The sequence below is a fragment of the Pseudomonas sp. WJP1 genome, from assembly GCF_028471945.1.
Taxonomy (GTDB): Bacteria; Pseudomonadota; Gammaproteobacteria; order Pseudomonadales; family Pseudomonadaceae; genus Aquipseudomonas.
This window is the reverse complement of the sequence record NZ_CP110128.1, coordinates 6,658,809-6,716,479: the sequence shown is the minus strand read 5'-3', so window position 1 is coordinate 6,716,479 and position 57,671 is coordinate 6,658,809. Positions and strand designations below refer to the sequence as shown.

49 protein-coding genes and 3 pseudogenes (2 of these 52 cut by a window edge) are annotated in these 57,671 nt (G+C 57.3%); 25 read left to right on the top strand and 27 right to left on the bottom strand.

The genetic code is table 11. The features are described 5' to 3' along the window. On the bottom strand, window positions 1–777 hold the 5' portion of the coding sequence (locus OH720_RS30295; protein WP_272603931.1) for a hypothetical protein. The gene continues 213 nt to the left of window position 1, outside the view; the window shows 777 of its 990 coding nt (coding positions 1–777); the start codon lies at window positions 775–777; its stop codon lies beyond the left edge, outside the window. A gap of 34 nt (window positions 778–811) precedes the next feature. After that, window positions 812–1,843, bottom strand: a complete 1,032-nt coding sequence (locus OH720_RS30290; protein WP_272603930.1) for a hypothetical protein — start codon at window positions 1,841–1,843, stop codon at window positions 812–814. Window positions 1,844–2,131: 288 nt separating this feature from the next. Between OH720_RS30290 and OH720_RS30285 the strand changes: the two genes are divergently transcribed. Beyond that, complete coding sequence (locus tag OH720_RS30285; protein WP_272603929.1) at window positions 2,132–2,506, top strand: hypothetical protein; 375 nt, start codon at window positions 2,132–2,134, stop codon at window positions 2,504–2,506. 578 nt (window positions 2,507–3,084) lie between these two features. On the opposite strand, the gene OH720_RS30280 is transcribed toward OH720_RS30285, so the two are convergent. Together OH720_RS30280 and OH720_RS30275 are read right to left on the bottom strand one after the other, a co-directional pair. Then, the gene (locus tag OH720_RS30280; RefSeq protein WP_272603928.1) at window positions 3,085–3,291 is read right to left on the bottom strand and encodes a hypothetical protein; all 207 of its coding nucleotides are present in this window, start codon (window positions 3,289–3,291) and stop codon (window positions 3,085–3,087) included. Between the two features lie 18 nt (window positions 3,292–3,309). Beyond that, window positions 3,310–3,717 (bottom strand): hypothetical protein, encoded by a 408-nt coding sequence (locus OH720_RS30275; protein ID WP_272603927.1) that lies wholly within the window; start codon window positions 3,715–3,717, stop codon window positions 3,310–3,312. A 572-nt stretch (window positions 3,718–4,289) separates the two neighbouring features. Between OH720_RS30275 and OH720_RS30270 the strand changes: the two genes are divergently transcribed. From OH720_RS30270 to OH720_RS30260, 3 genes are all read left to right on the top strand, one after another. After that, window positions 4,290–4,838 carry an SH3 domain-containing protein gene (locus OH720_RS30270; RefSeq protein ID WP_336299060.1) on the top strand — a complete coding sequence of 183 codons (549 nt, stop codon included), beginning with the start codon at window positions 4,290–4,292 and terminating at the stop codon, window positions 4,836–4,838. 329 nt (window positions 4,839–5,167) lie between these two features. After that, a complete protein-coding gene (locus tag OH720_RS30265) occupies window positions 5,168–6,730 on the top strand; it encodes an ATP-dependent nuclease (RefSeq protein WP_272603926.1) in 1,563 nt (520 codons plus the stop codon). Beyond that, on the top strand, window positions 6,715–7,749 hold the full coding sequence (locus OH720_RS30260) for an AAA family ATPase (RefSeq protein ID WP_272603925.1): 1,035 nt from the start codon (window positions 6,715–6,717) through the stop codon (window positions 7,747–7,749). The genes OH720_RS30265 and OH720_RS30260 overlap by 16 nt, the downstream gene beginning before the upstream one ends. A gap of 251 nt (window positions 7,750–8,000) precedes the next feature. Here OH720_RS30260 and OH720_RS30255 read toward each other — a convergent pair whose 3' ends face one another. Beyond that, window positions 8,001–8,456: a helix-turn-helix domain-containing protein gene (locus OH720_RS30255; protein ID WP_272603924.1), complete on the bottom strand. Its 456-nt coding sequence runs from the start codon at window positions 8,454–8,456 to the stop codon at window positions 8,001–8,003. Window positions 8,457–8,615: 159 nt separating this feature from the next. On the opposite strand from OH720_RS30255, the gene OH720_RS30250 reads away from it, so the two are divergent. Genes OH720_RS30250 through OH720_RS30240 form a run of 3 tightly spaced genes read left to right on the top strand, consistent with a single transcriptional unit; the run spans window position 8,616 to window position 9,916 of the window. Continuing rightward, window positions 8,616–9,011, top strand: a complete 396-nt coding sequence (locus tag OH720_RS30250) for a DUF6957 family protein (RefSeq protein ID WP_272603923.1) — start codon at window positions 8,616–8,618, stop codon at window positions 9,009–9,011. A gap of 42 nt (window positions 9,012–9,053) precedes the next feature. After that, window positions 9,054–9,524: a hypothetical protein gene (locus OH720_RS30245; protein WP_272603922.1), complete on the top strand. Its 471-nt coding sequence runs from the start codon at window positions 9,054–9,056 to the stop codon at window positions 9,522–9,524. Window positions 9,525–9,526: 2 nt separating this feature from the next. Next, on the top strand, window positions 9,527–9,916 hold the full coding sequence (locus OH720_RS30240) for a hypothetical protein (RefSeq protein ID WP_272603921.1): 390 nt from the start codon (window positions 9,527–9,529) through the stop codon (window positions 9,914–9,916). An 82-nt stretch (window positions 9,917–9,998) separates the two neighbouring features. On the opposite strand, the gene OH720_RS30235 is transcribed toward OH720_RS30240, so the two are convergent. Together OH720_RS30235 and OH720_RS30230 are read right to left on the bottom strand one after the other, a co-directional pair. Next, window positions 9,999–10,760 carry a hypothetical protein gene (locus tag OH720_RS30235; protein WP_272603920.1) on the bottom strand — a complete coding sequence of 254 codons (762 nt, stop codon included), beginning with the start codon at window positions 10,758–10,760 and terminating at the stop codon, window positions 9,999–10,001. 290 nt (window positions 10,761–11,050) lie between these two features. Further along, window positions 11,051–12,547, bottom strand: a complete 1,497-nt coding sequence (locus OH720_RS30230) for a Shedu immune nuclease family protein (protein WP_272603919.1) — start codon at window positions 12,545–12,547, stop codon at window positions 11,051–11,053. A 118-nt stretch (window positions 12,548–12,665) separates the two neighbouring features. Between OH720_RS30230 and OH720_RS30225 the strand changes: the two are divergent. The 4 genes and pseudogenes from OH720_RS30225 to OH720_RS30210 all read left to right on the top strand — a co-directional run. Then, window positions 12,666–12,832: pseudogene (locus tag OH720_RS30225) on the top strand (histidinol-phosphatase); the annotation flags it as partial. 653 nt (window positions 12,833–13,485) lie between these two features. After that, a complete protein-coding gene (locus OH720_RS30220; protein ID WP_272603918.1) occupies window positions 13,486–14,673 on the top strand; it encodes a hypothetical protein in 1,188 nt (395 codons plus the stop codon). A gap of 101 nt (window positions 14,674–14,774) precedes the next feature. After that, on the top strand, window positions 14,775–15,110 hold the full coding sequence (locus tag OH720_RS30215) for a hypothetical protein (RefSeq protein ID WP_272603917.1): 336 nt from the start codon (window positions 14,775–14,777) through the stop codon (window positions 15,108–15,110). A gap of 75 nt (window positions 15,111–15,185) precedes the next feature. After that, a complete protein-coding gene (locus OH720_RS30210; RefSeq protein WP_272603916.1) occupies window positions 15,186–16,067 on the top strand; it encodes a restriction endonuclease in 882 nt (293 codons plus the stop codon). A 134-nt stretch (window positions 16,068–16,201) separates the two neighbouring features. On the opposite strand, the gene OH720_RS30205 is transcribed toward OH720_RS30210, so the two are convergent. The 3 genes from OH720_RS30205 to OH720_RS30195 form a co-directional block, all read right to left on the bottom strand. Continuing rightward, complete coding sequence (locus tag OH720_RS30205; RefSeq protein ID WP_272603915.1) at window positions 16,202–17,755, bottom strand: DUF5677 domain-containing protein; 1,554 nt, start codon at window positions 17,753–17,755, stop codon at window positions 16,202–16,204. Between the two features lie 71 nt (window positions 17,756–17,826). Beyond that, complete coding sequence (locus OH720_RS30200; RefSeq protein WP_272603914.1) at window positions 17,827–19,596, bottom strand: ATP-dependent nuclease; 1,770 nt, start codon at window positions 19,594–19,596, stop codon at window positions 17,827–17,829. Between the two features lie 332 nt (window positions 19,597–19,928). Further along, window positions 19,929–24,428, bottom strand: a complete 4,500-nt coding sequence (locus tag OH720_RS30195) for an ATP-binding protein (protein WP_272603913.1) — start codon at window positions 24,426–24,428, stop codon at window positions 19,929–19,931. A gap of 338 nt (window positions 24,429–24,766) precedes the next feature. On the opposite strand from OH720_RS30195, the pseudogene OH720_RS30190 reads away from it, so the two are divergent. After that, window positions 24,767–25,081, top strand: a pseudogene (locus tag OH720_RS30190) (thymidylate synthase); the annotation flags it as partial. 93 nt (window positions 25,082–25,174) lie between these two features. Here the strand turns inward: OH720_RS30190 and cadR are convergent. Further along, window positions 25,175–25,624, bottom strand: coding sequence for a Cd(II)/Pb(II)-responsive transcriptional regulator (gene cadR / locus OH720_RS30185; RefSeq protein ID WP_150773704.1), 450 nt, complete (start codon window positions 25,622–25,624; stop codon window positions 25,175–25,177). A gap of 85 nt (window positions 25,625–25,709) precedes the next feature. On the opposite strand from cadR, the gene OH720_RS30180 reads away from it, so the two are divergent. From OH720_RS30180 to OH720_RS30155, 6 genes are all read left to right on the top strand, one after another. Then, a complete protein-coding gene (locus OH720_RS30180; RefSeq protein ID WP_272603912.1) occupies window positions 25,710–27,971 on the top strand; it encodes a heavy metal translocating P-type ATPase in 2,262 nt (753 codons plus the stop codon). Window positions 27,972–27,987: 16 nt separating this feature from the next. After that, a complete protein-coding gene (locus OH720_RS30175; RefSeq protein WP_272603911.1) occupies window positions 27,988–28,851 on the top strand; it encodes a LysR family transcriptional regulator in 864 nt (287 codons plus the stop codon). Window positions 28,852–29,066: 215 nt separating this feature from the next. After that, window positions 29,067–30,143, top strand: a complete 1,077-nt coding sequence (locus tag OH720_RS30170; protein WP_272603910.1) for a putative 2-aminoethylphosphonate ABC transporter ATP-binding protein — start codon at window positions 29,067–29,069, stop codon at window positions 30,141–30,143. After that, window positions 30,143–31,867 (top strand): putative 2-aminoethylphosphonate ABC transporter permease subunit, encoded by a 1,725-nt coding sequence (locus OH720_RS30165; RefSeq protein WP_272603909.1) that lies wholly within the window; start codon window positions 30,143–30,145, stop codon window positions 31,865–31,867. Before OH720_RS30170 ends, OH720_RS30165 begins: the two co-directional genes overlap by 1 nt. Window positions 31,868–31,900: 33 nt before the next feature. Next, on the top strand, window positions 31,901–32,926 hold the full coding sequence (locus tag OH720_RS30160; RefSeq protein ID WP_272603908.1) for a putative 2-aminoethylphosphonate ABC transporter substrate-binding protein: 1,026 nt from the start codon (window positions 31,901–31,903) through the stop codon (window positions 32,924–32,926). A 163-nt stretch (window positions 32,927–33,089) separates the two neighbouring features. Next, window positions 33,090–33,647: a phosphonate degradation HD-domain oxygenase gene (locus OH720_RS30155; protein WP_272603907.1), complete on the top strand. Its 558-nt coding sequence runs from the start codon at window positions 33,090–33,092 to the stop codon at window positions 33,645–33,647. A 66-nt stretch (window positions 33,648–33,713) separates the two neighbouring features. Here the strand turns inward: OH720_RS30155 and OH720_RS30150 are convergent, their stop codons facing one another. Both OH720_RS30150 and OH720_RS30145 read right to left on the bottom strand, forming a co-directional pair. Continuing rightward, entirely contained in the window at window positions 33,714–35,090 is a 1,377-nt protein-coding gene (locus OH720_RS30150; RefSeq protein ID WP_272603906.1) for a GTPase/DUF3482 domain-containing protein, read from the bottom strand. After that, window positions 35,083–36,453 carry a DUF2868 domain-containing protein gene (locus tag OH720_RS30145; RefSeq protein ID WP_272603905.1) on the bottom strand — a complete coding sequence of 457 codons (1,371 nt, stop codon included), beginning with the start codon at window positions 36,451–36,453 and terminating at the stop codon, window positions 35,083–35,085. Before OH720_RS30145 ends, OH720_RS30150 begins: the two co-directional genes overlap by 8 nt. An 85-nt stretch (window positions 36,454–36,538) precedes the next feature. Here OH720_RS30145 and OH720_RS30140 point away from each other — a divergent pair, with 85 nt between their 5' ends. Continuing rightward, complete coding sequence (locus OH720_RS30140) at window positions 36,539–37,051, top strand: dihydrofolate reductase (protein ID WP_272603904.1); 513 nt, start codon at window positions 36,539–36,541, stop codon at window positions 37,049–37,051. A gap of 122 nt (window positions 37,052–37,173) precedes the next feature. Here the strand turns inward: OH720_RS30140 and OH720_RS30135 are convergent, their stop codons facing one another. Further along, a complete protein-coding gene (locus tag OH720_RS30135) occupies window positions 37,174–38,565 on the bottom strand; it encodes an L-cystine transporter (protein WP_272603903.1) in 1,392 nt (463 codons plus the stop codon). 240 nt (window positions 38,566–38,805) lie between these two features. Between OH720_RS30135 and OH720_RS30130 the strand changes: the two genes are divergently transcribed. After that, window positions 38,806–39,861, top strand: a complete 1,056-nt coding sequence (locus OH720_RS30130; RefSeq protein ID WP_272603902.1) for a haloacid dehalogenase-like hydrolase — start codon at window positions 38,806–38,808, stop codon at window positions 39,859–39,861. Window positions 39,862–40,403: 542 nt separating this feature from the next. Further along, on the top strand, window positions 40,404–40,691 hold the full coding sequence (locus tag OH720_RS30125) for a DUF6124 family protein (protein WP_272603901.1): 288 nt from the start codon (window positions 40,404–40,406) through the stop codon (window positions 40,689–40,691). A 198-nt stretch (window positions 40,692–40,889) separates the two neighbouring features. On the opposite strand, the gene ilvD is transcribed toward OH720_RS30125, so the two are convergent. From ilvD to OH720_RS30105, 4 genes and pseudogenes are all read right to left on the bottom strand, one after another. Next, complete coding sequence (gene ilvD, locus OH720_RS30120; RefSeq protein WP_008048311.1) at window positions 40,890–42,731, bottom strand: dihydroxy-acid dehydratase; 1,842 nt, start codon at window positions 42,729–42,731, stop codon at window positions 40,890–40,892. Window positions 42,732–42,971: 240 nt separating this feature from the next. Next, window positions 42,972–43,082: pseudogene (locus tag OH720_RS30115) on the bottom strand (outer membrane lipoprotein carrier protein LolA); the annotation flags it as partial. Next, on the bottom strand, window positions 43,042–44,262 hold the full coding sequence (locus OH720_RS30110; protein WP_272603900.1) for a multidrug effflux MFS transporter: 1,221 nt from the start codon (window positions 44,260–44,262) through the stop codon (window positions 43,042–43,044). The gene OH720_RS30110 and the pseudogene OH720_RS30115, both read right to left, overlap by 41 nt. Before the next feature lie 130 nt (window positions 44,263–44,392). Continuing rightward, complete coding sequence (locus OH720_RS30105; RefSeq protein WP_008065056.1) at window positions 44,393–45,589, bottom strand: class I SAM-dependent rRNA methyltransferase; 1,197 nt, start codon at window positions 45,587–45,589, stop codon at window positions 44,393–44,395. A gap of 232 nt (window positions 45,590–45,821) precedes the next feature. Between OH720_RS30105 and OH720_RS30100 the strand changes: the two genes are divergently transcribed. Continuing rightward, entirely contained in the window at window positions 45,822–46,637 is an 816-nt protein-coding gene (locus OH720_RS30100; RefSeq protein ID WP_272606538.1) for an HDOD domain-containing protein, read from the top strand. A 42-nt stretch (window positions 46,638–46,679) separates the two neighbouring features. Continuing rightward, window positions 46,680–47,492 (top strand): bifunctional DNA-formamidopyrimidine glycosylase/DNA-(apurinic or apyrimidinic site) lyase, encoded by an 813-nt coding sequence (gene mutM / locus OH720_RS30095; protein ID WP_272603899.1) that lies wholly within the window; start codon window positions 46,680–46,682, stop codon window positions 47,490–47,492. Between the two features lie 66 nt (window positions 47,493–47,558). Here the strand turns inward: mutM and OH720_RS30090 are convergent, their stop codons facing one another. From OH720_RS30090 to OH720_RS30070, 5 genes are all read right to left on the bottom strand, one after another. Next, window positions 47,559–47,810, bottom strand: a complete 252-nt coding sequence (locus tag OH720_RS30090) for a YfhL family 4Fe-4S dicluster ferredoxin (RefSeq protein ID WP_003195146.1) — start codon at window positions 47,808–47,810, stop codon at window positions 47,559–47,561. Between the two features lie 143 nt (window positions 47,811–47,953). After that, on the bottom strand, window positions 47,954–48,433 hold the full coding sequence (gene coaD / locus OH720_RS30085) for a pantetheine-phosphate adenylyltransferase (RefSeq protein ID WP_008065062.1): 480 nt from the start codon (window positions 48,431–48,433) through the stop codon (window positions 47,954–47,956). A gap of 115 nt (window positions 48,434–48,548) precedes the next feature. After that, window positions 48,549–50,144, bottom strand: a complete 1,596-nt coding sequence (locus tag OH720_RS30080; protein ID WP_272603898.1) for a GMC family oxidoreductase — start codon at window positions 50,142–50,144, stop codon at window positions 48,549–48,551. Between the two features lie 86 nt (window positions 50,145–50,230). Further along, the gene (locus tag OH720_RS30075) at window positions 50,231–50,776 is read right to left on the bottom strand and encodes a twin-arginine translocation pathway signal protein (protein WP_272603897.1); all 546 of its coding nucleotides are present in this window, start codon (window positions 50,774–50,776) and stop codon (window positions 50,231–50,233) included. Between the two features lie 28 nt (window positions 50,777–50,804). Next, window positions 50,805–52,235, bottom strand: coding sequence for a coniferyl aldehyde dehydrogenase (locus OH720_RS30070; protein WP_272603896.1), 1,431 nt, complete (start codon window positions 52,233–52,235; stop codon window positions 50,805–50,807). Between the two features lie 146 nt (window positions 52,236–52,381). On the opposite strand from OH720_RS30070, the gene OH720_RS30065 reads away from it, so the two are divergent. Further along, window positions 52,382–53,050, top strand: coding sequence for a TetR/AcrR family transcriptional regulator (locus tag OH720_RS30065; RefSeq protein WP_008065071.1), 669 nt, complete (start codon window positions 52,382–52,384; stop codon window positions 53,048–53,050). Between the two features lie 48 nt (window positions 53,051–53,098). After that, window positions 53,099–53,953 (top strand): sulfurtransferase, encoded by an 855-nt coding sequence (locus OH720_RS30060; protein ID WP_272603895.1) that lies wholly within the window; start codon window positions 53,099–53,101, stop codon window positions 53,951–53,953. Between the two features lie 124 nt (window positions 53,954–54,077). Here the strand turns inward: OH720_RS30060 and OH720_RS30055 are convergent, their stop codons facing one another. The 4 genes from OH720_RS30055 to OH720_RS30040 form a co-directional block, all read right to left on the bottom strand. Next, window positions 54,078–54,908, bottom strand: coding sequence for an AraC family transcriptional regulator (locus OH720_RS30055; RefSeq protein ID WP_272603894.1), 831 nt, complete (start codon window positions 54,906–54,908; stop codon window positions 54,078–54,080). Window positions 54,909–54,911: 3 nt separating this feature from the next. Next, the gene (locus tag OH720_RS30050) at window positions 54,912–55,910 is read right to left on the bottom strand and encodes a hydrolase (protein ID WP_272603893.1); all 999 of its coding nucleotides are present in this window, start codon (window positions 55,908–55,910) and stop codon (window positions 54,912–54,914) included. 63 nt (window positions 55,911–55,973) lie between these two features. Next, window positions 55,974–56,588, bottom strand: a complete 615-nt coding sequence (gene rsmD, locus OH720_RS30045) for a 16S rRNA (guanine(966)-N(2))-methyltransferase RsmD (RefSeq protein ID WP_008065078.1) — start codon at window positions 56,586–56,588, stop codon at window positions 55,974–55,976. Next, window positions 56,588–57,671 carry the 3' portion of a M16 family metallopeptidase gene (locus OH720_RS30040; RefSeq protein WP_272603892.1) on the bottom strand. It continues 407 nt past the right edge of the window, so 1,084 of the gene's 1,491 nt are visible here — the last part of the coding sequence; its start codon lies off the right edge, out of view — the gene reads right to left on this strand; the stop codon is at window positions 56,588–56,590. Before OH720_RS30040 ends, rsmD begins: the two co-directional genes overlap by 1 nt.

Here is a 57,671-nt window from a genome sequence, read left to right as displayed (position 1 = left end):
ATCTTGTAAACCTTGTATTTCCCCAAGCATTTGTTGCTGCATATTCCCTAGAGCTGTAAAACTTTCCCTCTGGATTGCTTTTATAATAGGATTGCGACTCAACTGTTTTGAGTTCAAAGTCAATTTTTTGAAACCCCAATTATAAAACTGATCAGTTACCTTAACACCATACGGACTGAGCTTTCCATATTCATTAAAGACGGAATTGATAAGCGCATCCTTATTGGCTTCAGAAAGATTTTGAACTACCCTTTCATTCAAATACGCTACTGGATTTATCACTGCATGGTAACCTTCCTTTATCTCGGAGAATAGCGTATCCGCCTTGGAGAAATCAGAAAAAATTCCATCGGCTTTAGGAAATTCAAGGCCATATTGCGACTTGGCTTGTTTCATGCAAAGGGAGGCATCTTCCGAAGATCTAACAAGTGAGCAATGATACTCAGCCTCTTGGCAATGGGGCCACGCAATAACCCCCTTGTGTACTCGTCCCGTCAAATCGTTGCACTCTTCCCCTTCTGAAATATTAGCCTTTGTCGATGATATGCAACTAATTTCTTTTTGGAATTGATCATGTAGCGCTTGATAAACCTCATCCTTATAGTTCTTGCAGCTTTCAACGGTTTCATCAAAAGGTCGACTTGGAGCTTGTTTATCACCTGCTATCGCGATATCTGAGAGAATGATTATAGTTATAATTAAAAGCTTTCGACCAACCCTCCATTGAAGGCTCTCCAACAAACCTTGACTTAGTGGGTAGCTAATTGATCTCTTCATATTTATCGAACCGACAGTAAGTTAGCAAAAATAATCACAGCGGCCACTGGTTGGTTCGTTTGAAACACATTAAATTTGCCGCCACCGCCCTAGAAGCTATGGCACCGTACTTATTGACAATCGCCGTACACAAAGCCGAGTCGTGAATGCCAGAGCAGCTGGTAACAGATAACTTTCCGGACTTGATCGCCATTTCAAATTCCTCGTCGGTCGTACCGTACGCATCTACCTGCTCTACTGTGCTTAAAGCCTCAGCCGCCGTCTGATCAAACGCATCAGCCTGCTGGAGTGATTGGTTTATCGCAACTTGAGGTGAAAGCCCTTGTTGATTAATGGTTGACATCATACCAATCATATCAGTAGCAAGGATCGCTTCCCTTATTTGATTAATCATGGCCGGACTAAATTTTTTAAGGCGACTAGATAAATAGGAAAGATTTCTTTCGCACCCAGTACCTGGTTTGTACTTTGTGCCATCATACGTCCCCGCATCCTCGGCATTCTGGCCTAGGGACAAGGCATTCTTCGGCGATGGCTCGGAGACCTTAACGCCGGAATAATCAAAATCAAGTGAACGACCCTGCGGGTGTTTGGTATACACGACCTTGCCCCCTCCAATGACGTAGAGGGTAGTTTCGCGGCCAAACATCTCGATATCCTTGCCGATTCGATTGTCCAGTGAGGCAAGCCTTTTGCTCTTCACCGCGTAATCATAGAGCGCCGTACACTCATCAAGTTTTTTGCACACCGCCATCGTGACATAACGAGCCTCTGCTCCTCCTCCCAATCTGATGGCGCCGCTTTTATCTACGATGTAAGGATAGGCCCTAACCCCCCCCATATACTCCTCGATAAAGCTAATTTTCTTATTACCTTTAACATAGGTTGCAATCCCAACACCTTCAATTAGGCCATCGACACATTTTCCCGACCATGACACAGAGTCGACAAACGTGATGACCTCCAACATGGTTGAGCAGCCTTCCTTGGTTTTTACAAAAGTCGCTTCATTGGCCTGCGTCTCTTGCAGCACGAGCGAAACCAGAAGAAATAAGGCAATTTTCATAGAGACGCTCGCAGGTCGTGGATGGAGGTGCCGTTATAAAGTTATAGACAAGGGAAAGGAAAATGATGGGGGAGTTTTTATTATCATCGCCCTGCTTTTGGCTGCGGCGGTCAATCGCCAACGGCTGCTACCGACCTATTCTGTTGAAAACAGTCGTAATTTCGGCTCGTTTGAACTCAGGCACGACCATCATTTGAGAACCTGCTCAACACATTGAGTGGTTTCTCGCTAGCGAACCCAGAAAATCTGAATAATACTCCGAAAAATCAGCCCGCATGGAGCTCAGAAATGCACACCACAACCGCGATTATTGTCAGGGTGATTGCCCTAGCATTTGCTATGACCGCAGGTTCTTCGGCTATGGGATCTGACATGGATTGCACTAATCCTGTTACCCGTGGAGGTAAGAATTACTGTGATCCAAATCCCGACCAGCTCGACTACAAAAACAGGAAAAATTCAGCTGCAGATCACACGAACACAGGTGCTGCCGCTAGCGCCATCCAGTCCATAGGAAACTATCTCCAAGACCAATCTGATCGTAATGATGAACAGGAGCGGCAACAGGGTCTGGAACAGGATGATGAACAGAAACAGCAACGGCGCCTGGAGCGGCAAGAGAGCCTGAGACAACTGCGCCTGCAAATACAACAGCAGCAGTAGGAACGCAGAGAAGCTGAACACTGCGCAGTACGATCTGGCCACAGGCTGGAGGAAAGAATTTTGGCTACTATGGCAGCCCGAAAATCCTTAACGTACGATTTTTTCCGAATTCAGCGGGCTCCCCTTTGATGTCTCTACAAAACAGAAAGGCTCGTCCGGTTCCGCTTGAGCAGTACGAAGATTACGGTGACATCCCACCAGAGGGAATGGATCTAGAAGAGGTGGAACTCATCTGGTGGACAGTCGCGCCTAGGATGAGCAAAAAGGAACTACGAAAACGGCTGAAAATGGTCGCTGATGGCTATCGCGATGCCGGTCGCTTCCGGTACGCGGCAGTTTCAAATGCTCAAGGGCGCGGTCGTTACCCTCGGGGCGTCATAAACGTTCTTAGGCAGGTGCTGAGGCCGCGTGGGTTGATGCCTCTGGACACGGCTGATGATGTCCTTTATGTCCAGGTTGAGATCTGGCATCTGTGCATCTCCAGAGCACTTGAGTGGTGCCCCCCGAATGCACTTCCTAGAAAGCTTCGCGGTATCAAGGTTGAGGCTGATCTGGGGTTGTGAGCGGAGTAGTACGGCTCACTGGCACCAAGGCCCCCACGTTGGCGGGTTATCCACGATATCGATGGACGTACTGAGCTCGTACTGCATGTGTTCGAAGACTCTGTCGAGACGTGGATGGGCTTTCGACTCTCGCAGGGCATTAACTAACGCCAATAGCTCCCGCCCTTGAGCCACCGGCATTTGGATATCGCAATACACGGTGTCATCGCTGTCTCGTTCCACATCTATTCTCCGTCTGCATCAATCCAGCTTGGGCTTACTGCTGGCAGCTCTGTGTGCCTCGAGGTGTCGCATCTCTGCCTCCCAGCCACTGAGAAACTTATACCAATCCCCCGCATAAGGGCCATCTACCAACCTGGTCGACCCTACGCTTGCCTGAACGAAGCGCTCCCTCCAGGGCTGCGGGATAGTCTGCTCCAAGATGATGTCGATTCCGGAGTGGTGATGCTGCACCGTGACACAATCCAGAACCCTGTTGAGCTCAAGCCCCTTGTCAGTATGAGGGGAGTCTTTTCGCTCTTGAAGTTCAAGATCATCAAGGATGGACAAGGCATCGAATGCCTTCGAATCGCCTGGAGATACGTTCGCAAGCATCCACAAAGCCTTTCGCCTCTTTGCTTCCAGCTCGCGGAGTTCATCGTCGGGCATTGGGGATACCTCTTGCTTAAGCGAGGTGGCGCTGATGGCGTGCCGCCTGCGGCGTCAGGCTGCCGTAAATCGAGCCCCGCCAAGGCGTGTCTCACCCCTGCGGGCTCGCATCCCTCACGCCTGCGCGCCCCGCTTGCTTGGTGTTTACGCCTCTGTGAAGCATAGATCGTAACGCACCCTCCCTCATGACTCGCAGCGGAGCATCGCTTTTCAGAGCGTTCTGTTATCGTTCTAAAAGTAATTTAGTCGCTCTTAGTCATCGGCCTTCAGGGGGGCCGCGAATGGACACAACTCGACGTGTACCAGGCAGAGCCTACCAAACGGTTCGCGATCCCAAGCGTCTGCTAATTGAAAAGCGTGCCGAATCTCTATCCGCTGCAGGCTACCCGCTGCCAGATGATGATCTGGCTATGTACGCTGAGCAGATACTACAAGAGGCAAAAGCAGCTGCTCGTTCATCTCTAGTAGGTAACTTCAACGAAAACACTACACTTTCAGCGAGAAAGGTGTGCCAGATGCTGCGGTGAATGACGTCAGGTGGCCAATAGCACAGCCTCTTTATTGCGTGCCGAATGAGAGCAATGGATATGCGTAAGAAGTCCCAGTCATGGTTTGTCCCACTCCTGATTCTTTTTGCCGTCCTGTGGGTGATGGGGAACAAAGACGCGCCTCCAGCCCCGGTACAGCCATACGCTCTGAGCACGCCGAATACGCTAGCGTCGATTTCCACGGCCTCACCGTCAGCCCCGGCCCCTGCTTCCGCAACTGAGCACTTTGTGAGCGCAGATAATCTGAATGTTCGGGATCAACCAGGCGGTAAGGTCGTCTCAAAGTTGAAACGCGGTGAAAAGGTTCAGGTCTTCGAGACGCGGAATGAATGGGCGCGCATCAGCATTGATGGTCAATCTTCGAAATGGCTTTCGTCCAAAAATCTGTGCAGCGGGTCAGGCTGCTACGTTGTTTCGAAGCCCAGACCGTCGGCCCAGCTTCCACAGCCTTCTCGTCAACAGACTCCAGCTTACGGTTCCTCGTGCCCATGTTCTTCTGGAACAGTTTGCATAGGGCCAAGGGGCGGTAGGTACTGCATTACTTCAGGAGGAAACAAGCGCTACGGCGTTTGAGCGATTATCTGATGACGTCTTGCCGAGGATTACAATTTCGCAGCGGCGTCACGAAAAAAGGGCATGCCGAGCTTGTGCCGCCTGATGTCGCATCCATCGACCTTGTGTTCAAGGCGGAGTTGACTCTGCAAATATAACTTCAATGACGTGCCGATGGAGAAGACACGCCCGGCGCTTTGGATACATAAAAATCGGTGGACTAGGCCACCTCGTGACGATAGGTTTCCTTGCAGATAGCTAGGTACTGGCTATGAATCCGCAACCAATCTGACTCTGCACCTCAGGTGGTTCACCCTCATTTTTTTGACTTTTCCAACTCAGGGCTAGACATGCACACCATAAGGAAAGTGGTAATCCAGAACTTCAAAAAATTCAAATCTCTCACGCTCGATTTCGAGCCTGGGAAAACCGTGCTGATTGGCAACAATGAGGCAGGAAAAAGCAGCATTTTGCTCGCCCTAGACCTCGCGCTCGGTGGAAGTCGCAATCGAATCGAAGCTCTGGGTGCTGAAACTCTGCTCAACAAGGATTCGGTGACCACGTTCCTTGCTGGGGAGAAGAGCCTAGAGAAACTACCTGAGCTGATAGTCGACGTTTTCCTAGAGGAAAGTGACGACGAAAGCCTGTATGGAACGAACAACGCCCACCAGCGCCAGACTGACGGTGTGCGCATGATCCTTGCGGTGATGGCCGAGTATGGCGAAGCGGTGCAAGCCATCTTGGCTGATGATCAGCCGAACTTCCCATTCGAATATTACGCGGTGCGGTTTGAAACGTTTGCCGGCAGGCCCTATGCAGCGTTCAACCGCCCCATCAAGCACATGATGCTAGACGGTTCACGTATTGATGGCGACCACGCATCTCGTGAATACACCCGAGCCGTGTACGCTTTCAACGCCCCCGTTGAAGACCGCTATAAGCTTGAGAACCTGTATCGCCAAGGTAAGCATGCATTTACAGGACAACATCTCGCAGCGCTCAACGCTGACCTACCCGCGTATCAATTTGACGTACGGAGTAGCGTCCGGTCGAACCTGGAAACTGACCTAATCATCACGGAAGACAATATTCCGCTTGAGAACCATGGGAAAGGAAGGCAGTGCTTCATCAAGACCGAATTTGCGCTGAGCAAGCACAAGCAAGGAGGCTTAGATGTAATGCTATTGGAGGAGCCTGAAAACCATCTCAGCCATTCCTCTATGAAAGCACTTGTCGCCAAGCTAGCGGAGAACGAAAGCACACAGCTTTTCATCGCAACCCACAGCAGCCATATTTGCTCAAGGCTTGATCTTCGTCATGCCCTTTTGATCGGCCCGAATGCAGCTGCTGGCTCACTTAAAGCCCTATCACCTGACACCGCAGAATTCTTCATGAAGGCCCCTGACAACAATGTCCTGGAGTTCGCGCTTTCGAAGAAGGTGATATTGGTTGAAGGTGATGCGGAATTCATCCTGGTGGAAGAATTCTACAAGCAATGCACCAATGGGCGTCTGCCGCATGTCGATGACGTTCACATAATCTCTATTGGCGGCACCAGCTTCAAAAGGTACATGGAGCTCGCTAACCTGCTTGGAATCCGAGTCGCAGCCATACGAGACAATGACAAGAATTATCAGAAAAACTGCATAGAAAATTACGTCGACTTCGCTTCGGACAATGCCAAAGTCTTTGCCGACGAAGACAATGACCGTTCAACCTTCGAAATAGGGTTGCACAACGACAACGTGGAAACCTGCAAGGCCGTCTTCGGCCCAGGACGAAAAACCCTTTCACCCTTGGAATACATGCTGGCAAACAAGGCAGAAGCCGCGTTTGAGCTGCTCAAGGGAAAGCCAGGCGAGCTCACCGTTCCTGCCTACATCGCGGAGGCAATCCAATGGATAAACGAGTGATGTTCGCTGTGGCAGGGTCAGGGAAGACCACCTTGCTAGTGAAGCGTCTGAGCCTAGAAAAGCGCGCACTGATAATCACCTATACTGAGAACAACTATCGCCACTTGCGCGATAGCATCATCAAACGGTTTGGCCATGTCCCAAAAAACATCAACCTGCTGAGTTATTTCACGTTCCTCTATAGCTTCTGCTATCGCCCTCTGCTGCAGGTACATTTGGAGACGCGAGGAATCAGCTTTCGAGCTCCGCACGCCCGTACGCTAAAGCTCAAGCGGGACAATATGGCGTATTACGCCACTACGAGTGGCAGCCTGTACCACAACCGCCTCGCAAAGCTTTTAGAGACCGCTGGTGCAATTCCTGACGTGATGGCGCGAATGGAGCGCTTTTACGATGAGTTTTATGTTGACGAAGTTCAAGATCTAGCAGGCCATGACTTCAACCTGCTAATGGCATTGGCGAAAGCCAAACTTGAGATGCTGTTTGTAGGTGACTTCTACCAACATACGTTCGACACCAGTCGTGATGGAAACGTGAACAGCTCGCTACACGCTGACATTGGGAAATACGAAAAGCTTTTTCAAAAGGCGGGAGTGACTGTCGACAAAGAGACATTGAGTCGAAGCTGGAGGTGTGGTGTCACCGTATGTGATTTTATTCGTGCACATCTGCAGATTGATATGCAGTCACAGCATACGTATGAAACCCAAATCATTCCTCTGGCCAGTCAAGCGGATGCTAACGCCGTGCACGCGGACGCCAGCGTGGTGAAGCTGTTCTACCAGGAGCATTACAAGTACGGATGTCTGTCCAACAACTGGGGCGCCAGTAAAGGGCTGGATCACTACAACGATGTGTGCGTTGTGCTAGGTGCTACTCACTGGAAGGTCTACGAAACATCTTCGCTCGCCGCGCTCCCCCCACAGACAAAAAACAAACTCTACGTTGCCTTCTCACGGACACGAGGGAGGCTGTTTCTTGCACCGGAAAAGCTTTTCAAACCGTTCAAAACTATTTAAGCCGGGATCTTCAGCGTCAAGCGCAACGACTGTTTGGCGAGCAGTATGCCGTTCGGAGAGTTTATGTTGGGCATGAGCTGGCCGGGCGGTCACAAGCATACTAGAGCGTGGGCTGGAACTGGCGAAGACTCGCACGTCCGTTTCCTCTCTGAAACGTGGCAAGGACGCACCGGGAGTTCACTGTGGTCAGTACCCACCACGGAACCATCAGCGCTGATACCTTCATCAGTGATGGGTTTGGACACCCTGAATCAATCTTCAGCATGCCATAGCCGCCGGACGGTAGTTCTGGGCATTCCCAGCTGCTCGCTGATTTCAGTTTGCGTGAGCCCTGCGCGTTTCAGTTCCTTTACCTTTCTCAGTTTCTCTGCCACCGCCGCTGTTTGGGGTGGGACAAGTGTTTGAGGCTCACGTGGCAGAACCTCGTCCAATACGCCGAGTTGCTGCAACTCGGCAAGAGCTTCGTTCAAGGCGGAGCGCGCTGTCTTACCCTCATCCGCCGCAGCCACAAGCGTAAGAAACGACAGAGGTCGAAGGCCCAGAGCCTGAGCTAGATCTGCACTGAGATCGACGCTGACTGAGACCGCTGAGGCTTCCAGCCGACTAATGTGACCTTGATCAGCCTTATCCTGAAAATCAGCCTGCGATAAGCCACGCCTTACCCTCAGCCACTGCAACGTCGCCGCGTAAGCCTTGCGCAAAGACATCAGAGCATCCCCTCCGAAAAAGAGGACGGTATGCCGGGTTTGATAGAGGCCAAACAAATGTATATAGTCATTGCGATGGCCTTTTAGCCGTGATCGCTTGCTGATTAGCGCTTGCAGAAAGCTCCGTTTTCTTTCCGCTGATTTTGGGAGCTGCAATTTATGAGTAATTCTTCAGAGCCTGGATTGCTGCAGGATGGCCAGGTTTCCTCAGCTGGCACATCGCTGTCGCCTGCCGAGATAGAGGCATTAGTGGCTGAGCGCTTTCCTCGCAAGGCGTACTGCACAGTCGAAGATTGGCTCATCTTCCACGTGGGCGAACCTGCTGAATCGCTTGCCCGAGTTCGTGCAGCAGGCCTTGAGCCGATGTTCATGTATGCGCATTGCGTCATCTATGACGGGCACGGGCGGTTCCCACCTGGAGGGTGGGTGCGCTCGACCCTATGCAAATCATTCGATGGCGTTTGCCTGTTCGAGACGCGAAACACGGTGTACGTGCTCGTGGGAAAAGGGCGCGAGATGACTGCCTCGCTGAAGACAATATTTGGCTTATGTTAATCGCAGGAGCGCTTCGCGGGCCTGCTCTACACGAGATACACGATGTTCAGGATTAGCATGCAAGATCAGGCCGGCCCGGTGGGAATGTTCGGGGACGGTCTCGCTCATTTTCACGCGGTGTCGCGATCCCTAGTCACTCATTGGTATCACGTGAGCCTGAAGCGTCGACACGAAGACCGCTTCGTAGCTTACGAGGAGATGTTGAGCGACGAGCCCCGTCTGGTTGAACTGCTGGTCTCTCAGAACGAGAACCTGCTCGTGCAGGAAGTCCAAGTCGTCACTCCAGGGTGGATGAACAAGGGGTCTAGCTGGAGGATGGAGAAGCTGACCTCGCTCGCCATGGGATTCAATCAGGCTGAAGTGCCAATCTGCGTCTTGAAGGTCGAGAGCGGTGATGTGTACGTCAATACTCATCAGCGTGATTTGGATGTTGAGTCTCTGACTGGCTTGAAGGAGCTATACCGGAGGACGGCTCCAGAGACCACCGTAACTCCTGTATCGAGAGGTTCGTAACCATGGAAGAGATCAACACGGTCGCAGTCGATTTGCACGTGAAACGCTACTCGGACTTTGACCTGCTTCGCCTCGCCAAAGCAGCGAGCCAGGATTACGACGGGCTGGTTACTGCATTTCTGGTGAATGTTCACATTTATGCCTGCAGCGCCATTGGTGTCGTGTTCAGTCACATTTGCCCAGGGCCATATCAACGATTTGCGGATGGTCGTCTGATTCGGACATCGGACATCCAGTCTGTGACGAAGGAAGGCAGGTTCTGGGTGATTAACACTGTCAACTCGAAGTACGTTGTTGCGACATTCAGGCGGGACGTCGGGCGCCGTAGCTTGCGGGAGTTCATACGTATTGCGGGTGATCGGTTTATCCCGACGCCTAGTCGGCTGCAATAAATCCTGTATCGTTGCTGTACGGTGCCCTTAGCGACGTTCTGCTGCGGTGAAAGGCTTTAAGGCTATCAGCTAGCACATGGAACTATCTAAGAGTCGGTCTCTGCCGGAGTGTAGGGCCGAACCGCGCGGACAGGTACCGCCTTGCGTACACACTGATGAATTTATAACCTTCCTCGATAGTCAGCGAGGCGGTTTTGATTTCCTTCGCCTGCTGCTTGAATCCATGCCGCGACTCGAAACCACTGATCGAAAAATTGTTAGCAGTCAGCTCAAAGCTTTTTTGAATCTTTTTGTCTACAGGCACAGTTAAACCGTACTTCGTCGTATAGGACTCAATTGTTTCGAGAATCTTGTAGTAGGTAGTCCAACCGCCCTTTTGCTCAAACAGCTTGACCAAGTGGTGAGCATCTTGATACTCGCAAGCAAGCGATACAAGGTGAAAAACAAACGCACTGTCTTCCCGATCCCTGCCTCGCTTCGCTGAGGCTGGGAGAGCACCCAGAAGGCCATGCAGGTTGCGTTTTTCGACGTAGTTTACGCTCCGGCCCTCACACAAGAGGCGCGCAATCCGGAATGGGTGTTGCTGGTTCCACAGCAATGCCATGGCTCCATTGAACAGCGACAGAAGCTCGTGCGCTACCTGCCAGGCCACATCAGGGTCATCTTCGATATCGTCGAAATGTGAGGAGCTGAAGCTGAAGTGGTCATTTGTGCAGTCGAGGTAGTCGTCGACTCCTCCCCAGACCCAAAAATGCCCGTTGTTATCGTTTTCACGAGAAAGCTGATGCAAGTACATGGGTATGCCACTGGTAAGTTCGACTTCCCAATTAATCGTGGAGCTCATTAGCGTCGTAACCTCAGAATCCTGGGACTGGCAGCCTGCCGCCATGCTTAAAGGGCCGTGAATCTAAGACAGGCTGCTGCAGGTCTGCAATAGGGATGTGTTCTCTCACAACCAACCCTGCCGCCGAATTAGCTAAAACGGGATTGGATCGTCAAACTGGATCGATGCCTTTCTAGCTCGTAGGGGCCTCCCCAGTGATCATCATGGATGGCTCAAGCGCCATTCATTGCCAGAGGAGAAGCCTACGGGCAAAAAAATTTTGCGGCTGGCACTGGTGACTTAGAACAATTTTAGAATGGTAAATCTTCATCACCAATCGGCTCAGGCTTTGCAAGTATTCGCGGCGTGAGCGCTTGATGGATGCTCTCAAGGCGAACCTGTAGTTCATCGAAGGTCACTACCAGTACGTCTTTCAGACTATTTCGATACTGCTCGAAAGCTTCCTGTTTATCCTCTTCCTCTGGAGTGCGGCCAATAATGACGATGGCAGCAACAGCATGGGCGTGAACACGATCCTTGAAGTCACGCGCCAGGCCAAAGATCTCGCGCTGGACATTGCCACGCTGACTGATGATCTGGCCGACTGAACCGCTGAGCTCATGGGACGGGGTATAGGTTTGCCGGTACTGCCTACCAAGCAGGTCATGCTGGGGATGCTTGATTTCGATTAGAGCGAGATTGCCGGTGGCCCTTGCCGCCATCAGGAAGTCGGAATATTGGCCACCTCGACCGCTGAAATTCTTTCCCCCTACATAGGGTTGGTCGGCGATTTTCTTTACGGGATACCCGAATGCCATGTCGAGAATAAACGGGTTGTCGCTCAAGAAAGCTTGCCACCGGGATTCGCCGACATTGCTATTCATCATCTTCCGATAAACTTCAATGAGTTCGCCTAGTGTGACGAGCTCAATCTGCTCCTTGAGGTTGAACAGGGTACGAGGTTCGGACTTCGCCAAAGTCGGAACATTCTGCTGCGTGAGCCTCACTGCTTGTTGCTGGTCTTTCGGGGAGAGCTGAGGGTTGACAGAGCCCAGCGAGATAAGATTGGACAATACATCGGGAGGAAGCTTGCGTGCTTTCGGCGGATAAACTCCTGGGGCAGCTCTGTGCAGAAGTCCGGTGTAGCAGATCAGCTTCTTATCTGCAGCCGTCTCCCGTTGATGACGCTGCGACAGCCGATCCAGCCCCCTTCTTAAGAGCTCAAGTTGGCCGATTCCAAGATAATAGGTACTGCCCTGTACTCGTGTGTCGTCATAACCTCGCCCGCCGTGAAGTACGATCTCTTCGACGCCATCTAATTCGGCTACGGCCAAAGCTATGAAACGGTATTCATAATGAAATCCGAGACCATAGCGCCAGTCCTTGGCGAGTCCTGCCGGCAAATCTGCAAGTACCTCTTCGACACTGCCCTCGTCAGTTGGATGGGCATAGGGTTGGCAGACTTGGCGAGTGATCCTGATCGACTTGACGGTGTCGTATTTGGAATCAGCGTATTTAGAATGCCCCGATCTAGGAAAGATGGGATAGATGGTGAGGTCGTCCGGAGTCACTTTCAATATCAAGTGCCAGTCAGGCGAGTTCTCTGACAGTGCCAAATCGCTGTAATACACGCGAGAGACACCGTAGATTTCAATGTCACCCTCCATCTCAAACCCGCCAATTGATTCGGGCGGGGCAAAATCGTCCTCCTCCAAATCTTCCCCATGATCATCAAATTCGAAACGAAGAAAAGGGCCACCGTCGCTGCGCTGCTGCATGGCGAACTGGGAAGGGCGCATAGAAGGCATTAGCTGTCATCCTTGATAACAAGATCATCTTTTGGAGGCTGATTAGCCGTCATATAGCTAGGCACAGAGCCAGTGTATCGATCCCCCCGATCTTCGAGAAGCAGACAGGTGTTCCCGTGCCCTCAACGATGGTCAGCGCTCTGTGCTCGGAGTGATGAATCAGTCATTCACTGGCGAGCGCTACATAGGCACTCCGGATGGTGCGTGGTGCAATGGTACGAAACTGCAGACGCGCTCATGCCTAGGTCTTTCCCAGCAACACTGATGTGCACAACAGGCGATGTGTAAAGTCATCTGTGGAAGGGGTCAAAGCCGTTGCTCAAAGGGTACTTACTTATGACAAACGGTTAGTTTCGGAAAACCTTGAGCCTGATGCGGAGATTTTTTGAGAACGAAATAGCTTTGTTCTCAATCAGCATCGTTAATGGTCGCGCGCGTGAGGCGGAAATATGCGAGCCGGCTCCCGATGGACGGGGGCGAGGAGCAGAAAGAGGGAGCCGACTCTACCCACCGGTATCACCATCAGGCCCTTTGCCGACGTTAGTCGGCTTCAATGATCTCTGGATCGTTGTTGTGAGCTTGCCCCGGCTGTCGTGAAACAAACCCGGAAACGCCGGGTTTTGGCCCTTACGGGCTTTTATCCTCAAGCCTCTGGCCCGTCGTGGGCCGACACCCTCTACTTGCCATCTGTTGCTTCAGTCCCCTGAATCGCCTCATGGTAGGCGTTGGGTAGGAGGTGCTTGCAGACGAGTCTATTATCAGGCTTGCCAGTAATTATTGATTGGGTTAAGCAATTCAGGATTGAATCAGGTCTGCTCGAACATATCGAGCCTCCGCACCACATCCGGATCTTCAGAAGCAGGGCTTACAAAATGATGCGCCGGACTTTTAGCTGATTTCAGCGGCAGCCACATACGATTCGACAGAGGAGGTCGGTAATGTCAGAAAACGGTGAGTTGGAAAAAGATCGGCTTGAACTATTACGTTGTGATCTTGCAAAACGATTAGAAGGATTCTCCAGCAACGCCCCTGCCATTAATGTTTACGAACTGAGCAGCTCGCGATTAGCCCGGGAGAATTTTCCAGTGCCTGAAATGCTCTTGCTTATGCTGCGAAATTTCTTGGGGTGGAAATGGTCTGGCCCCCGCGAGAAGGTTCGATGGACGGTTTATGGCACATTCCATGGAGAGCCCGTCGCCATTGAGCTGGGCAAGTTTGGCCTCACCATGCTTAGATCGCATGCCTTGAGCAAGAGTAAGCAGCGTATCGAGGGGCAGCTCAAAAGTGCAGTAAACATTGTCGAGAAATTCATCAAACCAGTGCTGGAACAGCAGGTTTCTTCTGGCAATGTGACCATCGGCAATCACCTCAGTGAGTTCGTGTCTCGATATGAGTTTTTCCGGGGCCAAGCAGACAAGGCTTTTCGACTCGCCGAGCGAAAAGCAAAGGAAAAGCCCAAGGGCGGTAACGAGTCTCCTGAGGGCATTATCTCTGCGCTTATGCACGGCTACAGCCGGAGCATGAAGGTGCAGCAGGAGGGTTTCTATCACTCGGTTGCCATGGTCGATGCATATTTCAGTGCCTTAGAACACAGATTGAATTTGCTTCGTGCCTTCACTGGCGCTCCTTTACCTGAAGACGGCTTCAAAGATTTCATGTCCAAGAATTGGAATGAGAAACTCGACGAGCTTTTAGGGGCAAATCCATCGCCAGCGGCGCGCAAAACGCTTCAGGGAATGCGAGAGATCAAGGAACGTATTCGCAACCCATTCGCCCACGGTGGCTACGAGAATGACAAAGGAGCGTTGCATGTGCACATCCCGAGCATCGGAACAATCCCTGGAAATATCACCCAATTCGGGAAAAGTGCCAGGTTCTCTTTCATCCCTGTAGGAGCCAACGATCACGAGTTAAATTGCGCTGTCTTCGATGATGTCGACAAGCTGCTGTGCATGGCTCACCTCGCCGGCCCCTACCGGCTGATGGAGGCAGGTATTGATCCGTCGTTCGATGAGGAATCCTTGCTCTCTTACAGGGACGCGATCTCGGGCGGGGCGGAAGCCATGGAAGAGTTTATCGACCACTGGAATTATATGTGGGAGCTTCATACCAACATGGACTACTAGCGCCTGAGGCATCAGTTCGTGACGTCCATCCTTCCAGACGACACCTTTCAGCAGCCATCCTAGTAGAATTGAGCGAGCTAGTAACCGCCCGTTGAGATGTTATGAACCCTGAGTTGACTGAAGAAGAAATGCGTCGAGCCCTTTTCGGGACGGCCCAACCCGAAAATGAGGCTCCTGCAGCTCCAGTACAGGAGGCTGTGCCAGAGGTTGTGTTCACGAAACCCGTGGTCGCCCTAGCACCCAAGAAGAAAGTGGCGAAAGCGTTCACGCCTAGGCTCAAGGTTACGCTCCGGGTTGGAAACGAATTTGAAGGGAAGATGCACGAGCTGATTCACGAAGCCGACACGTTGAGCTCCCTGCTTGCTGAGCAGGAAGCTGTGAGGGCTGCCAGGAAAAAATACAAATATGTCGAAGTGGTCTCGGTCAAATCGATGTAGATATTGGCAGTCGGACTATCTGTGTGATCTTAGTTTGGATTCATGCCTTCAACGAACTGAAAAATGAGGACAGGTGTGGCGAATTTCAAATCGACTGAGATGCGGTTCCTTGATTCGATCTTCGACATGGGCGGCGGATACGTTCTCGACTTTTCCAACCGCACGATGGACGAGTTTTTCATGGAGGAGCTTGAGATCGACATCTCGCACGAGATGTTTTCCAAGGATGGCACCTCCAAGGCCAGGCGTGTTAAATGCCTCCTTCAAAACGCCGATCACCCTACGGTTGCCCGTGTGCTTAAGGCCCTCTGGAAGTACCGGCAATCAATCCGGGAAGAGAGTAAAACTGAGGAGGCGGTGGTGAACGCCGAAGGTCGCTTCCTCTCCCTACTCGAGTCCATAGAGTCGCCTGGTGCGCACGCTGCTGTGGTTCGGAATCCATTCGCTGCGGCAGTGGTGGTTGATCAGGGCCCAATTCTCGATGCTCTGAAGCAGCGGCTATACGACCTGCGTGATCTGCCTCCGCAGAAGCGTGGCTACGAATTCGAAGGATTTCTCAAAGAGCTTTTTGACTCATCCAAGCTTCAGGCTCGTTCGCCGTTCAGTCTGGTGGGGGAGCAAATAGACGGTAGCTTCCAACTCGGTAACGAAACGTATCTGATTGAGGCCAAATGGGTCAGAGATCCGATTGGAGCCGCTGAGCTCCATACGTTCCAAGGCAAGCTTGATCAAAAGGCTGCCTGGGCGCGTGGTGTTTTCATTAGCTATGGAGGGTTCACACAAGAAGGCCTCCATGCTTTTGGCAGAGGCCGAAAGGTAATCTGCATGTCCGGTGAAGACATCTACAAGGCACTGGGGCGGCGGATACCCATTGCGGAGGTAATTGACCGGAAGGTCAGAGCTGCTGCAGAAACTGGCGCTGCGTTCGTACCGCTGGATGAGTTGTCCAAGCAATGACAAGCACGGCTCGAGATGAAGGGGTCGTGTAATGTGCCCGAAAAGGGACACTAAGCCAGTTTTATAGGCTTAATGTACCGATTCTGGATCATTATGAACCTGCAGATCAATCCTGTTTATTCCCAAACCTCATCCTATGCAGGCACTTTAGGAGCCGCTGCATTATTTTCCTCATCCCTTGGTGCGTCCTCGATCTCGAAGCGCGTATCAAATCCAGGATACGCAGTGTTCACGTCAGCAAGAATGGCATTTACTAAGTGCAGCGCATCAGCGATGGTAGGTTCTAGCATCCGGTGGTATGGCAGTGGGATGCGATGGAACCGATGGAGAGGGTTCAGACAGTGAGTGAAGTTACTGTCCCTTATTGCACCCCATTGTCCATGGACGAAGCCCGAGGCCCAACCGTAGTACCTGTCGTAGTCATCCTTCGTGCCTGACTCCTCTGCTAGCCTGCGAAGATCTTTACCGGCCCAATGGCCTAGATCGATCTCCACGTACTCTTGGAAGTAGTCTTCGTTCGCCAAGGTTTCCAAAGCCTGTTGGGTCACAAACCGAGGTTTTTGGCCGGTCATTTCCTCGTGCTTGAGCAGTGCCAGCTTGGCTTGGCCGGCGCCATAGGAGCGGAATTTTTGCCACATCTCGTCGTTCCCACAGCGTACAAGGTAAGCCAGCGAAATCCTGCACTCAGTAAGAGATCGAAGCAGTAGCCTTCCGGTAATCGCAGAGCTCAACGGCCCCATGCTCATTTCGGCTAAGCAGGCGAGAGCGAAGAACCCAAACCCAAAAACGCCATCATGTTTTTGATTCAGGCCCGTGCTGCTTAAGCTCATGAACCAATGAGCCAGTAAACTCTCGCGGACATCTTTGATTGTTTTGCCCAGGGATTTGGGGTCATGGGCAGATCCACCCCTGGCCTCTAACGGAGCTGGCAAACAATGGGTATGTTCCAGTGTGTAACCCCAAAATAATTCGGGCCACGGGCTAGGTTCTTGATCCGGTCTAAGGCCGATGACGGCCATTTCCATCGACCTGATGGAGGGACGAACTGATCTCATATCTCCTCGGCGTGGATATTCGATAATTTCCTGAATCCGCTCCCTCATTTCCTCCATGACGAAGATTTCCCCTAGTCCTAGCTTGAACAGCACGCTTAGCCAGCGCACATCCGTTGCTTCTTGGGATTGGTGGTCGAAGGTTTTCAGTACCGCTAGGCCAAGGGTCTCCCAGTCGCCCTCGGATGCCTCAACAGTGAGGGCTGCTTTCCACCAGTCTCGACCGGGAAGGTTCTCGAGGAGTAGTAACGGACGCAACGCTTGCAAGCCTGAATGACAGTGCAGCACCCGGCTCACTAGGGCGTTAAAGAGTTCTCTCGGCTGGTTCGGCAAATCAGAGTGGCGAAGCGACCAGCCCAGTGCTGGTTTTGACTCCTGGTCGTGTTCATCACGCCGATAGCGAATGCCGATGGATGCGATGTCTCGAAAAACTTCGATTGCCTCTTCACGCGGTATTACGGTGACGACCAGGCAGGCCCAAAGCATCTCCGGCAGGCGAGTATTCGCCCATGACGAGAAACTCATCCCTGTGAGTTGCATCATGGGAGGTATGAGTGCTTTGCCTACCCTTTTGTGATCTGCCAGTGATGACGTAACCTTTCCGGAGCGGTTTTGCTTTTTCTTCCTGTTAGACATGAGCTACTTCCTGTTTGGCTATGCACTTTTCAAACCGCCCCGAATAGAAGTATTACGACGAGTTCGTGCCGTTAGATAGCCCGCATCCAATCTAGGCTGGTACGGAAAACAGGAAACTCTTGATCAATCATCTCTGGCTCCCAGCTCCGGATATTGTCTTCCTGAGCGATGATGGCTGCCTCTCCCTTCTCCTCAATGTTCAATGCATTCTCAATGCACCCCATTGGCCAGACCCAGGTTGTAAAATCTTTCATTGCCTCATGAGCAGCATTCGCAAGAACTTGGCCGTCAGCATTTCTTGCAAAAGCAGCCCAGCAGTCAGCTGCTGAGCCGTTTTTGGAGTTCTGAGGCATGCCGTTACCACCGATCTGGAATCCTTCGGTTTGGCCGATGACTTGCAGCACAGATCTGACCTTATCCATCTCTTCGCACTCCTTCGCCAGCCAGGGCCCCCTGGCGTGAGTGAATGCAAAATCTAAGTCAGCGATCACGCCGCATTTGATACCCATTGCGGTCAGTACAGAAAAGCCCTTGGGAATGGAAGTACAGCTGCCGAGAGCAACAAAGCAGATCCGTTCGAGTTCAGGCCGGACTCCGTAGAGCTTTTCGTAGATGAGTGGAAGCAGTCTCTGATCCGTCTTGCCCTCGCAGAGAATTACCTTTTCTGCGAAATAGATTTCAGCAATATTCCCAAGCTCAAAAAGAGTTCGAGATTGGGCTTGCGCCTCTGCCATAGCCTGCGCAACCGCCGCTCCCATCGGAATGCGAACCTCGGAACCATTCTCCCGTGATCTGCGCACGATGACCGTTTCGGGCGCGTTATCCCTGCTCACCATCAATGGCGAATGGGTGGTGAAAACAACCTGGTAACCGGATTTTGAAAGCACATGAAGTGCTTCTCTAAGGCCTCTGACACCTTGAGGGTGGAGGAAAATTTCAGGCTCGTCGATCAGCAGAAGACGACGCGCAAGGTCTTGATCGCGGGTTTTACGGATGTCGGCTAGGAGCCGGATCAAGGCCATTTGTATTGCGCGCTGAGCACCGCTTCCTAAAGTGTCGAATCGTCTGGTTTGACCGGATATCTCATCGGTCACGTTTAAATCACCGCTCTTGAAAAACTCCTTAACGTCGATTGACGGTACGTCCAGGTTTAACATCAAACCAGGGAAGAAGCTTGAGAGGGCATTGGTGGCGCTGGTGTCGAACTCAGTCAGCAGAGGGGATCGGTTCTCTCCGTCGGATCCCAATATATTCCTGACTGCTGTGAGTGCATCCTGAACCTCTTGGTGAGCAGTGAGGATGGGTGACATGATTTCATCCAGTAGCCCACGAATTGTGCTGCCAGCTTTGCCTTTGCCTAGGTCTTCCTGGACATCATCCATGGCGCGGATATGCAACGCTTCAGGTAACAATGCCGAAATGGCTTGAGGCAACCCCGTCGGATAGGAGCGCCACGACGTAGGGAGACCTTGCTCATCTATATCAGCATTACCCCAGACCTCTGTGGTCGGTTTGGTTGAGCCCGAAGCAGAAATCCTTATCCAAAGGTCACCGTTGATGCAGTAAGGGGTAATCGCTGCTTGATGTTTGGCTTCAGGGATTTGCGCAATCAGTTCTTCGGTAATCCCGGATACGCAGGCGCTGATGATGATGGGCTGAGTCGGATCATTCGCGTCTGTCTTCGCAAATGCCTTGGGCGCAAGCACTAATCTGATCGCGTCGAGGATGGTGGATTTTCCTGCGTTATTTTGACCGACCAGTGGGGTGAAATCGCCCAGTGGCAGGATTACTTGCTTGCAAGAGCGGAAGTTCTTGATGTGTATTTTGCTCAAGGCGTGCATGGGATGAATTCCTTTTCTACGGTGGGCAGGGCTCCTCAGCGTAGCCGAAAAGTGGCGATGCGCCATAGTCCTGGCATCATTGCTCAAGGATGCAGCAGCGCTGTGAGCACATATCCTCTCTAGCGCAAGCGGAGCGCGCCGGCCCAGGATGGGCCAGAGGCTTGAGGATGAAGCCCGGAGGGCCAAAACCTGGCAAAGCCAGGATTTGGTTTACGACAGCCGTACCCCGAAGGGGACAAGCCCAAACCGGATTCTGCGTGAGTCGCCATCAAGCTGCGAGACACCAACGCAGATACTTAGGGCTATTCGTGCTACTGATGTGAGCTGGTTAACTAAAACTTTGCGGGTACGTACTGCTCTGAGTCGCCCCTGGCCCAATCATCGCTCCAATGAAACAGCTGTAACTTGCTATGCACGTCCCACACCACACCCTCTGAGCGTCTCCGGGATGCATGTTCATTGTCACCGCCCGGCCATGCGCTACGTTCCGTCACAAAAACCCATACGCAAGCAAGCCCGTCTTCCTCCAGAAATGTCTGGAAAAGCTGCTGGTGGATAAACGCGTGTGAGCCATCACCTGGGCTTCTGCCGCAAATGAAGCGAGTTTCTCCAGAGTGATCCACATAGACAGCTTCATCCGTAGGATGCGGCTTCAGGTTGAGCCTCTGGGCCAGCCAAGGCGCCGGTATTAAAGCCTGCGCTCCTTCGGGCATTGAGACATCGAGATGTGATTCCCAATAGTGGCGGAAGCAGGGATAGGCAACTTCGATTTCTCCTATGCCGTGAAAATCGTACGTTGACCATTGCTCTTGAGCCCATGTCGAGCGCCAGGGCGCCTCTCTGAGATAGCCATCGTTCGTGAAATCACGGGTTGTCCATGAGTCCACGTCCAGCTTTTGCTTTTCCCGAATGTAATCGAGAAGCTGTTGTTCGTCCTCCCGCCTCACCAACACCGGCAACAGGAAGCGCCACTGTTGTTGCCTGGAGCCGTGATCCCCGCCTTCCTTCTCTGGATACTTCACTGTCACAGAGCGATGTTCGTGTAGGACTACCCATGCCGCATGGGTTGAGTCAGTACGGATTACCAGGTTTGCTATGCCGTCAGAGGGTTCCTCCTCGAATGGCCATTTCCCCACGTCGTTTTCGACGGTCTCCCGTATGGATATCCGAAACTCATCGATCACCGGATGGTGTACATCAGGCCGGCTGTGCTCGTCAGTGAGCAGGATGGTTGGATCTATGTCGCGATGAGTGCCGATGTCTAGAGGGCTGGCATAACGACGTGCCCCCTGTTCACTCGTCTCAGATAACCACTTGTTGTCGGCAAGGCTGCAGAGAAGCTCATCGAGAGCAAGCCACTGGTATTTTTTCCCGATGCGCTCGATCAATGGTCGATTACGGCTGTAGTCATACCGACCTGAACGATCATCTGGAAACAATCTTTTTGTCCAGCCTAGCCCGTACGCTCGTTTGGCGACCCAACGCTGTGCCGCCTGTATATCGACGTGAGGTAACCTTTCATCCCCAGCCGTCGAGGGTTTAAAGCGTTTTTTATACTCCTTTTTATATCTTGCCCGCTCATCAGGGCTCAAAATATCCAGAAGTATTTTTTCAGCCCTTGCGAAGTAAGCTGAGCGCTCAGCAATATCTTGCTCAGAAAGCTTGAGCCTGAGATCCCTGAATGCATTGGGCCTGAAATCGTTCATCAGTTTCAGGACGTCAGTTCTTAGATCGCAGTGGTTGATGACCTCATCCTCAAACCGCTCATATACCTGAGTTGCGCTCAGAGGCTTCGGCAAATCCAATGGCACGTTCAAGAACGAGCTGATCCTCGGTTGGATCTCATAGCTGGCGAAATCGCCTCCCCATCCTGCGCAAGAATCTTGGATCTGCGAGTCTCCAGCCCGCTTCGCCACTTTTTCGAGGGCCTCTTCGGACACTGACAACCTGATGTTTTTGGATTGATAAGGGGGCATTGCTTTCACGATATCAACCTGTTCGGGCAGGTGATCATTTAGCAGTGCGTGCTCGATAATGCCGAGCGCGCTGTCCCTGAGTAGAATCGAGAGCGGAACATCCTCTCTGTCGAAGACCTCGTTGTACGCGACCTCCGAATAGGTACGCAGTCGATGCCGGTCAGGATCAACACAGCAGGCTCCGAAGGCGGCTGTGTGTAGGCGCTCGAGAACGTAGAGGTCGTCTACCTTGCTGAAATCCCTGCAAAGCATCCCATACAGGCTGGGATTCCAGATCATGAGCGACGTAAGCGCCTTGGTTGCTTTGTCTCGCAGCTCCCGGTGAGAGCAAGTAAAAAACCAGGTCAATGTTATTGCGCAGAGGTACTGGACTTCTGGATCTGTTTGATCGCTTTGCTCAAAGGCACTCCATTCAATCAACCGCCGACCGGTATTTTCCTCATCCATGGACAGGAAGTTCAGCTGAGTTGTCCATGACGCATCGCGCTTGGGCATGCTCTGAGCCGCCAGCCGATTGTGCAAAAACTTCGCATTCCACGGGTGGCCTACACTCGCACTCACTTGAAGCATGATGTCTAAATGATCGTCGTTCTCAGAAAGAAAATGCTCAAAGAGTTCAAGTGTACGGTTGCTGAACGACTTATTAGCTCGCCACCGCAAACTTTCAATGAAAGCATTGCCGCTAGAGTTGTCGTTTACCCATTGATTTGCGCCGCCAGGCATGACATCGAGAAGTTCCTCTTGGAAGCGTTCAGGTAACTGTACGGACAGTGCTTCCGCCAAACCGGCCCACTTGGGATGAAGCCGCTTTCCATTGTGAATGAACTGGAGTGAGCCGTTTATTAAAGCTTCTGCAGGGTCTTTGACCTCGTCTAGAAGCCCCGAAGCCATCAAATAATCCTGTAGCCTCTGGAAGCTAAAGCGGACAATGTCTTCAGACGAGTCGAATGGGTCGATATCTCTGCTTTTTGGATCTGGATCAATCCTGAACAATCCACTTCGCTGAAGTACCTCAAACCAGGTTGTTCCTGATGGAGGCGGAAAGGCATGAAACTTATCAGCAACGATGCGTATGGCGTGGGAGTAACAAACGTAGTCTTGCCGCTGTGCGGCCATCTCCATAGCAATCGATAAAAGGGCTTGATTGGTTGGTTTGACGAGATCATCGCTGCCGTCTCTTCCGGTACCTAAGTGCCGAGCAATACTTCTCAGATAAAAAGAGAAGACCTGCTTAGTACCGGTCAATCCTCTCGGAAACCATTTTTGATTTTCTTTGTTCAACGCAATACAGGCACTTCGCAAAAACAACGGATTGACGAATTCCGCAGCTAGCCAGGGAACGTTAGGTTGTGAGATTCCTCGTTTACTTAGGTATATGCGAGCAGCGCGGGCCTGTTCTTCAGGAGTCACGAATCCGCGAATTAGAAAAGATGGGACTTTTTCGTCAAGGCTGGAAGGTATGACGTAAGGTGTATATTCACTTCTGCAACTGAACACAACCAGTAGGTTTTTATGCTTCTCAATTCTAGCGATGAACGCTGCAAGCTCCTTACGCCACAGGGTTATGCCAGATCCCTCATTTAGAGCATCAATCAGAATCAAGCCACGCTTGCCCGTGACCTCTGCAGCAGCACTCAATGCTTGAAGGAAGGCATCAGGATCTATATCCCCAAGGCCTAAACGGTCAGTGACTTGGCTCCAGATACTTTCGTTAGTCAAGTGTTGGCCGAGTATAAGGACAACGACCCTGCCATCCGAGATGGCTTGCTGAGCAATGTTACCAAGTAAGTGAGATTTGCCGGTGCCGGCCTTTCCGTTAAGGAAAAAACTGCGGCTATGCTCTACAGAGAAATATCTGTCTTGAAGTGATGACCTCAGTGCGTATGACGCGTCGCTAAGCTCGCTCAACTGATGATCTAAGGATTCTAAAGATTCGCTTCGGGGCTTTTTCGCATTACGTCTCTCTTCCTTGATTGTCCATGCCGTACGTTGGAGATCATGGACGCTGTCCGAGATTTGTTCGATGCATGCAAGGCATTCCGCCAGTGGCCAAGTAAGCCAAGCGTCAGGTGTGATTTTTACTTTAAGCGCATCAAGCCTTCTTACCTGGGATACAACGCTTTCCAAGAGAGCGGTGCTAGAGGTGCCCAATTCATTTTCAGTGTTGCTTATTTTCGCTAAAGCACAGACTTTGTCGATCTTGGCTTGGGCCTCTGAAATAATGTCCTGATCGTGCAAGATTACCTTGAATAGCTTTTCAATTCCGACTTCGACATGATCTTCAGGATGAAACCTTTCATCGAGAGACTTTACAGCCCAGTCGACTTTCTCTGAAAGCCAAGTCGGTGAGAATTCGACATCCCCAAACCAGTATCTTCTCAAGCCTTCGGCATTTGATAAGGAGAGTCGGTGAGTCAGGTCTGAGGCAGTCCAAGGAATGAACTCCACCGTCTGACCTGGCGGAACATAGGATATCCATTTAGCCTTATGAGCTTCCCAATGTTCCCAGCCTCTTCTACCGCCCCCTTGCTTGCCGCTTCTATCTGTCAGGTCGCAGGCTAAAGCCACAACATATTTGGTCAGTGATGGATGTGACTGCATGGCGCGCTTAACGGAGTCGTCAATATTCGCCCAATCAATGTCACCTGCTTTTAGATAGTATTTGGCTTGGTAACCTATTTCGCTTCCATCGCTAAGCAGCCAGTACGCCTCGATACCTCCGTCCCCCCCAGCGCCCTCTATTCGCTTAAACTCCGCGTCAGCGGCTGGTGGTTCGCGTCGTGCAAGCTGGCATACGAGTTCTTCAAAGGCGAGGCGCTGTCCTGAATCCATGCCTCTGATGCGTCTGTAATCCATGAGGTGTCCGTTGCAAAACTGGTTGTCGTAATGGCAGATGGCCTGTGCCAAGTGTATACGGTACGGACGCGTTCGGAGTCACTAGCCCGTGGGCGAGACGGGTCTACGTGAAGATCGGTGGAACTAGGGGTATCGGAGGCCATCAACAAGTGTAGGCATAGCGACACATTTTCCTGGGCGTCAACGTGGGTAAGGCCCGCAAATGCATGCGCAATGAATGAAGGTAAGTGCTTGTTATTTCTCACGTAATGTGCAATTATAATTCTGCACTACGAGATGATACAGATGTTGCTCAAGGATACAGTCGTAGTGTGCATCATAGGTGTCGCATGAAGCCATTGGGCACGCCGTTCAACCTCACCGAAGGCGCCGCGCTGCTGAGCCTGATCGGGCGCCTGACCGGCTACACGCCGCGCTGGTTCACCTATTTCATCGGCGACGCCCACGTCTACGAAAATCACCTGGACATGCTCAACGAACAGCTCAAGCGCGAGCCGTTCCCGATGCCCAAACTGGTTATTTCCGATCGCATACCGGAGTTTGCCAAGACCGGTGTTTACCAGCCGGAGTGGCTGGAACTGGTCGAGCCGGGTGATTTCTCGCTGGAAGGCTACGAGCACCATGCGCCGATGACCGCGCCAATGGCGGTCTGAGACTGGCACCGCTTCGCGGTGTTCGCGGGCAAGCCTCGCTCCTACAGATTCACGCCGAATCCGTAGGAGCGAGGCTTGCCCGCGAAGAGGCCCTCAATGCCCATGACTTCTCCCGACATGGGAATGCTCCACCTCCGTCGCCACAACCCCGCCACTCACTTCCAACCGCTGCAATATCCCGCATTGATCAATACCCGGCCCTTCACCACAACGTTGGCGCAGGTCGAGCAGTTGCGCCTGCAGGGCCAGCAGCCCATCGATCCGCGCCTTGACGTGATGGATGTGCTCATCGATCAGCGCATTGACGCTTTCGCACTGGTCCTGCGGGCTGTCGCGAAAGGCCAGCAGGCTGCGGATTTCTTCGAGGGTCATGTCGAGGGTGCGGCAATTGCGGATGAAGGTCAGGCGTTCGGCGTGGGCCTGGGTATAGACCCGGTAGTTGCCGTCGCTGCGGGCCGGCTCCGGCAGCAGGTTCTCGCGTTCGTAGTAGCGGATGGTTTCCACGGCGCAGTCGGTGAGTTTGGCCAGCTCTCCAATCTTCATGACGGCAATCTCCAAATGGGTGCTTGACCCTATAGTGGCTACAGGGTCTTTACTTGGCAACAGGCACTTTCAAGGACGCGACCCGATGAGCGATTCCCTTCACACCCACAAACCCGGGGCTGATCACGATCACAGCCGCAAACTGCAGCCTGTGCACAAACATGTCCATGGCGGCCACGGCGATTCCTGCTGTTCGGCCAAAGTGGCGGCCCCTTCGCTGATCAAGTTGAGCGAAACGCCAACCGCCGGCGCGCGGCTGAGCAGTTTCCGCATCGAGGCCATGGATTGCCCGACCGAGCAAACGCTGATCCAGAACAAACTCGGCAAACTGGCGGGTGTGCAGCAGCTGGAGTTCAACCTGATCAACCGTGTGCTCGGCGTGACCCACGACCTGCCGGGCACTGCACCGATCATCGACGCCATCAAGTCCCTCGGCATGCAGGCCGAGCCGCTGGAGCAGGGCGTTGAAGCGCCTGCCCCGGCGCCTGCGAAAAAGCCCTGGTGGCCCTTGGTACTGTCGGGTCTGGGGGCGCTGCTGGCCGAGGTGATTCACTTCACCAGCGCTGCACCGAACTGGGTGGTGGCGGTCATCGCACTGGTCTCGATCCTCAGCGGCGGCCTCGCAACCTACAAGAAGGGCTGGATCGCCCTGAAGAACCTCAACCTGAATATCAATGCGCTGATGAGCATTGCGGTGACCGGTGCGATCCTGATCGGACAGTGGCCGGAAGCGGCGATGGTGATGTTCCTGTTTACCGTGGCAGAGCTGATCGAAGCCAGGTCGCTGGACCGGGCGCGCAACGCCATCAGTGGCCTGATGCAGATGACGCCGGAGCAGGCCACGGTGTTGCAGGCCGATGGCAGCTGGGTTGCGCAAAACGTCAAATCCATTGAGCTCGGCGCGCGGGTGCGGGTACGCCCCGGCGAGCGAATTGGCCTGGACGGTGAAGTGGTGTCGGGCAGTTCGACCATCGATCAGGCACCGATCACGGGTGAAAGCCTGCCGGTGGAGAAATCCGTTGGCGACAAGGTGTTCGCCGGCACCATCAACCAGGCCGGTTCCCTGGAATATGCCGTGACCGCCGAAGCGAACCATTCGACCCTGGCGCGGATCATCCACGCCGTCGAACAGGCTCAAGGCGCGCGGGCACCGACCCAGCGCTTCGTCGACAGCTTCTCGAAAATCTACACCCCGGCGGTGTTTGTCCTGGCGCTGGCGGTGGCGGTGATTCCACCGCTGTTCATGAATGCGCTGTGGTTTGACTGGATCTACCGCGCGCTGGTCCTGCTGGTTGTCGCCTGTCCTTGTGCCTTGGTGATTTCCACGCCGGTGACCATTGTCAGCGGCCTCGCGGCGGCGGCGCGCAAAGGCATCCTGGTGAAGGGCGGTGTTTATCTGGAGGGCGGCTACAAGCTCGACTATCTGGCGCTGGACAAGACCGGCACGATTACCCACGGCAAGCCGGTGCAAACCGATTACCTGTCACTCGACCCTTCTGCCGACGCCACGGCTCCGGCGATTGCAGCGGCGCTGGCCGGTCGTTCGGATCACCCGGTGTCACGGGCCATCGCCACCGCGGCTGTGGATAAACAGCCTGCACCTTGGGCTGTGGATAACTTTGAAGCCCTGGGCGGGCGCGGCGTGCGTGGCGAAATCAATGGTCAGCTCTACCACTTGGGCAACCATCGATTGGTGGAAGATTTGGGTTTATGTTCACCTGCGCTGGAAGAGAAGCTGTTTGCATTGGAGAAACAGGGCAAGTCTGTCGTGCTATTGCTCGACAAGTCCGGTCCGTTGGCACTTTTCGCCGTCGCCGATACCGTGAAGGAGTCCAGCCGCGAAGCCATTGAGCAGCTGCACGAACTGGGCATCAAAACCCTGATGCTCACCGGCGACAACGTCCACACCGCCCAGGCGATCGCCGGACAAGTCGGCATCGATCAGGCTCAGGGCGATTTGTTGCCGGGCGACAAGCTGCAGGCCATCGAAACACTTTATGCACAGGGTCATCAGGTAGGAATGGTCGGCGACGGCATCAACGACGCACCGGCACTGGCGCGTTCGCAGATTGGTTTCGCCATGGCCGCCGCAGGCACCGATACCGCCATCGAAACCGCCGATGTCGCCCTCATGGACGACGATCTGCGCAAAATCCCCGCATTCATTCGCCTGTCGCGACAAACCTCGAGCATCCTCAAGCAGAACATTGCCCTGGCATTGGTCATCAAGGCGATCTTTCTTGGGGTAACCTTCGCCGGGCTCGCCACCATGTGGATGGCGGTGTTCGCTGACATGGGCGTAAGCCTGTTGGTGGTGTTCAATGGATTGCGCCTGCTGCGCAAATAATCGATGAGGGACGGTTGTGCTGAGTGCCGAGCTGAAGGCGTTTTACATGGTTGCCCGCCTGGGCAGCATTACCCTGGCAGCGAAAAAGCTCGGCTTGAGCCAACCCACGGTGACCACCCAGATTCGCAATCTGGAAAGCCAGTACTCGGTTGAGTTGTTCTACCGTGGCGGCCGCCGTCTCAGCGTCAGCGATGAAGGCGCGCGGCTGTTGCCGATGGTCAAGGCACTGCTGCAGCAGGAAGCCGAGATCGAATTTTTCCTGCGCAACAGCGGACAGGTCCAGGGCACATTGCGCATCGCCGCCACAGCGCCGTATTACATTCTCGATCTGGTGAAGACGTTTCGCGAGCGCTTGCCGCAGGTGGAAGTGTCGGTGGAAATCGGCAACTCCCAGCAGGTGCTCGAAGCGCTGGAGGAATACCGCGTGGATGTCGCGGCGTCCTCGCAGCTGCTGGAGGATGCACGACTGATTCGCCGGGTGCTCGGCAGCGATCCGCTGGTGCTGGCGGTGCATCGCAATCATCCGCTGGCGGTTCACGACCACGTGCCGCTCAGCGCATTGGCTGGGCATACCTTGTTGATGCGCGAATCGGGCTCGACCACTCGTCGTTTGACCGAAGAGTTGCTCGCCAGCGCCGGTGTGAGTTTCGGGCCGCTGCTGGAGATCGGCAGCCGCGAATCGATACGTGAGGCGGTGTTGCGCAACATCGGCATCAGCATCATTGCCCGGCAGGAAGTGCCCCACGATCCGCAATTGCGCGTGCTGACCATCGAGAATGCGCCGCAGATTCCGGAGTACCTGTACTGCCTCAAAGAGCGAAAAAACGCACGATTGCCGGCGGCGTTTCTGGGGTTGGCGCAGGAAATGTCTCCCGCCTGAGATATCTATTGCCTGTTCTGGCCTCATCGCTGGCAAGCCAGCTCCCACAGGATAGTGCAAAACCTGTGGGAGCTGGCTTGCCAGCGATGAGGCCGCAACAGGCGCTACTCAACCAAAATCCGTGAATACCACTATCGGCGGTTTTTGCCTTACTGCCACATGACGGACGCATTACAACCCTAGGATTGGCCTCATCTGCCAGATGAGGTCCGTCCATGAACAACTCGATCACAACTGCCCTGACCAACCCCGGCGCCCCGATGAAGGTACGTGGCGTACAGAAGCGCTTTGGCGCGTTTACCGCGCTGGATAACGTTTCCCTCGACGTCGCGGCCGGTGAACTGGTGTGCCTGTTGGGCCCGTCGGGCTGCGGCAAGACCACCTTGCTGCGTTGCATCGCCGGGCTGGAGAAACAGGACAGTGGCGAGCTGTATCTGGGCGATCGCGACGTTTCCCACCTGGCGCCCCAGGCGCGGGACTACGGCATTCTGTTTCAGTCCTACGCGCTGTTTCCCAATCTCACCGTCGAAGCGAACATCGCCTACGGCCTGGCCGGCAGCGGTCGCGACCAGGTGCGTCAGCGCGTCGGTCAGATGCTGGAGTTGGTGGGCCTGAGCGGCAGTGAGAAAAAGTACCCGGGCCAGTTGTCCGGTGGGCAGCAGCAGCGCGTAGCGCTGGCTCGCGCCTTGGCTCCGGCGCCTTCCCTGTTGCTGCTGGACGAACCGATGTCGGCACTCGATGCCCGCGTGCGTGAGCACCTGTGTACCGAACTGCGCCAGCTGCAGCGCAGCCTCGGCATCACCACGCTGATGGTCACCCACAATCAGGACGAAGCGATGCTGATGGCCGACCGTATTGCCGTGATGAACAACGGCAAGGTCGAGCAGTACGCCACGCCGCAGGAAATCTACAACCGTCCGGCCACGCCGTTCGTGGCTGAGTTCGTCGGCCAGGGCAATTGGTTGCCGTTCAGCCGCAACAGCGACAGCCACGCCCAGGTCGGCGGAATGAACCTGCGCTTGGCCGACGGCAGCGCAAAAAACGCCTCGGGTCGATTGTTCTGCCGCCCGGAAGCGATCAACGTCAATCCGCCGGTACATGAAGAAAACCTGTTTCCGGCCAAGGTTCGTGAAATCACCTTTCTGGGCAACCGCTGCCGCATGAGCTTCGAGCTTGATCACTTGCCTGGCCACGCACTGTTGGCCGAACTGGCACCCGAAGCCATGCCGCGCCTTGGCGCGCAGCAGATCATGGTGGCCTTGCCGCCACAGAGCCTGCAGGTGTTTGCCTGATGAATGCGAACATCGCTGTGGCGCTGCCGCACAATCAGGTGCGGCAGATGTCCCGCGCCGAACTCGGCGACCGGTTGTTCGTGGTCGGCGGCAAAGTCCTGTTGCTGGTGCTGCTTGGCGTCGCGGTACTGATGCCGTTGTTGGCCATTTTCTGGCGCGGCTTCAGTTCCGAAGCCGGGCAGGGCGGTGGCTGGGTTGCAGCCAAGGAACTGGTAACCAGTGCCAATTTCCACTGGTTGCTGGGTAACAGCCTCAAGGTTTCCCTTAGCGTTGCAGCCATTGTCGTACCGCTGGCCTACCTGTTTGCCTACGCCCTGCAACGCACATTGATTCCAGGCAAAGGCATCTGGCGTGGCATTTCTCTGCTGCCATTGATGGCGCCATCGATGCTGCCCGGCATTGCTCTGGTTTACCTGTTCGGCAACCAGGGCATGCTGCGCGGCTTGCTCTCGGACAATATCTACGGCTTCTGGGGCATTGTGCTGGGTGAAGTCATCTACACCTTTCCGCATGCCTTGATGATTTTGCTGTCGGCACTGTCCTTGGCGGATGCGCGCCTGTTCGACGCCGCCTCCAGCATGGGCGCAAGTCCGGCTAAAGCCTTTCGCAGCATCACCTGGCCGGCGACTCGTCAGGCGGTGTTCGCTGCGTTCTGCCTGGTGTTCACCCTGACCATCACTGACTTCGGCGTACCCGTAGTGGTCGGTGGCGATTATCAAGTGCTGGCACTGGAAGCCTACAAAGCCGTTGTCGGCCAGCAGCAGTTCGGTCGCGGCGCGTTGATCGGCATGGTGCTGTTGCTGCCGGCGCTGTTCAGCTTCGGGGTCGATGCCTGGCTGCGCCGGCGTCATGGCGACTCCATGAGCGGCCGTGCACAAGTCTTCAAACCGGCGCCATCGAAACTGCGCGACGGATGCTACTTGGCGATTGTGCTGCTGATCTGCGCCGCGTTGCTGATGGTGTTCGGCATGGCGGTGTTCTCGTCGCTGGTGAAGTTCTGGCCGTACAACCTGTCGCTGTCGCTCAACCACTACCAGTTCAACGACACCGCGGGTGGCGGCTGGCTGGCCTACGGCAACAGCGTGAAGATGGCGTTGTGCACGGCGCTGATCGGCAGCCTGTTGATCTTCACCGGTGCGTACCTGATGGAGAAAACCCGAGGCCAGCGCGGGTTGAACCTGGCCCTGCGCATGCTCAGCTTCGTACCGATGGCGGTGCCGGGCCTGGTGCTGGGCCTGGGTTACGTCTTCTTCTTCAACCTCACCGGCAACCCGCTGCATGTGCTCTACGGGACCATGACCTTGCTGGTGGTGTGCACCATTGCGCATTATTTGACCACCGCACAAATGACCGCCACCACCGCGCTGCGCCAACTCGATGCCGAGTTCGAAGCTGCCGCGCTGTCACTCAAGGCGCCGCTGTACCGCCATTACCTGCGGGTCACCGTGCCGATTTGCCTGCCGGCGCTGCTGGACATCGTGCGCTACCTGTTCGTCTCGGCCATGACCACCGTCTCGGCAGCGATCTTCCTCTACAGCCCCGACACCATCCTCGCGGCGGTCGCGGTGCTGAACATGGACGACGCCGGCAACGTCGGCGGTGCGGCGGCGATGTCGACCCTGATTCTGTTCACCTCGGCGGGCGTGTCCCTGCTGCTGGCCTGGGCTTCGCGCGGTTTGCTGCGTCGCTCGCAGGCCTGGCGGCAGACCGCGCCTGGTCACTGATTCACCCTCTCAACTCAACTACAGGAAAAGATCATGTTCAAGCCCCTGGCCCTGGCCGCTGCTGTCCTCACCGCTTTCAGCCTGAACGCCTTTGCGGCGAAAACCGAGTTGACGGTGTACACCGCCCTCGAAGCCGAACAACTCAAGACCTACAAGCAAGCGTTCGAAAAGGCCAACCCGGACGTCGAGATCAAATGGGTGCGTGACTCCACCGGGATCATCACCGCCAAACTGCTGGCCGAAAAAGACCGCCCACAGGCTGATGCCGTGTGGGGCCTGGCGGCTTCGAGCCTGGCGATCCTCGACCAGCAAGGCATGCTGCAAAGCTATGCGCCGAAAGACCTCGGCAAGATCGGCGGCAACTACCGCGACGCCGCCAACCCGCCAGCCTGGGTCGGCATGGACGTGTGGGCCGCGACCATTTGCTTCAACACCGTCGAAGCCGAAAAGCAGGGCCTGACCAAGCCCGTGAGCTGGCAAGACCTGACCAAACCCGAGTACAAAGGCAAGATCGTCATGCCTAACCCGGCGTCGTCCGGCACCGGTTTCCTCGACGTCAGTGCCTGGCTGCAAACCTTCGGCGAGAAGCAGGGTTGGGCGTACATGGACGGCTTGCACCAGAACATCGGCCAGTACGTTCATTCCGGTTCCAAGCCCTGCAAACTGGCGGCGGCGGGTGAATTCCCGATCGGCATTTCCTTTGAATACCCGGCTGTCCAGCTCAAGCGCCAGGGCGCGCCGCTGGACATCATCCTGCCGAAGGAAGGCCTGGGCTGGGAGATCGAAGCCACCGCCGTGATCAAGGGCACGCCACATGAAGACGCCGCGAAGAAGCTCGCGGACTTTTCGGCCAGTACTGAGGCGATGGAGCTTTATAAAGAGAACTTCGCCGTACTCGCACAGCCTGGTATCGCCAAGCCGCAGACCGAGTTGCCGGCTGACTATGAACAGCGGTTGATCAAGAATGACTTTGCCTGGGCGTCGAAGAATCGCGATGAGATTTTGAGCGAGTGGCGCAAGCGGTATGACGGTAAGTCCGAGAAGGTGGCGGCCAAGTAAGATCTTCAGCGCCTGAGAGGGCTTCTTCGCGGGCAAGCCTCGCTCCTACAGGTGATGTGTCGTACGCAATATTCGCGACCGACACGTCACCCGTAGGAGCGAGGCTTGCCCGCGAAGTCGGTCTATAATTCAGCACTCATTTCACTTCATCGCGAGACTTCTGATGAACCCCAACGAACAAGCAGTCGCCAAGGTTTTCGCGTTATACGAGCGCTTCGGCGATGCCGACTACATCGGCGAACCGGTATCGCAAATCGAGCACATGTCTCAGGCCGCGCAGTGCGCGATGGCCGAGGGCTTCGATGACGAAGTGGTGCTTGCCGCGTTTTTCCACGACATCGGGCACATCTGCGCCGAAGGCGCCGAGAACATGGGCGGCTTTGGCGTGGTCAGCCATGAACGGCTGGGCGCCGATTACTTGCGCAGCGTCGGCTTCAGCGAGCGCATGGCGCGGTTGGTGGAGTACCACGTGCAAGCCAAGCGCTACCTGACGCTCAAGGAGCCGGGGTACTACGAGCGTTTGAGCGAAGCCAGTCGCCGGACGCTGGAGTATCAGGGCGGGGTGATGACTGAAGCTGAGGCTGAAGCCTTTGAGCAAGATCCGTTGTGCGCGGTCAGTCTGCGCATGCGCCAGTGGGATGAGCTGGCCAAGGAGATGCATGTGCCGGTCATTGATCTTGGCATCTTGAAGGAAAAGGCGGTGCGTCTGCTGGCTGCATAAAACCCCTACACCGAGGTGCCTCCATCGCGAGCCTGCTCGCGATGGGGGCAGTGAGTACACCAACATTTACAACTGCTGCGCCAATTCTTCGATCTGTTCCTGCCGTTCCGCCTGATTCAACTTCGGATGCGCATTGAGCGACGACCACTGCGGATGCGCCCGTGCCTTGTTCAGCGCTTCCGGCAGTTTGCCCTCGCGCCAGGTCTTGTCCTGGGGCGTGGCGACCTGGATGCTGTCCATCGCCGCATGCCCACGGGCATCCAGCGCTTGCAGCAGTTGCCGTTGGCGCAGCGCCAACAGCCGCAGCACGTTGTCATCGACCGTCAGCTCACGCTGGCCCTTGATCTTGCCCAGCAACCGACCGCCATAACTGCGCACGGTTTGCAGGGCGCCGCCGGCAATCGCACCGGCCAGTGCCGCTGCGCCGAGTGTTATGCCGCCGACCAGCAAGTCGACTCCGGCGCCGGCTGCCGCACCGGCCGCGATCCCGCCGCCGACTCGCACGCCCAGTTGCTTGAGGGTTTCCGGGTTGAACAAGTCGTCGCCCCAGCGACCATCGAGCAGCGGCAAGTCGCTGGCCGCCGCGTCCTGTGGGCGGAAGGCATAGAGCTTGAGCAGGTCTTCGACGCAGCGTTGTTCGCGCTGGCGAACGGCTTTGCGCAGTTCGTTGATGGCTTGCTGTTCCTGTTCGGCCTCGCTGACCACACTGCGGCGGCAGGCGGCGCAATCGATCAACAACTCGGCGATCAAGCGCGCCGCACTTTGCTGACGCGCCAGGCGTTGCGCCTGTTGATCGGCAATCAATCGCTCAAGCTGTGGACGGGCATGTTCCAGTAGCAGCGCGAGGCTTTCATAGAGCCGACGCTCGCCGTCTTCCGGCGGCGCGACGCTGTCGAAACGCACCAGCGCATGCAAACCCAGGCGCGCCAGTGCTTCACGCCACGCCGGCTCACGGTGGTTGTCGCTGCTGACAAAATTCAGCACCGGCAGCAGCGGTTTGCCACAACTGGCCAGCACTTCCAGCTCATCGCGATACTTGGCGAGGACCGGTTCCCTGGCGTCGATCACATAGAGCCCGGCGTCCGACGTCAGCAACTGGCGCAGGACCTTGGCTTCCTGTTCGAAGCGCTGCCGGGCTTCGCTGCCCTCAAGAAAACGTGCCAGTCGTGCCGGGCCGTCCAGTCGCTCGCCGGGACGCTCCAGGCGTTCGAGGTAGTCGAGCAGGGCGATGGCGTCTTCCAGTCCCGGCGTATCGTAGAGATCCAGCAACGGCTCGCCGTCCACCGACAACCGCGCGCCCTCGACATGCCGCGTGGTGCTGGGGCGGTGGGACACTTCGCCGAAACCGACATCGCGAGTCAGGGTGCGCAACAACGAGGTTTTGCCGACGTTGGTGTGGCCGACGACCGCGAGTTTCAGAGGCTGCTTTCTGGTGTCAGTCATGACCCGTCTCCAGCCAGTTCATCGGTGCGCAATCGGCGAACGGCAGCTCAAGTTGTTGCAGCGCCACGTGCCAGTCGCCGAGGCGTTCGGCATCCAGCGCTTCGCCGGGCGGTGCCTGCAGCAACCAGATGCGGGTGGCGCTGGCGCTGCGGGCCAGTTCGGCAATCAGCGCCAGGCTGCCGCGATCCGGCGAGCGTCGTGGATCGCAAGCGATCGCCAGGCGCGCAGGAGGAAAGCGGCTCAGTTGTTCGAGGAGTTTGTGTCGCGATTCGCGGCTGTCGAGGATGCCTGCGTTGCTCACGCTCTTGGGCAGTTGCGGCGGCCACGGGCGGTCGTCGTCCAGTTCGATGGCGACCAATAGTGCGCCATCGCTGAGCTGTTCGCTGACGCCGCCTTGAACGCGTGGGAGTTCGGCCGGCGCGGCATCGCTGACACCCAGGCGTTCACTGGTGGGCATCAGCCGTTCGCGCAGTTGCGCGTAACCGGGCAGGTTCAGGTCGAGCTGCAAGGTTTTCCGGCCGGCCTTCCAGCGCCACAAACAAAACACCGCCAACACCAGGCGCGGCACCACGCCGTAGATCAGCAACACGCCCACCAGCCATGCGGCCCAGGCCTGGCGGGCGCTTTCGATGTTCAATGCGGCGTCGCCACTGGCGCGGATCATCTCCTCGGTGGGCACGCTGAACCCGAGCAAGGCCGGCAGCGTACCCAGGGCCTGGGTCACGGCAATAAAGGTGTCGGCGCTGAGGATGGTGGTTTCCCAGACGAAGCCGTAGCGCCGGGTCGCCATCAACGTCAGCAGAATCACCAAAGCACTGAGCATCGCGAGCAACCACAGGCTGTTGACCAGCACGCCGATCGCCCAGCGATTGAGTTTCTGGCGTTGCAGCAACAGCAGCAGGGCCGGCGCCAGTTGTGCGGCCTTGGCGTCACGGGCGAGTTTTTCGCTCAGCCACAACCACAAGCGGCCGAGACTGGCGCCGTGTTCGCCGGCAAACACCAGGCCCAGGGCCCAGCTCAGCAGCAGGATCAGATTGAGCCCGAGCAGACTGCCCAGCGCCCAGAACACATTCACCGGGTGCAGACCGTCGCCCATGGCGGCAAAGGCCAGGCCCGCGCCGCTGACCACGGCCAGTACCGCCAATACGATTAGCGCCAGTCGCGCACCTTGCAGCCAGTGTTTGAGTGCTTCGCTCAAGCCATCGCGTTCGGCCAGCCACAGGGCGCGGCGTTGAATGCGTGTCGGCAGATCGCCGCCGGCGTTGCGGGCCAGGCGATTGGCTTCCAGATCTTCCAGGGGGCCGGCGTGTTCTTCGCGCAGGCGGATGGCTTCTGTCAGCCAAAGATTGTTCAGTTCAGTCACGCGGCATCCCGTCGCTCAATTGACCTGTGAGCATAACCGCTGTGGCGCTTATCGGGGAAAGCGCGGCTCTGGTATCCTCGCCGGCATGACTAAATCACTCCCCCTCAGCCTGATCGCAGCCCTCGGTGAAAACCGCGTGATCGGCGTCGACAACAGCATGCCCTGGCACCTGCCGGGGGACTTCAAATACTTCAAGGCCACCACCCTGGGCAAGCCGATCATCATGGGGCGCAAGACCTGGGATTCCCTCGGTCGTCCGTTGCCGGGCCGCTTGAATATCGTGGTCAGCCGTCAAGCGGATCTGGTGCTCGAAGGCGCGGAGGTCTATCCGTCGCTGGAAGCGGCGGTGGTTCGCGCTGAAGAGTGGGCGAAGGAGCAGGGCGTCGATGAGCTGATGTTGATCGGCGGCGCGCAGTTGTATGCGCAGGGGTTGGCCCAGGCTGATCGCTTGTACCTGACCCGTGTGACGCTGAGCCCGGAAGGGGATGCGTGGTTTCCGGAGTTTGATTTGAACCAGTGGAAACTGGTTTCCAACATCGAAAATCCGGCTGTGGATGACAAGCCAGCGTACAACTTCGAAGTCTGGGAAAAAGCCTAAAAGCATCGCGAGCAGGCTGGCTCCCACAGTGGGTTTGAGGTGGAACACAGATTGTGCAAACACCCAAAATCCCTGTGGGAGCCAGCCTGCTGGCGATGAGGCCAGATCAGACGCTAAAGAACTTAAGCGTGAGCCAACTCAGAATGCTCATCCGCATCCAACAACGCTTTATCCGTCTGCTGCATCACCTGGCTGGTAATCGCCCCGGCCGTCATCGAACCACTCACGTTCAACGCCGTACGCCCCATATCGATCAACGGCTCGACCGAAATCAGCAACGCCACCAGTGACACCGGCAAGCCCATCGCCGGCAACACGATCAACGCGGCAAACGTCGCGCCCCCGCCAACGCCAGCCACACCCGCCGAACTCAAGGTCACAATCGCCACCAGCGTCGCGATCCACAGCGGGTCCAGCGGATTGATGCCCACGGTCGGCGCCACCATCACCGCCAACATCGCCGGATACAGGCCGGCGCAGCCGTTCTGGCCGATGGTCGCGCCGAACGAGGCGGCGAAACTGGCGATGGACTGCGGGATGCCCAGGCGGTTGGTCTGCGCTTCGATGCTCAACGGGATCGTTGCTGCACTCGAACGACTGGTGAACGCAAACGTCAGCACGGGCCAGATCTTGCGGAAGAACCGCAGCGGGTTGATCCCGGCGGCCGACACCAGCAGCCCGTGCACCACAAACATCAGGCCCAGGCCGATGTAGGACACCACCACGAAACTGCCGAGCTTGATGATGTCTTGCAGGTTGGAGCCGGCGACCACTTTGGTCATCAGCGCCAGCACCCCATACGGGGTCAGCTTCATCACCAGGCGCACCAGGCGCATCACCCAGGCTTGCAGGGTGTCGATGGCGTTGATCACTTTCTGACCTTTTTCCACGTCATCCTTCAGCAGCTGCAGCGCCGCAACCCCGAGGAACGCCGCAAAGATCACCACGCTGATGATCGACGTCGGCTTGGCCCGCGCCAGGTCGGCGAACGGGTTTTGCGGAATGAACGACAGCAGCAACTGCGGCACATTCAGGTCGGCGACCTTGCCGGCATAGTCGCTCTGGATGGTTTGCAGGCGCGCCATTTCCTGGGTGCCGGCTACCAGGCCCTCGGCTGTCAGGCCGAACAGGTTGGTCAGGCCAATGCCGATCAATGCCGCGATGGCGGTGGTGAACAGCAGCGTGCCAATGGTCAGGAAGCTGATCTTGCCCAGCGACGAGGCGTTGTGCAGGCGGGCCACGGCGCTGAGGATCGAGGCGAACACCAGCGGGATCACGATCATTTGCAGCAGCTGCACATAACCGTTGCCCACCAGATCGAACCAGCCGATCGAGGCTTTCAGCACCGGGTTACCGGCACCATAAATAGTGTGCAGCGCCACACCGAACGCCACGCCCAGCACCAGTGCCAGCAGGACTTTTTTCGCCAGACTCCAGGTAGTGTGGCGTGTTTGCGCCAGGCCCAGCAGCAGTGCGAGGAACACCAGCAGATTGAGAATCAGCGGCAGATTCATTGGAACTCCCATTAGACATGTGCGAACTGCCTTCCGGGGCAGCTGCGAACCGGTAAGCCTAACAGCTTGAAATCTAATGATTTAATATCAAAAACGTCTTGAAAGTGTCGTTTTTGGAATAAGCGCACGTCGCTTTTGAGAATGTGGCTGGCGCGAAAGGTACGTTGGCGGTCGCTGACGGATGAGGACTGTCACAGGTATTTGTTAGCGTCGATGTCTTTCAATCAGGGAGATATGAGGATGAAGTTCGCACCGAAATTACTGGCTGCAGCTCTTTGTCTTGGCCTCGCCGGCCAGGTATTCGCAACGGATCTGAAACACTGGCCAGCCGATCAGGCCAAGGCGCTGGACGCGATGATTGCCGCCAACGCCAACAAGGGTAACTACGCGGTATTCGACATGGACAACACCAGTTACCGCTACGACCTCGAAGAGTCGTTGCTGCCGTTCATGGAAAACAAGGGCCTGATCACCCGCGACAAACTCGACCCCTCCCTGAAACTGATGCCGTTCAAGGACACCGCCGACCACAAGGAAAGCCTTTTCAGCTACTACTACCGCCTCTGCGAACTCGACGACATGGTTTGTTATCCATGGGTCGCCCAGGTGTTTTCCGGCTTCACGCTTCAGGAACTCAAGGGCTACGTCGACGAATTGATGGCCTCCGGCAAGCCGGTGCCAGCCACCTATTACGAAGGCGACGTGGTCAAGAAGCTCGACGTCAACCCGCCGAAAATTTTCACCGGCCAGCAAGAGCTCTATAACAAGCTGATGGAGAACGGCATCGAGGTCTACGTGATGACCGCCGCCTCGGAAGAGCTGGTGCGCATGGTCGCGGCCGATCCGAAGTACGGCTACAACGTCAAACCGCAGAACGTGATTGGCGTGTCATTGCTGCTCAAGGACCAGAAGACCGGCGCATTGACCACCGCGCGCAAACAGATCACCGCCGGCAAATATGACGAGAAGGCCAACCTGGGCCTCGAACTGACCCCCTACCTGTGGACCCCGGCGACCTGGATGGCCGGCAAGCAAGCGGCGATCCTGACCTACATCGACGAGTGGAAAAAACCGGTACTCGTCGGCGGCGATACCCCGACCAGCGACGGCTACATGCTGTTCCACGGCGTGGACGTGGCCAAGGGCGGCATCCACCTGTGGGTCAACCGCAAGGACAAGTACATGACCCAGATCCAGGGCATGATGGCCAAGAACGCCGCGGCGCAGGCCAAGGAAGGGCTCACCGTGACGGCGGACAAGAACTGGGTGATCGTCACACCTGCAGAAATCCAGTAAGACCTGTAGGAGCGAGCCTGCTCGCGATGGTCGTTAACGATGACGCTGGCTGCCTGATACTCCGCGGCGCTCTGTCGACCATCGCGAGCAGGCTCGCTCCTACAATTTGATCGGTGTTATTCCCAATCCAGTGTGCAAAGCTGATCCATTGTGGGAGCGAGCCTGCTCGCGATGAGGCCAGTCGGGGCAATCAAAGCCTCTGTTCGATCAACTTCTTCCTGCAGTCGCAACCTGCGCATTCTTGCGTAAGGGACTACGACTACTTCAGAATCCGCCGACTTGTGCGCCTTACTCCCGAACTCTACCGTCTACCTGTCGCTGAACATCAGTGATCGGGTTTGGTAGCCCGGCTGTGTAGGGTGCAAAGCATCATGATTTGCAGACGTTCTCACGTCTCCGCTTTTTATGGTGGTCATGCACAGGGCGCTTTCGGGCGCGCCGGTTTCCTTACACCCCGGTCTACCAACCTGCGCATGGCCGCCACCCTTCGTTTGGTAGCGAGGGTGATGGCTCCTTGATTTATGGTGTAAGGAGTTTTTTCAATGCTCAAAATTACCCCCGATCCACCGGACACCGACAACCTGTCCGCCCGCATCAACGCCACCCCACGCAAACCCAGCCGAACATTCATCATCGCGCCCGGCCTCGACACCGAAACCCTGTTAGCCCACGCCTGCGAATCCCTCGCCTCGGCCAACGTCATGGCCAGCGATTTCGCCGGCCTGCTGGAAGGCTCTCAACGCAGCACGATGCTGGGTATTGCCCAGCTCATCATGCTGGGCGAGCTGGCAGTGAACCAGGCGCTGGATAATCTCGACCCACAGCAATAACGCGGGCAAAAAAAAGCCCCGCACCTGGCCGAGTTGATCGTTCCCACGCTCTGCGTGGGAATGCAGCCCGTGACGCTCCGCGTCACTGGACGCAGAGCGTCCCTTGAGGCATTACCACGCAGAGCGTGGGAACGATCAGATCAGAAACAAAAAAATACCCCGCACATGGCGGGGTATTTTTTGTTCAACGCTTAAGCCTTACAGCCCATCAAGCATCGCCTTGTTACGCACAGCACCCTTGTCGGCACTGGTCGCCAGCAGGGCGTAGGCCTTAAGGGCGGTGGTCACCTTACGTGGACGCACTTCAACCGGTTTCCAGCCTTTCTTGTCCTGCTCGACCCGGCGCGCGGCCAGTTCTTCATCGCTGACCAACAGGTTGATCGAGCGGTTCGGAATGTCGATCAGCACTTTGTCGCCGTCCTGCACCAGGCCGATTGCGCCACCGGCAGCGGCTTCAGGCGAAGCGTGGCCGATGGACAGGCCCGAGGTGCCGCCGGAGAAACGGCCGTCGGTGAGCAGGGCGCAGGCTTTGCCCAGGCCTTTGGATTTCAGGTACGAAGTCGGGTAGAGCATTTCCTGCATGCCCGGGCCGCCTTTCGGGCCTTCGTAGCGAATGATGACGATGTCGCCTTCTTTCACTTCGTCGGCGAGGATGCCGCGCACGGCGCTGTCCTGGCTTTCGAAGATCTTCGCGTTGCCTTCGAACACGTGGATCGACTCGTCGACGCCAGCGGTTTTCACCACGCAGCCGTCCAGGGCGATGTTGCCGTACAGCACGGCCAGGCCGCCTTCTTGCGAGTAGGCGTGCTCGACGCTGCGGATGCAGCCGTTTTCACGGTCGTCGTCCAGGGTTTCCCAACGGGTCGACTGGCTGAACGCGGTTTGCGTCGGGATGCCCGCGGGACCTGCCTTGAAGAAGTGATGCACCGCTTCGTCGTTGGTCTGGGTGATGTCCCACTTGGCGATGGCTTCTTCCATGCTGCGGCTGTGCACTGTCGGCAATTGCGTGTGCAGCAGGCCACCACGGGCCAGCGAACCGAGGATGCTGAAGATCCCGCCGGCACGGTGCACGTCTTCCATGTGGTACTTCTGGATGTTCGGCGCGACCTTGCACAGTTGCGGCACGTGACGGGACAGGCGGTCGATGTCGCGCAGGTCGAAATCGATCTCGGCTTCCTGGGCGGCAGCCAGCAAGTGCAGGATGGTGTTGGTGGAACCGCCCATGGCGATGTCCAGGGTCATGGCGTTTTCGAATGCCTGGAAGTTGGCAATGTTGCGCGGCAACACCGACTCGTCGTTCTCGCCGTAGTAACGCTTGCACAGCTCGACGATGGTGCGGCCGGCCTGCAGGAACAGCTGCTCGCGGTCGCTGTGGGTGGCCAGGGTCGAACCGTTGCCCGGCAATGCCAGGCCCAGGGCCTCGACCAGGCAGTTCATCGAGTTGGCGGTGAACATGCCGGAGCACGAACCGCAAGTCGGGCAGGCGCTACGCTCGTACTCGGCAACCTTCTCGTCAGAAGCGCTGGAGTCGGCGGCGATCACCATGGCGTCGACCAGGTCGAGACCGTGGCTGGCCAGTTTGGTCTTGCCGGCTTCCATCGGGCCGCCGGACACGAAGATCACCGGGATGTTCAGGCGCAGGGAGGCCATCAACATGCCAGGGGTGATCTTGTCGCAGTTGGAGATGCAGACGATGGCGTCGGCGCAGTGGGCATTGACCATGTACTCGACGGAGTCGGCGATGATCTCGCGGCTCGGCAGCGAATAGAGCATGCCGTCGTGGCCCATGGCGATGCCGTCATCGACGGCGATGGTGTTGAATTCTTTTGCCACGCCGCCAGCGCGTTCGATTTCGCGGGCGACCAGTTGGCCCAGGTCCTTGAGGTGGACGTGGCCCGGTACGAACTGGGTAAAGGAGTTGGCAATGGCGATGATCGGCTTTTTGAAGTCGTCATCTTTCATCCCCGTTGCGCGCCACAGTGCGCGGGCGCCGGCCATGTTGCGGCCGTGGGTGGATGTTTTCGAGCGGTAATCAGGCATGAAGCACTCCGGGCGGCTAATCAGGTATCAAAAGGGAAGTGAGCTTCTATTGACGTCTGGAACACTCAGAAATGGCCGGGTGTCCGGAAGTTGCCGATAACTTTGCGGGATCGCCGCGCGCTTCAGCTTGAGCTCATAAACCCGCCGGGGATGACTGGCGATGAATGTTCGCGATTCTACACGGCTGGCGGCTGGAGGGAATGCCTGCACGCGTGGCGGCAGCATTCACAAGACGTGCGGACAGCCTACTGTAGGAGCGAGCCTGCTCGCGAAAAACCTGAGAACGCCGCAGGGTGTCAGGTTTCCAGCGTTATCGTTGACGACCTTCGCGAGCGGGCTCGCTCCTACAGGACGGAGGCCGGCCGATTAACGTGTTCAGTCCTAGACCTGCGATGCTCAAGATCAGGAAACATGAGGCGAGGGCTGTGGTCAGGTCTGCGGACGCCAGATTGATCACAACGCTGATCACGCCGCCGCACATGAATATCATCACTCCGCCGACCGAAGTGGACGTGCCGGCATCCTGCGGGTGGAGGGTCATGGCTTTGGAATTGGCAATGGGGCGGGCAATAGTAGTGCCGGCGGTACAAATCAGCATCGGTATCAGCACGGCTGCGGCAGTGAGCCCAAACTGGCTGGCCAGCCACAGCATGACCAACCCCGATAGCGCGATCAGCCCCAGGCCGACGATGATCTGCGTATTGGCCTGCAGGCGCCGATGCAGTGCGCTGGCGACTATCCCGCCAACTATGTAAGCGGCACCGTACAGCAGCATTACCCACGCGAATTCGTAGGGTGTGAGTGCCAGGCGCTCCATGAAAATGATCGGCGAGATGACGATGAATGAGAAATGGCAGGCGAAGGCCAGGGCGGAAATCAGCCAATAGCCCATGAAGCGTGGATCGGAGCACAGGCGCCAGTAGGCGCTGAAAAAACGACTGGGGGCCGGGCCACGAATGCACGGGGTTTCCTTGAGCAGCACGCCAGCATTTATCCAGACGGTGACCGCCAGCGCGATGAAGACATAGAAACTACCCTCCCAGCCAAGATGTATTTGCAGCCATGTTCCCAGCAGCGGTGATATGGAAATGAAGACGCCGCCTGCGGTGGTCATCCAGATTCTGAGGCGCTCCTGTTCCCTGCCGACGAACAGATCCTGGATCAGCGCCTGCGATAGCACGAAGGAACCGCAGCCCACTGCCTGGACAACGCGAAACACCAGGAACCAGCGGTAATCCGGGGTTATCAGGCAGCCCGCTGCGCCGATCACCGAGATGGCGATACCGATCAGTAGAATCTGCCTGCGCCCCCATAAATCCGAAAGCGGTCCGACCAGCACCACGGATATCCCCAGGCCGATGGCGAACAGACTGACAGAAAGGGCAATGTCCGATGCCGAGGTCTGGAAGTAGTCAGACAGGGCGGGAAACGACGGCAGGACGACGTCCAGCGGAAATACGCCCAATAGCGTCATGGTCATCAACAGCAGGATCAGCGAGGATTTTTTTGCGGCGTGCGGGGCAGGTGGCATCGACAGCGCTCTCGGTCCGTGAGGAGTGGTCGAGAGTTGGCTTGCTGAAGTTGGAAGTCAATGCGGGGTGCGTGGGACGTTTCTGAATCTACTGTAGGAACGAGCTCCTACAGTAGATGGTGTCGTGTTATTAGCTGTTTGGCAGCAACCGGCAAGTAATGCTTTTGATGTAGCGGGTTTCCGGGATGGCCGGGTGCACCGGGTGATCCGGCCCCTGTCCGCCACGTTCCAGCATCTGGATGTTACGGTCCAGGTGGCGAGCGCTGGTCAGCAGGATGTTCTGCAAGTCGTCTTCCGGCAAGTGCATCGAGCACGATGCGCTGAACAGGATGCCGTCCTTGGTGAGCAGGCGCATGGCCTGTTCGTTCAGGCGGCGGTAGGCGCCTTCGCCGTTTTTCATGTCTTTCTTGCGTTTGATGAACGCGGGCGGGTCGGCCACGATCACGTCGAAGCGCTCTTCGCTGGCCTTGAGCTCTTTCAGGGCTTCGAAAACGTCGCCTTCGATGCAGGTCATTTTCTCGGCGAAGCCATTCAGCGCGGCGTTGCGCTCGACGCCGTCGAGGGCGAAGGCCGATGCGTCGACGCAGAACACTTCACTGGCACCGAATGCAGCGGCTTGAACGCCCCAGCCGCCGATGTAGCTGTACAGGTCGAGCACGCGCTTGCCCTTGGCGTACGGCGCCAGGCGTGCGCGGTTCATGCGGTGGTCGTAGAACCAGCCGGTTTTCTGGCCCTGGATGACCGGCGCTTCGAATTTCACGCCGTTCTCTTCCAGCGCAACCCATTCCGGCACCAGGCCGAACACGGTTTCGACATAGCGGTTGAGGCCTTCGGCATCACGGGCGGCGGAATCGTTCTTGAACAGGATGCCGCTTGGCTTGAGCACCTGGGTGAGCGCTGCGATCACGTCGTCTTTATGGGCTTCCATGGTCGCCGAGGCGATCTGCACCACCAGGATGTCGCCGAAACGGTCGACCACCAGGCCTGGCAACAGGTCGGAATCGCCGTAGACCAGGCGATAGAACGGCTTGTCGAACAGACGATCGCGCAGCGACAGGGCCACGTTCAGGCGATGCACCAGCAGCGACTTGTCGAGTGGCAGCTTGATGTCGCGCGACAGCAGGCGCGCGCAGATCAGGTTGTTCGGGCTCATCGCAACGATGCCCAGCGGCTTGCCGCCGGCGGCTTCGAGGATCGCCTGGTCGCCGGCCTTGAAGCCGTGCAACGGGGTGGCAGCCACGTCGATTTCGTTGCTGTAGACCCACAGGTGACCGTTGCGCAGGCGACGGTCGGCGTTGGCTTTGAGGCGCAGGCTAGGCAGGGACATGACGTCGCTCCGGAAAAAAGAGCGGGAGTATACCGTGTTGCACAAGGCCGCGGCGCGGTGGATGGACATGCGGTTGAGTCAGGCCGGGATCGGATGAAACTTCACTCGGTGCGCCAGGCAAGGTGTCGGATCCAATCCAGAAAAGTTAGAATCTGCGCCTGACCCAGAGTGTGTACTTATGTCCCAAGAGCTTACCGCCGAACAAATCCAGCAATCCTTGCAAGGCATCAGTGTGCCGGCCCAACCGCAGATCATGGTGGATCTGCAGATGGAGCAGTACATGCCCGACCCGGATCTGGACGTGATCGCGAAGCTGATTTCCCAGGACCCTGGCCTCTCTGGCTCACTGCTGAAAATCGTCAACTCGCCGTATTACGGCCTGAGCAACAAGATCGCCTCGATCCAGCGCGCCGTGAATCTGCTGGGCAGCCGTTCGATCATCAACCTGATCAATGCACAGTCGATCAAGGGCGAGATGAACGATGACACCATCGTCACCTTGAACCGCTTCTGGGACACCGCCCAGGACGTGGCGATGACCTGCCTGACCCTGGCCAAGCGCATTGGCGCCCAGGCCGGCGATGAAGCCTATGCCCTGGGCCTGTTCCACGACTGCGGCGTGCCGCTGATGCTGCAGCGGTTCCCCAACTACATGAGCGTGCTGGAACAGGCCTATGCCAACGCCAGTCCCGATTGCCGGGTGGTGGACACCGAGAACCAGGCGTTCAACACCAACCACGCAGTGGTCGGGTACTACACGGCCAAGTCCTGGCGCCTGCCGGATCACGTGTCTGCCGCCATCGCCAATCATCACAATGCGCTGGCGATTTTCAGCGACGAGTCGTCACGCAACAGCGCCCTGAAAAACCTGTTGGCGATCCTGAAAATGGCCGAGCACATTTGTGCGTCCTACCGGGTGCTGGGTAACCAGGCCGAAGACCACGAGTGGAACAGCATCGGCCATTTGGTGCTCGATTACGTTGGTCTCTCGGATTACGATTTCGAAACCCTGAAGCAGACTATTCGCGACCTCGGCGCTCACCGCTGAACGGCGAACCTCTTCTCACCGAGCGCCTGATCCGAGAGCACCATGCCTGAACTGCCAGAAGTCGAAACCACCCGCCGCGGGATTGCGCCGCACCTGGAAGGCCAGCGCGTCAGCCGGGTGATCGTGCGCGATCGCCGCCTGCGCTGGCCGATCCCCGAAGACCTTGATGTGCGCTTGTCCGGTCAACGCATCGTGATGGTGGAGCGGCGCGCCAAGTACCTGTTGATCAATGCCGAGGTCGGCACCTTGATCAGCCATTTGGGCATGTCGGGGAATTTGCGCCTGGTGGAAGCCGGCCTGCCGGCGGCCAAGCATGAGCATGTGGATATCGAACTGGAGTCGGGCCTGGCCTTGCGCTACACCGACCCGCGGCGGTTCGGTGCGATGCTGTGGAGCCTTGATCCGCTCAATCATGAGCTGTTGATTCGCCTGGGGCCGGAGCCGTTGACCGACCTGTTTGATGGCGAGCGGCTGTTTCAGCAGTCACGCGGGCGCTCGATGGCGGTCAAGCCGTTCATCATGGACAACGCGGTGGTGGTCGGCGTCGGCAATATCTATGCGACCGAAGCGCTGTTCGCCGCCGGTATCGACCCGCGTCGCGAAGCCAAGAGCATCTCCCGGGCGCGGTACCTGAAGCTGGCGATCGAGATCAAGCGCATCCTGGCGGCTGCCATCGAGCGCGGCGGCACCACGCTGCGCGACTTTATCGGCGGGGACGGGCAGCCTGGTTATTTTCAGCAGGAACTGTTCGTGTACGGTCGCGGCGGTGAGCACTGCAAAGTCTGTGGCACGGGCCTGCGGGAAGTGAAGCTGGGGCAGCGCGCCAGCGTTTTTTGCCCGCGCTGCCAGAGCTGAACGTTCACAAATCCCCTGTGGGAGCGAGCCTGCTCGCGATGACGCCGGAGCAGGCAGCGCAGGACTTCAAGCCTTCCCGGTAATCTTTCGGTACTTCTCCATCAACTGCTCTTCGGTCTCTGGATGGGCTTCGTCCAGAGGAATGCAATCCACCGGGCAGACCTGCTGGCACTGCGGTTCGTCGTAGTGGCCAACGCACTGGGTGCACAGATTCGGGTCGATCACGTAGATTTCTTCGCCCTGGGAAATGGCGGCGTTGGGGCACTCGGGTTCGCAGACGTCGCAGTTGATGCAATCGTCGGTGATGATCAGGGACATGCTAACTCCAGCCGGGGCGGCAGGCCCGGGCGCAATAAATCAATGCGCTAATTGTGCCGCATTGGCGCCCGCATTGCACCCGGGTGCGATCGAGAGCAGGCAGGGCGCAGGCAAGATCAAAAGATCGCAGCCTGCGGCAGCTCCTACTTTTTGAAGCGCTGTGTCAGGGCATCCGCCACGATCGGGTGCACGAACTTGGTGATATCGCCGCCCAAGGCTGCGATTTCACGAACCAGCGTCGAGGAAATGAACGAATAACGCTCGGACGGGGTAAGGAACAGGCTTTCCACATCCGGGGCCAGCTGGCGGTTCATGTTGGCCAGCTGGAATTCGTATTCGAAGTCCGACACTGCGCGCAAGCCACGCAGGAACACGTTGGCATTCGTCTCTTTGGCAAAATGCGCCAACAGCGTCGAGAAGCCGACCACTTCAACGTTCGGCAAATGCTTGGTGACTTCGCGGGCCAGCTCTACACGCTGTTCCAGAGGAAACAACGGGTTTTTCTTCGGGCTGGCGGCAACGGCAATGATCACGTGGTCGAACAGGCGCGAGGCGCGTTCGACCAGATCGCCATGGCCCTTGGTAATAGGGTCGAAGGTACCTGGGTACAACACTCGGTTCATCGCGTCGTCCTGGCGGGAGTGCGTTGGGGATTCGGATGGTATCGCAGCCAAACCGGTCGGCCAAGTCGCCTGTTGGGTAAGAAAGCACTATAGACGATGGGAATAATCACTTTTTTCATGGGTTTTTTAAACGTTCGGCCAGGGAAGTCGCCAGTTGCGCCGTCAGACCGTAGACCGACAACTGCGGGTTTGCGCCAATGCTGGTGGGGAACAGCGAGCCGTCATGGATCGACAGATTACCCAGTTGATGATGCCGGCCAAGGCTATCGGTGACGGCATTTTTCGGGTCTTCACCCATGCTGCAACCGCCCATCACATGGGCGCTGCCCAAGCGCGTGCGGTACAACGCCAGGTCGAGCCCGTCGATCAGCGTGCGCGCTTCGCCCAGGGTTTTAACGTAGCGGGCATCGGCGTGCATGGGCATCACGGCTTTTGCACCCCCTGCGAACTGGATCTCGGCCATGCTGTGGAAGGCCCGGCGCAAACCGTCCCAGACGTAGGGTGAAACCTGGTAATCGAGCACCGGTGTCCCGTCACCGCGCAGTTGGACGCTGCCACCGGGGCTGTCCGGGTGGAATCCGTCGCGCAGCAACGCCAGCATGGCGTGGGTGTGCGGCAGGTCGGCCATGTGCCGGGCGCTTTCCTGGCCGAAGCCACCTAGCAGGGTGGCAGCCAGCGCCGGGTGCAGCGGCGGGACCTCCAGTTTGTAGCCAATCTTGCCGGCGGTGCCATCCTGCCATTGGAAATAGTCGGAGTAGATCGACTGTGGCGCGCCGTAGAACGGGTTGATGACCTCGTCGAACAAGCCGGCGGACATGTTCACCAGATGCAGGAAGGTTCGTGTACCCAGCCGCTTGTGCGGATCGGGCGCGTCGGAGCGCAACAGCAGCGCCGGGCTGTTGATGCCGCCGCCGGCCAACACGTAATGCCTGGCCTTGACCTTGATATTGCGCCCGGTGGGCTCCACGCAGCGCTCGTCCATCGCCACGCAGTGAAGTCCGCTGACGGTGTCGCCGCTGATGATGAGTTTTTCGGCGCGGGCCAGATACAGCAGCTCGCCGCCTTTATCCAGGGTGGCCGGAATGGTCGTGACCATCATCGACTGCTTGGCGTTGGTCGGGCAGCCCATGCCGCAGTAGCCGAGGTTCCAGCAGCCGCGCACATTGCGCGGGATGACATGCCAGCTGTAACCGAGCTTTTCGCAGCCCTTGCGGATCACATCGTTGTTGGCATTGGGCGGCACCATCCATGGAGCGACGCCCAGGCGCTGTTCCATTTTCTCGAACCAGGGCGCCATTTCAGCCGGGGAGTGGCCCTTCACGTCGTGTTCCCTGGCCCAGTGTTCCAGGGTCGGTTCCGGCGTGCGGAAACTGGAGGTCCAGTTGATCAGTGTGGTACCGCCCACCGCCCGGCCCTGGAGGATGGTGATTGCGCCGTCCTTGCTCATGCGGCCGATGCCTTCCTGATAGAGGCTGGCGTAGGCCTGGTCTTCGAGCAACTTGAAGTCGCTGCTGGTCTTGAGTGGGCCTTCCTCGATCAGCAGCACCTTGTAGCCGGCCGCACTGAGGATTTCGGCCGTGGTCCCGCCACCGGCACCGCTGCCGATGATCGCCACATCCGCTTCGAGAGTCAGGTCTTGGGTCAGTTGCGAGGCGTCATGGGTTTTCCAGCCGCGGGCCATGCCTTCGCGGAACGGGTCGGGTACGGGCATCTTCGGGTTCTCTTTTTATTGTTGGATGATGTGGTGACGCCTTCGCTGTAGGAGCGAGGCTTGCCCGCGAAGGGGGGCACGCGGTCTCAAACCATTGGCGGCCCCGGATACCCGCAATGCGCCCACGATTCCTTGCGCCCATACCAGGCCATCATCACCAGCTGCAGCAATGAGCTGTGCCCCATGCGCAGCAGGCTCAACGAGCTGTTTTCCCAGCGATCGAGGAAGTGCCGGATATCTTCGGCGCTGGCGTTTTCCCAGCTGCCCCAGATCCCGGTCAGCGGCCCGCGGGTCACGGCCATGCCCAGCACGTCGAACAATTGCCGTGTGAGCTTGAGCATTTCCGGGGACAAGTGATCAAGGTTGTAGTCGAGGCTTTTCAAGGTGCCCTCGACAGCCTCGGGCATGCTGGCGGCCATTACTGCGCCGTCGAGCATCACCGGCACAAGGGCGCGCAGAAACTGCAAATCGCCATTGCGCAGCGCCGTGAAACCATTGGCAGGAACGCTCGACGGGCAGCCGCCGAGGCTGGCCCCCAACCCGGCGGTGGCAAGAAAGGCGCTGGCGCCGAGGCTGAATTTGAGCAGGCCGCGCCGTGACAGCGCGGGTGTTTCGGACAGGCTTGGGTGCATTATTGTTATTACCCGGCGGTGGTCATCGTTAGCGGATAAACAGCTTCTGGATCAGTTTCTGAATGGCTTTGCCATAAGGCGGGTAGATCAGCTTCGCCGCGTTGAACCGTTGCTTGATCAGCACACCCTTGGCCTTGCTGAAGGTCAGGAAGCCTTCGTGGCCGTGGTAATGGCCCATGCCCGAAGGACCGATGCCGCCGAACGGCATGTCATCCTGGGCCACGTGTAGCAGGGTGTCGTTGAGGCACACGCCTCCGGAGTGGGTCTCGTTGAGCACGCGGTTTTGCTCGCGCTTGTCGTAGCCGAAGTAGTACAGCGCCAGTGGGCGAGGGCGCTGGTTGATGTAGGCAAATGCCTGGTCCAGATGCTTGTACGGAACGATCGGCAACAGCGGGCCGAAGATTTCGTCCTGCATCACCGTCATCTCGTCGCTGACGTTGAGCAACAGGCTATGCGCCATGCGGCGGCCCTGGCCTTGCTCGAACAATGGAATCAGCAGCGCACCCTTGCTGGTGGCGTCGCTGACATAGCCCTTGAGGCGCGCCAGTTGTCGGTCATTGATGATCGCGGTGTAGTCCGGGTTGTCGGCGAGGGTCGGATAAAAACCGCGAACCGCCTGTCGATAGGCCTCCACGAACGCGCCGACGCGATCTTCCGGTACCAGCACGTAATCCGGGGCCACGCAGGTCTGGCCGGCATTGAGGGTCTTGCCGAAAGCGATGCGTTCGGCGGCATCCTTGAGCGGTACGTCATGGGACACAATGGCCGGGGACTTGCCGCCCAGTTCCAGCGTGACCGGCGTCAGGTTTTCCGCCGCCGCGCGCATCACGTGCTTGCCGATGCTGGTGGCGCCGGTGAACAGCAGGTGATCGAAAGGCAGTCGCGAAAACGCCACGCCGATATCGGCTTCGCCCAGCACCACGCAGACCAGGTCTTCGGGGAAGATTCGCGCGAACAATGCCTTGAGCAGCAAACCGGTGGCCGGCGTCGACTCGCTGAGTTTGAGCATCACCCGGTTACCCGCCGATAACGCGCCGACCAAAGGCCCGATGGCCAGGTACAGCGGATAGTTCCACGGCACGATCACCCCGACCACGCCCAGTGGCTGGTAGACCACCTTCGCCGAAGCAGGCTGAAACGCGACACCGACCTTGCGCCGCGACGGGCGCATCCAGCCCTTGAGGTGGCGGCTGGCGTGATGAATGCCGTGCAGGCTGGGCATCAGTTCGGCGAGCAGGGTTTCATCGGCGCTGCGGTTGCTGAAGTCCTGGCTGATCGCATCGATCAGGACCTGACGTTCGTTGTCCAGCAAATCCCTTAGCGCCTTGAGCCATTGTTGGCGCTGGGCCGCGGGAGGCATCGGGTTGGCGGCATAGGCCGCGCGCTGTGAGTCGAACAGGGTCTTGAGCTCTTCCAGTGGCTGCTGGAGGTTTTGCAGGTAGGAAATGTCAGCAGTCATGGTCGGCTCCGGATTTATTGTAGTAAGCGCATTTTTAGAGTCTATACTCTAAAAAGTCAAATACCATCCTCGGCACCGCTTTGTTTTATCGCTCGCGGATAGGCCGTAAGATGCCCCTCAACGCACTCTGAATTTAAGCTCAAGCCATGGCCCCAAGGATAAAAACCAGCGAGCGCATCGTGCAGAACAGCCTGGAGCTGTTTAACCAGCAGGGCGAGCGCAGCATCAGCACCAACCACATCGCCGCCCATATGGAGATTTCTCCGGGCAACCTGTACTACCACTTCCCCAACAAGCAGGCGATCATCGCCGTGCTGTTCAGCGAGTATGAGAGCCTGGTGGACAGCTTCCTGCGCCCGCCACAGGGGCGCGCCGCCACGGTGGAAGACAAACGCTTCTATCTCAAGGAGCTGTTGTCAGCCATGTGGCGCTACCGGTTCCTGCACCGGGACCTGGAGCATTTGCTCGACAGTGACCCGGAACTGGCGGCCCGCTACCGGCGCTTTTCCCAGCGCTGCGTGATTCAGGGCGCGGCCATCTACGAAGGTTTTGTCGCCGCCGGCATCCTGAAGATGGATCGGGTACAGATCGAGTCCCTGACGATCAATGCCTGGATCATTCTCACCTCCTGGGTGCGTTTTTTGTGCACCACGCGGGAAAACTCCAGCCACCTCAGCGAGCAAGCCATCAAGCGCGGCGTGTACCAGGTACTGGTGCTGGAGGCGGGTTTCGTCACGGACCAGGCGCGTGACGCGGTCGATGCGCTGTTCGAAGAGTTTTACGTGCCGTTGGCTCAGGCATTGGAAGAAGTATGAAATAACGAATTCAGCAGGATTGAAAACAGCCCATCACAGGAGCCCGTTATGCCCATTGCGCAACTGATCAGCCCGCAAGCACTGGACCTGAAAAAGGACCAGCCGGGGTTGGTGATTCTTGATTGTCGTTTTGCTCTCGAAGACCCGGATTACGGCCAGCGCAGCTACGCACAAGGGCACATAGGCGGCTCGTCTTTTGCCGATCTCGAGCGCGACCTGAGTGGCAAAGTGGTCAAGGGCGTGACCGGGCGTCACCCACTGCCCGAGCCGGCCGACCTGATCGAACGCCTGCAAACCTTTGGCATCAACGCCGACAGCGAAGTGGTTTTGTACGACGACGGTCCGGGTGCCTTTGCGGCGCGGGCCTGGTGGCTGCTGGCCTGGTTGGGCAAGCGTGATGGCGTGTTCATCCTCGATGGCGGGATCAAGGCCTGGCACGCGGCAGGCCTGCCCCTGAGCCTTGATCCACCGTCGACCGGTCGCGGCACATTTACTGGAGTACCGGACAACGCGCTGACTCTCAGCGCCGAGCAGTTGCAGGAGCGTCTGGCCCAACCCGCGCTGACCTTGCTCGATGCCCGCGCCTTGCCGCGCTTCAAGGGTGAGGTTGAACCGATCGACCCGATTGCCGGGCACATCCCCGGTGCGCAATGTGCGGCCTTCACCGACAACCTGGGCAGCGACGGGCGTTTCCTGCCAGCCGATCAGCTCAAACAGCGGTTTGCCGCGAAACTCGGTGAGCGTTCGCCGGCCGATCTGGTGGCGTATTGCGGTTCTGGCGTGACGGCGTGTCATAACCTGTTCGCCCTGTGCCTGGCGGGTTATCCGTTGGGGGCGTTGTATGCCGGGTCGTGGAGTGAGTGGATCAATGATCCGGCTCGCGGTATTGCCACCGGCGAATAAGCCCTACCCCCTGTGGGAGCGAGCCTGCTCGCGATAGCGGAATATCCGCCGACTGATAAGTTGATTGGCATACCGCTTTCGCGAGCAGGCTCACTCCCACAAGGTTAACTGGTTTTCTTGAGCGTTAATAAAGGCGGGCGCTGCGATACGCCCCAGGCCCAACCCCATACACCTGCTTGAATTGCCGGCTCAGGTGACTCTGGTCGGCAAACCCCAGTTGCGTCGCGACGTCCAGCGGCAAACAACCGCCCTGCAACAACGCCCGCGCCCGGGCGATGCGCTGCTGCATCAGCCAGGTGTGCGGCGGCATGCCGGTGGCGCGGCGGAATACCCGGGCGAAGTGGAAGGGCGACAGGTTCACTGCCGCTGCCAGTTCTTCAAGCGAAGGAGGCGCCGCCAATTGCGCGTGCAGCAGGTCCTTGGCCAATGTCACCGCCCGGTGCTCCTTGCCCGGTTTGCCGGCAACCGGCACCGCCGCGTGACGTTGCAGCAGTGACAGCATCAGTTCCCGCCAGGCGGTTTGTTGCTGCAGTGCGGTGGCCGGGCTTTCCAGCAAGCGATGCAACTGACAGAAGCCGTTCACCAGATCCTGGTCGCGATACAGCGTGGCGCCGAACGCCGGCAGGTGATGGGTCGGCAGCTCCAGCTCGGCCAACAGTGAAAGAATCTGCCCGCTGTCGGGATAGAACGCCCGGTACAGCCAGCCGTCCTCCGTGCCCTTGTGGCCGGTGTGAAGTTCATCAGGGTTGATCAGCACCAATGTGCCGCTGCCGGCCAGGTGTTCGGCGCCGCGATAACGGTAACGCTGGGCGCCGGCCATGATCATGCCGATCACATAGCCGTCATGCACATGGGGGGCGAAACGGTGTTCGATGTAGCGCGCCGACAACAGCTCGACCCCGGCCAGCGGTGCCGTTTGCCAGAAGTGGATGGACTCGCCCTGGGCGTTATCCATGGCTTACCCGCGACCCATGCTGGCCAGCCACTGCGGGATGCGTCGTTCCAGGTAGTACCCCGGTTGGCGGAAGGTGCCATCGACAAAGCCGACATGCCCGCCCCGGGCCTGCAATTCGAATTGCGTGCAGGCTGACAACTCGTCAGCGTGCGGCAGGCTATGGGGAAAAACGAAGGGGTCGTCGGCTGCGTGGATAATCAGGGTCGGCGTACAGATCTCGCCGAGGAAGTAGCGGCTCGATGCGCGGCGATAGTAGTCGTGGGCATCGGCGAAACCATTGAGCGGCGCGGTCACCCGGCCATCGAAATCCCAGAACGTGCGCATGTTTTCCAGCGAGCCGAGGGCAGCGAGGGTCGCGAGGCCTTCTTCGCGGCCGTCGTGCTGAAACTGGCGTTGCTTGTTCTTGATGTAGGCCAGCATCTCGCGCATGAAGTGCGCCTGGTAGACCTTGGAGAAACCCTGGCCGATGCGGTCAGCGCACTGATCCAGGCGAAACGGCACCGACACCGCCACCGCACCGAGCACGCCGCTGGCGCTGCCGGTTTCACCCAGATGCTTGAGCAGCACATTGCCACCCAGGGAGTAACCGACGGCATACAACGGTGCGAGAGGACGCTTTGCCCGCAGGTGCCTGATGGTTTCGGCCAGGTCTTCACTGGCGCCGGAATGGTAGCTGCGCGGCAACAGATTGGGTTCGCCGGAGCAGCCACGCCAGTTCAGCGCGACACTGGCCCAGCCCTGGTCGCCCAGCGCTTTCTGTATCCCGGCAACGTAAGGTGAGTTCGACGAGCCGGTGAGTCCGTGCAACACCAGGACCAAAGGCGCATCGACGGTGTGCGGGCCATGCCAGTCGAGGTCGAGGAAGTCGCCATCCTCCAGCCACAGGCGTTCACGCTCACGTTGCAGGTGGGTGGTTTTGCGCCACAGCGGGCCCCACAAGGTCTGCAAGTGCGGATTGCCGAGGCCGAAGGCCGGGGTAAAGCGTTCTGGCGGATGGAACACGATGGGTCTCTATGCAGTGGCGCACGCCTGCATTGCGGCGCGCACCTTGTTCAGGCCGGTCGGTTAACCGGCGATCTCTGCCATACGTTGCCACAATGAATAGTAGACCCGTCCGGATTTTTGCTCCCGGTGCAGGCGCCAGTTCCCCGGCAGGCCGAGGGTAGAGGGCGCGTTTTCGCTTTCGGTGTAGACCCAGGCGTCATCCGCCAGCCACTGGCGCTCTTCAAGCAGGGCGCAAACGGTCGGCAGCAGGTTCTGGTTGAACGGCGGGTCGAGGAACACCAGGTCGTAGGCAACGGCGGCCTGGGTTTCCAGGTAGCGCAAGGCGTCGGCCGTTTGAATCTGGCCGGTGGTGCAGCGCAGGGTACCCAGGTGCTCCTTGATGCTCGATACCGCAAGGCTGCTGGCGTCCAGCGCCTGGCCCATCGCGGCGCCACGGGAGAGTGCCTCGAGGAAAAGCGCGCCGCTACCGGCGAACGGATCGAACACCTTGGCGCCCGGGACGTAGGGTGCTAGCCAGTTGAACAGGGTTTCACGCACCCGGTCCGGCGTCGGGCGCAAGCCCGGCGCGTCGGGGAAGCTCAGCTTGCGGCTGCGCCATTCGCCGCCGATGATGCGCAGCTGGTTCACACCGTTATGCACGTTGTGGACAGGTTTTTTCGGGCGAGAAGTGGCCATTAATGCTCCGGAACCCCGAGCGGTTGCTCGGCGGGTTTATCAGTTGGGGCCGGTAACGGCTTTTGCGGCACGGTCGGGCCAGCGCTGACGATGACCAGTTTGTCCGTGCTCAAGTGTTTGTTCATGGCCGCCTTGACCTGCTCGACGGTCAGGTTCTGCGACTGCTGCATGAATTCTTCCAGGTGATTGAGCGGCAAGTCGTAGAAGCCGATCGCACCCAGCTGGCCGACGATATCGGCGTTGCTGGCGGTGGACAGCGGGAAGCTGCCGGCCAGTTCGCGCTTGGCGTCGTCGAGTTCTTTTTCGGTCGGGCCGGTCTTGAGGTAGTCAGCGAGCACATCCTGCACCAGTTTCAGGGTGCCTTCGCTCATCTCGGCGCGGGTCTGCAGGTTGATCATGAACGGGCCGCGTACCTGCATCGGGCTGAAACCTGAGTACACACCATACGCCAGGCCACGCTTCTCGCGCACTTCGCTCATCAGCCGCGTACCGAAACCGCCACCGCCGAGGATCTGGTTGCCCATGGACAGTGCCGCGTAATCCGGATCGTCACGGTCGATGCCCAGTTGCGCGAGCATCAGGTTGGTTTGCTTGGACGGGAACTCGATGTGGCCGATGCTGGCCTTGGGTTCAGCGGGTTGCTCGATCTTCGGCAGGGCCGGGCCTTTGGGCAGGGCGGCCGACACCTGAGCGGCGATGGCTTCGGCTTCGGCGCGAGACAGGTCGCCGACCAGCGCGATCACTACGTTGCCCGCGGCATAGGCTTTCTGGTGGAACCCGCGCAGTTGCGCCAGGGTGACGGCCGGAACGGTTTGCGCCGTGCCATCGCTGGCATGAGCGTACGGATGATCGCCGTACAAACGATTCATCAACTCAAGGCTAGCGAGTTTGCCAGGGTTCTGTTTCTGGTATTCGAAGCCGGCGAGCATCTGGTTCTTGATGCGGGTGAACGAGTCGGCGGGGAAGGTCGGTTTGCCGACGACTTCGGCGAACAACTTCAATGCCGGTTCGCGCTTGTCCGCGGCGCTGAGGCTGCGCAGGGACGCCACCGCCATGTCTTTATAGGCACCGTTGCCGAAATCG

Coding starts and splice junctions, on each gene's coding strand:
- OH720_RS30290 (WP_272603930.1), bottom strand. CDS start 1,843: ATGAAAATTGCCTTATTTCTTCTGGTTTCGCTCGTGCTGCAAGAGACG.
- OH720_RS30285 (WP_272603929.1), top strand. CDS start 2,132: ATGCACACCACAACCGCGATTATTGTCAGGGTGATTGCCCTAGCATTT.
- OH720_RS30275 (WP_272603927.1), bottom strand. CDS start 3,717: ATGCCCGACGATGAACTCCGCGAGCTGGAAGCAAAGAGGCGAAAGGCT.
- OH720_RS30270 (WP_336299060.1), top strand. CDS start 4,290: ATGAGAGCAATGGATATGCGTAAGAAGTCCCAGTCATGGTTTGTCCCA.
- OH720_RS30265 (WP_272603926.1), top strand. CDS start 5,168: ATGCACACCATAAGGAAAGTGGTAATCCAGAACTTCAAAAAATTCAAA.
- OH720_RS30260 (WP_272603925.1), top strand. CDS start 6,715: ATGGATAAACGAGTGATGTTCGCTGTGGCAGGGTCAGGGAAGACCACC.
- OH720_RS30255 (WP_272603924.1), bottom strand. CDS start 8,456: ATGTCTTTGCGCAAGGCTTACGCGGCGACGTTGCAGTGGCTGAGGGTA.
- OH720_RS30250 (WP_272603923.1), top strand. CDS start 8,616: ATGAGTAATTCTTCAGAGCCTGGATTGCTGCAGGATGGCCAGGTTTCC.
- OH720_RS30245 (WP_272603922.1), top strand. CDS start 9,054: ATGTTCAGGATTAGCATGCAAGATCAGGCCGGCCCGGTGGGAATGTTC.
- OH720_RS30240 (WP_272603921.1), top strand. CDS start 9,527: ATGGAAGAGATCAACACGGTCGCAGTCGATTTGCACGTGAAACGCTAC.
- OH720_RS30235 (WP_272603920.1), bottom strand. CDS start 10,760: ATGAGCTCCACGATTAATTGGGAAGTCGAACTTACCAGTGGCATACCC.
- OH720_RS30230 (WP_272603919.1), bottom strand. CDS start 12,547: ATGCCTTCTATGCGCCCTTCCCAGTTCGCCATGCAGCAGCGCAGCGAC.
- OH720_RS30220 (WP_272603918.1), top strand. CDS start 13,486: ATGTCAGAAAACGGTGAGTTGGAAAAAGATCGGCTTGAACTATTACGT.
- OH720_RS30215 (WP_272603917.1), top strand. CDS start 14,775: ATGAACCCTGAGTTGACTGAAGAAGAAATGCGTCGAGCCCTTTTCGGG.
- OH720_RS30205 (WP_272603915.1), bottom strand. CDS start 17,755: ATGTCTAACAGGAAGAAAAAGCAAAACCGCTCCGGAAAGGTTACGTCA.
- OH720_RS30200 (WP_272603914.1), bottom strand. CDS start 19,596: ATGCACGCCTTGAGCAAAATACACATCAAGAACTTCCGCTCTTGCAAG.
- OH720_RS30195 (WP_272603913.1), bottom strand. CDS start 24,428: ATGGATTACAGACGCATCAGAGGCATGGATTCAGGACAGCGCCTCGCC.
- cadR (WP_150773704.1), bottom strand. CDS start 25,624: ATGAAGATTGGAGAGCTGGCCAAACTCACCGACTGCGCCGTGGAAACC.
- OH720_RS30180 (WP_272603912.1), top strand. CDS start 25,710: ATGAGCGATTCCCTTCACACCCACAAACCCGGGGCTGATCACGATCAC.
- OH720_RS30170 (WP_272603910.1), top strand. CDS start 29,067: ATGAACAACTCGATCACAACTGCCCTGACCAACCCCGGCGCCCCGATG.
- OH720_RS30165 (WP_272603909.1), top strand. CDS start 30,143: ATGAATGCGAACATCGCTGTGGCGCTGCCGCACAATCAGGTGCGGCAG.
- OH720_RS30160 (WP_272603908.1), top strand. CDS start 31,901: ATGTTCAAGCCCCTGGCCCTGGCCGCTGCTGTCCTCACCGCTTTCAGC.
- OH720_RS30155 (WP_272603907.1), top strand. CDS start 33,090: ATGAACCCCAACGAACAAGCAGTCGCCAAGGTTTTCGCGTTATACGAG.
- OH720_RS30150 (WP_272603906.1), bottom strand. CDS start 35,090: ATGACTGACACCAGAAAGCAGCCTCTGAAACTCGCGGTCGTCGGCCAC.
- OH720_RS30140 (WP_272603904.1), top strand. CDS start 36,539: ATGACTAAATCACTCCCCCTCAGCCTGATCGCAGCCCTCGGTGAAAAC.
- OH720_RS30135 (WP_272603903.1), bottom strand. CDS start 38,565: ATGAATCTGCCGCTGATTCTCAATCTGCTGGTGTTCCTCGCACTGCTG.
- OH720_RS30130 (WP_272603902.1), top strand. CDS start 38,806: ATGAAGTTCGCACCGAAATTACTGGCTGCAGCTCTTTGTCTTGGCCTC.
- OH720_RS30125 (WP_272603901.1), top strand. CDS start 40,404: ATGCTCAAAATTACCCCCGATCCACCGGACACCGACAACCTGTCCGCC.
- ilvD (WP_008048311.1), bottom strand. CDS start 42,731: ATGCCTGATTACCGCTCGAAAACATCCACCCACGGCCGCAACATGGCC.
- OH720_RS30110 (WP_272603900.1), bottom strand. CDS start 44,262: ATGCCACCTGCCCCGCACGCCGCAAAAAAATCCTCGCTGATCCTGCTG.
- OH720_RS30105 (WP_008065056.1), bottom strand. CDS start 45,589: ATGTCCCTGCCTAGCCTGCGCCTCAAAGCCAACGCCGACCGTCGCCTG.
- mutM (WP_272603899.1), top strand. CDS start 46,680: ATGCCTGAACTGCCAGAAGTCGAAACCACCCGCCGCGGGATTGCGCCG.
- OH720_RS30090 (WP_003195146.1), bottom strand. CDS start 47,810: ATGTCCCTGATCATCACCGACGATTGCATCAACTGCGACGTCTGCGAA.
- coaD (WP_008065062.1), bottom strand. CDS start 48,433: ATGAACCGAGTGTTGTACCCAGGTACCTTCGACCCTATTACCAAGGGC.
- OH720_RS30080 (WP_272603898.1), bottom strand. CDS start 50,144: ATGCCCGTACCCGACCCGTTCCGCGAAGGCATGGCCCGCGGCTGGAAA.
- OH720_RS30075 (WP_272603897.1), bottom strand. CDS start 50,776: ATGCACCCAAGCCTGTCCGAAACACCCGCGCTGTCACGGCGCGGCCTG.
- OH720_RS30070 (WP_272603896.1), bottom strand. CDS start 52,235: ATGACTGCTGACATTTCCTACCTGCAAAACCTCCAGCAGCCACTGGAA.
- OH720_RS30065 (WP_008065071.1), top strand. CDS start 52,382: ATGGCCCCAAGGATAAAAACCAGCGAGCGCATCGTGCAGAACAGCCTG.
- OH720_RS30060 (WP_272603895.1), top strand. CDS start 53,099: ATGCCCATTGCGCAACTGATCAGCCCGCAAGCACTGGACCTGAAAAAG.
- OH720_RS30055 (WP_272603894.1), bottom strand. CDS start 54,908: ATGGATAACGCCCAGGGCGAGTCCATCCACTTCTGGCAAACGGCACCG.
- rsmD (WP_008065078.1), bottom strand. CDS start 56,588: ATGGCCACTTCTCGCCCGAAAAAACCTGTCCACAACGTGCATAACGGT.